Below are 57,671 nucleotides of genomic sequence, written 5' to 3'. Positions count from 1 at the left end.
AGTCGGCGGTATCGTGATTCAGCTCTTCGCGCAGCGCCAGCAGCAGTTCACCATCTTCATATTCGTGCCGGCTGATGACCCCCAGGCCATAAACCAGCTTCAGACGAACCGAGAGTTCGCCCAGCGGCCCATCGCCCAGCAGCAGCGGCTCCACCGCATATTTCACCGCATAGTCATCTTTGCGGAACACCTGCAGCACCAGCAGATTGACCGCTTCAGCCAATAGCTCAACGGCGGCGATAAGAAAGCTTCTCACCGAACGACCGGCGTTCAGGCGCTCAAGCACCCGGTTCTCAAAAGCTTGCTTCTCTTCCATTATTGCCTGCATGGGTTTAATACCGCCGTTGGGCGCAGGCGTACTGCGCCCGGCTTGCGTCACTGACACGCGCGCATTATGCCATAGCGTGCCAGGCGCTCACCACAGAAGCCACCACTTCGCTGTCGGCATCCAGACCGGAAATCTCAGCCAGCGTCGCCCGTGGGCCCTTTTCTGCCAGCAGCGCGGCCAGCTCCTGCGCCTGCGGGTCCTGATCGCTGCGATAGTGCATCGCGGCCGCAATCCCCTGCACCAGGCTGGCGTGCGGCAGACCATACTCCAGCGTGCCCAGGGTCGGCTTGATCAGGCGATCGCCCGCACTCAGTTTACGCAGCGGCTGACGGCCTACGCGCTCAACATCATCTTTCAGGTAAGGGTTTTCGAAACGGCCCAGGATTTTGCGGATGTAGGCCGCATGTTTCTCCGCGTCGAAACCGTAACGCTGGATCAGCACCGCGCCGCTCTCCTCCATCGCGCCTTTCACCACGGCCCGGATTTTTTCGTCCAGAATGGCGTCACGAATGGTCTGATGACCGGCCAGCTGGCCAAGGTAGGCGGTAATCGCGTGGCCGGTGTTCAGGGTGAAGAGCTTGCGTTCAACAAAGGCCATCAGGTTGTCGGTCAGCTCCATGCCGGGGATGGTCGGCAGGTCGCCTTTAAACTGGGTTTTGTCGACAATCCACTCGCTGAAGGTTTCAACGGTGACTTCCAGCGGATCGCTGCTGCCCGCTTCCGTAGGTGGCACGATGCGGTCGACGGCGGAATCCACAAAGCCGACGTGCTGCTCCAGCCAGGCGTGATACTGCTCAGGCAGCGCCTTCAGGACATGCTGTTTCAGCTGACTGGTGCCGCGCACCATATTCTCACAGGCGATGATATTCAGCGGACGGGTCGTGCCGTCATCGCTGCGTTTAGCCAGCCCTTTCGCCACGCTGCCGGCAATGCGCTCCAGGATCTGCGGGCCCACGGCGGTGGTCACCAGATCGACCTCAGACACCAGGGTGACGATCGCCTCACTGGTGCTGTTCACGGCGCTGACGCCGGTCACGATTTCTGTTCTGGCCTGTTCGCCAACCACATGAACGGGATACTCATGACGCGCGTTCAGTGCATCCAGCACCGTCTGATTCACATCGGCAAAAACCAGTTCGATACCGGCATCAGCCAGTAATTTGCCGATAAAGCCGCGACCGATGTTTCCTGCTCCGAAATGTAACGCTTTCATAATTTTTGACCCATATCAAATGACGATGGGGCGGGCAAACCCGCCCCGGAAAATCGGGACGGGCATGACCGCCCCAGGGAAAATATCACCACATTATGCGATGGCAGGTTTGCCTGACAGCAGATCCAGCACTTCCTGCACGTTGCTGGTGTTCGCCAGCTTCTCGATCACGCTGTCATCATCCAGCGCATTGGTGAGGCTGGTGATCACCTGGATGTGCTCGTTATTGCGGGCTGCAATGCCGATGACCAGACGCGCCACATCCTCCGGCTCTTCACCGAACAGGACGCCTGCCGGATACTGGCAGAACACCACGCCGGTTTTCAGCACGCGATCTTTGGCTTCCACCGTGCCGTGCGGCACCGCAATTGACTCACCGAGATAGGTCGGGGTCAGTTTTTCACGCGCCAGCATCGCTTCAACATACTCCGGCTCGACGTAGCCGCCTTTCACCAGCTGTTCACCGGCAAAGCGAATCGCCTGCTCTTTGTTGCTGGCGGTCAGGCCGAGGAAGACGTTATCCGCGCCCAGCTTAAACAGGTGCGCGTTACCTTCATCGTAGCTGTCGGCCAGCGTCGTTTTCACGGTTTCGCGATGCGCATCACTGCGGTTAGCCGCCACCAGACGTTCGGTCAGGGTGCTGTAGAGCGCGCTGTCGAGGAAGTTATTCAGCGAAATATGCTGCGCGTGCGGTGCCTGGCGGATTGCGCGTTCGGTCAGGTCGCGATGCGTAATTACCAGATCGACATCACCGGGCAGGGCGTTGATCGCGGTATTGGTCACCGAGACATTGCTCAGACCGGCATCCTGCACTTTCTTACGCAGCACGCCTGCGCCCATGGCGCTGGAACCCATACCGGCATCGCAGGCGACAATGATTTTGCGCACGTGATGCAGGTCCACGCTCATGGCGTCGCTGGCGATCGCCGCACCGGGTGCGCTCTGGCCTTTGGACTGCGCTTTCATGTCATGCATGCGCTGGGTCGCGGCTTCGATGTCGTCATCTTCTTTTACTTTGCTGGTTTTCAGCAGGATAGCGGAAACCACGAAGGAGACGGCAAAGGCGGCTGCGATAGCGGCGACGTTCGCGAAGTAGGCGCCTTTTGGCGTCATCGCCAGCACCGCCAGGATAGAACCCGGTGACGCCGGAGAGACCAGGCCGCCGTTCAGGACGGTCAGCGTGAAGACGCCGGTCATCCCGCCCAGGATCACGGCCAGCAGCAGACGAGGCGCCATCAGCACGTAGGGGAAGTAGATCTCATGGATGCCGCCCAGGAAGTGGATAATGGCGGCACCGCCCGCAGACTGTTTTGCACTGCCACGGCCAAAGAACATGTAGGCCATCAGCACGCCCATGCCCGGGCCCGGGTTCGCTTCAATCAGGAAGAAGATCGATTTACCCGCTTCACTCGCCTGCTGGATGCCGAGCGGTGAGAAGATACCGTGGTTAATGGCGTTATTCAGGAACAGGATTTTCGCCGGTTCCACGAAGATCGAGGTCAGCGGCAGCAGGTTGTTCTGCACCATCAGGTTCACGCCCGCCGCCAGAATGTGCGACAGACCTTCAACCAGCGGGCCAATGGCCAGGAATGCCAGCAGGGCCAGCACCATCCCGATAATACCGGCCGAGAAGTTGTTCACCAGCATCTCGAAGCCGCTTTTGATTTTGCCGTCAATTGCCCGGTCGAACGACTTAATGGCCCAGCCACCCAGCGGACCGGCAATCATCGCACCCAGGAACATCGGCATATCTGCACCGACGATGACACCCATCGTGGTGATGGCACCGACCACGCCGCCGCGATCTCCGCCCACCAGACGTCCGCCGGTGAAACCGATCAGCAGCGGCAGCAGGTAAGTGATCATCGGGCCGACCAGTTTGGCCAGCGTTTCGTTCGGGATCCAGCCTGTTGGAATAAACAGTGCGGTGATGATACCCCAGGCGATAAACGCCCCGATGTTTGGCATCACCATATTACTCAGAAAGCGACCAAAGCTCTGTACTTTGACCTTCACTGATGAGGACATAAACCCACCCCTTATTGAGACGCGCTGCAATAGGAGAGCGCGTTTGTTTTTGTTTAGCCACCCCGACCCGAAGCCGGTGGTATTACTGTATGCACGCGGACTCTATCACGCGAATCTGGTACTGCGTAGGGCACGGAATTAGTGTGATCTGCATCACTGATTAAGGGGGCCTGCAGGGGGCATTAGCGTGACTCTGATCACATTTTATCGACCGATCGCCACCGTTATGTCGGATTTTTAGTCAGAATAGCCGGGTATCTGTGATGTACGTCACATCCTGAAAGAGGCGGTTTGTTATAGAAATGTGATGACAGTCACAAAATATTTTTGGTCGAAAATGCGCCAGATCACACTTCATTCAGCGGGTCGGAAAGGCGAAGAGAAAGCGTGAGGAGAGGGGCAGAGACATGACCTCTGCCCGTAAAGCGGGTTTACTGCTGAATGCCACCCTGAACGGCAGCCTGGGCCTGCGGCAGTGCCTGGGCGTTGGCAGAAAGCGTGCTCATCAGCGCGTTATACTGCGTGGCCTGATCCTGCGTCGGGAACTGCACGCCGCCATTGTTGAAGCTGACGCGGGCGCCCTGCAGTTGCAGGAAGTCGCCGGTCTGCACCGCACCCTGGCTCAGCGCCTGGAGCTTAGGCAGCAGCGGGATCAGCTGATTGGCGGGCACTGTCACCACTTTGTTATAGGCGGTGTCGTAGACTTTTTTCAGGTCGTCCGACTGCTTCAGGGCCGCTTTGCTGCTGTCTGCCTGCATTTTGGCGCTTTCAATCTGCTGGGTGACAATCACCAGGGCGCTGTTGGCCTGACGCAGCGAATCACGACGGCTGAGATAATCCTGCGGAACGCGAATCGCGGAAAGCTCATCCACCACCGGGCGCATTCCCTGCTCTACCGCTTTGTTCGCCTGCTGTGAGAAGCCATACAGAATGGCGTAATCGCTGGCGAAGTTGCCAAAGCTCTGCTTCTGGTTTTCGCTGAGGCTGGGAAGATGCTCGCCGCTGCGCATCACGGTATTCTGGAGAAAGTCGATAAATGCTTTACGCTGCTCGCCCTCTTTGTCACCACATGCGGTGAGCTGCAGCACGATCAGCGCGCCAGCGAGCATAATGCCGCCGCGTGCCATAAGGCGTGTAAATCCTGAAGCCATAGGGTCAACTCCTGTCGGTGATACTGTCTGATGTCCAGGTAGGAATGGCCTAAAGAATAGAACAAACCCGCGCCACGGCACAATGCGAAACCACCGCTAAAACAGGTGCTTTCTGAAATGGCGGTGGCAGAGCAGGATCGGCGGCGCGGCGGTGCACCCGGCATTGCCGGCTGGCGTCCCCCTCTCCGGGCGGCGTTTTCATGACGGCGGCCTTAAAACACCACGGCCTGCCCATCTTTCCGGCTTTCACTGGCCGCAATATAGAACCCCTGAGGATCGCGCACTATCACCTGCGCGCCGCCGAAGTTGTAGTTGCTCAGCGGATCTTCCAGCACCACGTTGTGGCCCATGCGGCGCAGGGTACTCAGGGTGTTGCGATCGAGGGTGGATTCAAAGACCACCTCGCGCCCCTGTACCACCCGCCAGCGCGGTGCATCAATCGCGGCCTGGGGATTCTGTCCGTGCAGCATGATACGCAGCGCCAGCTGAACGTGCCCCTGGGCCTGCATCGGGCCACCCATCACGCCAAACGCCATCAGCGGCTGGCCCTGCGGATCCTGCGCAAAGGCGGGAATGATGGTATGGAACGGGCGCTTACCACCAGCCACCACGTTGGGATGGGTCGGATCGCATGAGAAGCCCGCGCCGCGATTCTGCAGGCTGATGCCGGTGCCGGGAACCACCACGCCGGAGCCAAAGCCCATATAGTTGGACTGAATGAAGGAGACCATCATTCCCTGGCTGTCACCGGTGGCCACGTAGACAGTGCCGCTTTGCTGCGGCGAGCCAAAGCGGAAATCGCCCGCGCTGTCAGGATCGATTAACGCGGCCCGCTGGCGAAGATAGTCCCGGCTCAGCAGCAGCGCCGCCGGAAATTCCAGGTGATCTTCATCAGTGACATAGCGTTCGAGATCGACCAGTGCCAGCTTCATCGCCTCAATGGAGAGATGCAGCCACTGCGGTGAATCGGGTGCATAGCGGTTGATCTCCCACTCTTCCAGAATGCCCAGCGCGATCAGGGTCGCGATGCCCTGGCCGTTAGGCGGCAACTCCTGTACCGATCCACCGGCGAACGGATGCGACAGCAGGGTTACCCAGTCGGCACGATGGTTTTTCAAATCCTCCAGCGTCAGGGCAGCGCCATGCTCATGGGCGAAGGCCGCCATCTTCTGCGCCAGCGCGCCACGATAGAAGCTCTCGCCCTGGGTTTCAGCGATCTCCTGCAGCGTGGCGGCCTGCGCCGGGTTGCGGAACAGTTCCCCCGCCTGCGGCGGGCGGCCCTGCGGCGCAAAACAGTCGCTGAAGCCCGGCTGATCCCGCAGTTTGTCGTAGCCGCGCTGCCACAGCTGACCAATCAGCGGCGAGACCGGAAAACCGTCGCGCGCATACCCGATTGCCGGTTGCGCCAGGGTAGTGAGCGGCAGGGTGCCGAAGCGCTGCGCCAGTGAGACCCATGCCGACACCGCGCCAGGTACGGTCACTGACTCCCAGCCGGTTTCCGGCATGGTGTCAAACGCGGCGAAGCGGCCGGGATGCCAGGCGGCCGGGGCACGACCTGACGCATTGAGCCCATGCAGCTCACTGCCGTCCCAGACGATCGCAAATGCATCACTGCCGATGCCGTTTCCGGTCGGCTCCAGGACGGTGAGGGCGATAGCCGTGGCGATCGCTGCATCTACCGCGTTGCCACCCTGTTGCAGCATACGCAGGCCTGCCTGTGCCGCCAGCGGTTGTGACGTCGCCACCGCGTTACGTCCCATCATCGAGACGCGATGAGAGGGGTAGGCGACATTAAAATCTGTTTCACGCATCGCTTTTCCTTGCCGGGATCCGGTGTCTGGCCCGCCGTCTGCGCACCACTCAGGGAGTGCACTTTTGTCGCGCATGACGTCAGGCGTGAATGGCATAAACGCACCGGAATGAGGCGTCTGCCGTTTCTTAAAGGCCGCTGTTCAATAATCTGCTGAAAAAACAGCACTCAGATTAACGGATTTTCCCGCTCTGCACCGTGAGCCGACGCGCGGCAGCGCTGAAGGTCATGCCAGGATTATTCTTATTTTAATTAGAAAGATGAATATAAGTGTTCAGGAAGTAAACCATTGGCGTATATTTTGCACTCACTACCTGCAGAGGTGCAGCACCTCACAGAAATGAGAAGATGCCGGTAAAAAGCATGATGGCATCCACACAATTCGCAAACACACATTGATTTTTTTGCCCGCTATGAGGGCACAAAAATCAGCTGCCTCAGCACGTTAGAGGCGCTGGAATTTTTCCGGCAAACCATAGTTAAAAAAATAATTATAAATTGCGCGGCAAATCGTCAGGTCTCTATCCATACTTAGTCTCCCGGCATTTGTTGCATTGATCTGACAACTTTTAGAAATGCACCGCAGGCTGTGTCCCGTAATGGTTTCTCTCATAACAAAAACAAACCCTTGCGGGATCCAGCCTGGAACAGGCCCGGTTTCAGAGTCCTGACTTCAGGCTCGTACCTCTCTACTTTCACGTGCTTCATAGTGAGTTTTAAGGAGTTCTCTATGGAATTAAAAGACCCGATGTTTGAATTGCTCAGCAGCCTTGAGCAGATTGTTTTGACACGTGATGATCGCGCCGCCGAGTTACTCATTCAGCGTCAGCAACCCGCCCAGCCAGAACCGCAGCGTCTGCGTGAAATGACCGGCATGCAGGTTGATGAGTTTGCAAAGGTAATGGGCGTGAGCGTTTCTTCCGTGAAAAGCTGGGAAGCCCGCCGTACCCGTCCTTCCGCGACGGCGCAGAAACTGATGAAATTATTACATGCTAACCCGTATCTGGGACGGCAGTTGCTTGAGTGATCAGGCAGCAGGAAGAAACCCGCCGCTGGCGGGTTTTTTTATGGGCGTCAGGCGCTGTATTTCGCCGCCTGCCTGGTAAACCAGCTCTCCGGCACGCTGTAGGGCGGCTCCCGCAGCTGGGCCAGCCCGCTTTCGATAATCGTCGAAGCCTGCTGCCATAGCTGCGCATCACCCTGTTTCAGTAAGGCGATCTGAATCTGTTTTTCTACCAGGTAAATCCGTGCAAAATCGGGATCGAAACGGACGATCGCGCGGGTGTTGTCGATGATGTCCGCCAGTTTGATGGTCTGCGCCTCGGGACTGGCGCTGGCGGTGTGGCGGAAGTGCGCCACTTTACGGGCGGCGCGGTTCTTTGCGGTGGCGGGGGCGCTGTCGGTCAGCATCTCCACCAGACTGGCCACACGCTGACCAAAATGCGCTTCGATATCCTGTTGCGTCGTGGCGGTATCCTCCACCGTGTCGTGCAGCCAGGCCGCCGCTAAGAGCGCCTCGTCGTGACTGACGCTGCGCACCAGCTCTGCGACCGCAGCCGGATGAACGATGTATGGCTCATCGGTATATTTGCGGCGCTGACCGGCCCCGGCATGTGCCTCGGTGGCAAAGCGACGAGCCTGTTCTTCCAGTGAATCCTGCATGCTTTTCCCCCTGGCCAAAAGTTTGCTTGCAATTATCTAGCGCACTATCTATATTCATCAGTATGAACAGTGATCAAGATGACAAAAAAGTGAAACCGATGCCACTGTTGGTCGATCAGCAGCTCTGCTTTGCGCTTTATTCTGCCAACCTGGCGATGAGCAAAGTCTATCGCCAGCTGCTGAGCCAGCTCGATATTACCTATCCGCAATATCTGGTGATGCTGGTGCTGTGGCAGAAAGATGATGTCACGGTCTCGGAGATTGGCGAGCAGCTCTTTTTAGACTCGGCCACCTTAACGCCTTTGCTGAAGCGGCTGGAGAGCGCAGGTCTGATTAACCGGCAGCGCACCCGTCAGGATGAGCGGCAGGTTGCGGTGACGCTGACGGAGGACGGCCGGGCGCTGCGCGCCAGGGCTGAGACCATCCCAGACGCCGTTAAATGTGCCACGGCCTGTGAAGATGAGGCCCTGCTGGCCCTGAAATTACAACTGGATGGGTTGCGCGACAACCTGAACCAGTCCCGATAAAGATTGCGGTTGGGTGCGCCGCACCCACTGAACCTCACCGCCCGGTTACGGCTAAATAAGTAGCGGGCGATTAAATAGCGTAACGGAGAAATGTCATGTCTTTAGAACAAGTGGTTTACCGCGCCAAAGCCAAAGCAACCGGTGGTCGTGATGGTCGTGCAACCTCTTCTGATGGTGTGCTGGACGTGAAACTGGGCGTGCCAAAAGAGATGGGCGGTGCAGGCGGCGAAGTGACTAACCCTGAGCAGCTGTTTGCGGCGGGTTACTCTGCCTGCTTCATCGGCGCGATGAAGTTTGTTGCCGGCCGCGACAAAATCACCATGCCGAAAGATGCGTGGATCGAAGGTGAAGTCGGGATCGGTCCTATTCCCAACGGTTTTGGTATTGAAGCGACCCTGAATATTCATCTGCCTGGCATGGATGAAGCTGAAGCGCAGAAGCTGGTGGATGCGGCACACATTGTCTGCCCTTACTCAAACGCGACCCGCAACAACATTGACGTCACGCTGAATATCATCTGCTAAGTGTGCTGCGGGCCTGATATACAGGCCCGCTTCTTTTCTGCTGCGCGCTGCGGCCATCTCCTCGCCCGCCCTCTCGTGTATCAAAAAAAAGCACTAATCGGGTTATCAGTGATTATTTTCTGGCCTGATGAAGGCGGCCATGCTTTACTGAGCCACCTCGCGTTACAGCCTGTTAGCCCGTTCAGAATTTTCCTTCATCTTTGTCCGGTCCGCTTATTCGGCGAACTCTGTCGCGTTTCGGTAGTCACATAAAAAGATTTGGTCAAGCGCTTCACTCCGGAGAAACACCTTTTTTCATGAATTATATTAAAACCCTGTCTCAGCAAAAGTTATCGCTCTTGCTGGCGCTCTACCTCGGTATCTTACTGAATTTACCGATTTTCTATCGCCGTTTTGATGGTTTTCTCAGCCATTCTACGATAACGAACTGGCTGACTGCCGTCACCGAGGTGGTCGCCATTGTGCTGCTGACGTTCTTCCTGATGCGCCTGCTGTCGCTGGGAGGAAAGTGGTTTTATCGCGTGCTGGCCACGTTGATCGTGCTGATTTCTGTCGCCGCGGCCTATTACATGGCGTTTTTTAACGTCGTGATTGGTTACGGCATCGTGGCGTCGGTGATGACGACCGACACCGATCTCTCTAAAGAGGTCGTGGGCTATCATTTCATCCTGTGGATGGTGCTGGTCAGTGCGTTACCGCTGCTGATGATCTGGCGTAACCGGCTGAGCATGACGCTGAATGAACAGCTGCGGACGCCGGGGCAGCGCCTGAAACCAACCCTGATCATGCTGCTCTGTGTCGCGCTGGTCTGGCTGCCGATCCGGTTTTTCGACAAGCTGCAGAAGCACAATGAAGAGATCACCAATGTCGATCTGCCGAGCTACGGCGGGGTGGTGGCGCACTCCTATCTGCCGTCTAACTGGCTGGCGGCGGTCGGGCTGTTTGCGTGGACCCGCGTGGATGAGTCTCTCAAAAGCGAGGAGCTGCTCGACCCGGCGAAGAAGTTTACCTATGTTGCGCCTGCCGGGCTGGACGATACCTATGTGGTGTTTGTGATTGGCGAAACCACGCGCTGGGATCACATGGGCATGCTGGGCTATGAGCGTGATACCACGCCGAAGCTGTCCAAAGAGAAGAACCTGGTGGCCTTCCGGGGTGAGTCCTGTGATACCGCGACCAAACTCTCGCTGCGCTGCATGTTCGTGCGCGAAGGCGGCACCATGGATAATCCGGGACGTACGCTGAAAGAGCAGAACGTGTTTGCGGTGATGAAAGAGCTGGGCTTTACCTCAGAACTGTTTGCGATGCAGAGCGAGGTCTGGTTTTACGATAACGTGAATGCCAATAACTTCGCTTTCCGTGAGCAGATTGGTTCAGAGAAGCGCAATCAGGGTAAAGCGGTCGATGACATGCTGCTGGTGCCGGAGATGAAAGCGTCACTGGATCGTTTCCCGAAAGGCAAGCATCTGGTGGTGCTGCACACCAAAGGGTCGCACTATCTCTATTCGCAGCGTTATCCGCGCAGTTTCGCGAAATATCAGCCGGAATGTATGGGCGTGGATGAGACCTGCAGTAAAGCGCAGTTGATCAATGCTTATGATAACTCGGTGCTGTATGTCGACAGCATGCTGGACAGCGTGCTGGATCAGCTGCGCGATAAGAAGGCGATCGTCTTCTATGCGGCCGATCACGGTGAGTCGATCAGCGAGAATATGCATCTGCACGGCACGCCGCGTGAGATGGCCCCCCCTGAGCAGTTTCGGGTGCCAATGATGGTCTGGGCGTCCGATAAATATCTGGAAGACAGCCAGAACCGCAGCAACTTTGAGCGTCTGCAGGCGCAGCAGCGCGTAGGACGTACCCATCGCCATGTTGAGCTGTTTGATACCATCCTGGGTTGTCTGGGATATACCTCGCCAGATGGAGGCATCAACCCGGCCAATAACTGGTGTCAGGCACCGGCTAAGAGTGAGGCTAAGTCGCTGTAGCAGAGAATGAAAAGTCTGCGGCAGGCGGCTTAAACCCGTTAACCGCGTGCTTTCCAGGCGATCGGCGGCAAAAGCTCAAAAAGCGGTTGACGCTGTTCGGGGGTAGCAGTAACATGCGCCCCCATCGGCGAGTAGCGCAGCTTGGTAGCGCAACTGGTTTGGGACCAGTGGGTCGGAGGTTCGAATCCTCTCTCGCCGACCATATTTAAGAAACCTGTCTGAAAAGACAGGTTTTTTTTCGCCTGCAGAAAAGAGGATGCGAATCCGGCCGCCTCTTACCGCCACGCATAATCTCAAGGCGCAGGGAACAGGGGCAGAAGAGGAAAGCGTCCCACGCCAGGGAGGGCGTGGGCCGAGCGTCCAGGGAAGGTTTAAGCGCCTTTCCGATCTGACCCTGTTTCCGGCGCACTTCCGATCTGACCGCCATGAACGCCCCTCCGCGTTGCGTCCGACAAAGGCACCCGTTATCGATACAGCCACTTCAGACGGCTGACTGATGAGAATCCGGCCGCCTCTTACCGCCACGCATAATCTCAAGGCGCAGGGAACAGGGGCAGAAGAGAAAAGCGTCCCACGTCAGGAAGGGCGTGGGCCGAGCGTCCAGGGAAGGTTTAAGCGCCTTTCCGATCTGACCCTGTTTCCGGCGCACTTCCGATCTCACCGCCATGAACGCCCCCCTTGTTTTGCGTCCGGCGGAGATTTCTGGCAATGCAAAAGCCCGAACAGAATCATTCTGGTCAGATTTTCGGAGCCAGCGGGCCTCGCGGGATGAACGGCTCCGGTTTCTCCTGCGATATCAGGCGGCGGATGTCAACCCCACGAAGCGTCTGCCTTTTCCAGAAAGTTCCAGTAAACCCCCTTCGTCATCGGTTTCGCTGATTAACCGCTGTTATTGCCGCTTTCGCGCTGACAGCCCTTGCCACATCGGAGATGCCAGCATAATTCGCGACACGTTCTTCTTATGACCGAAAGCAACAACATGCTGATTTCTTATGCTTCTTTACCAGCATATTCCGCTGGATGAACGTCATAACGCACGGTGAATCGTTCAGTTATTCAACATTTGCCGGTAAAAGTTTTAAGTTTTTTAGCGGTGAGAATCACTAGCGACAGAGCAGCCGTCCAGCACAATGCACGGAAATCTGGCCTTCCGCACTGTGCATTGTATGGCTTTCAGAGCAAAACGGTTTTTATTACCGTTGCATGCTATTCCTCACACTCTGTGTAAATAAGTAACCGTTGTATTGACGTTCTTTGCAACTGTTGACAAATTGATGCGTCAATAAACGTGCAGTTACGGAATTTTCTGAATGCCCTATCCGCAGAAGAAAAACAAACAGTATCGTGCGTTTACACCACCCGTTCGGTGGTCCGCCTGAACCGCATAAAAAAATCAGAGGTCGGGCAATACACACAACATCACATCACAATGGAGCAAAAGCATGATCAACTCCCTGGCTAAATCCGGGATGCTGAAGGTCGGTCTGAGCCTGATTGCTATGACTGTCGCCGCCGGTGTTCAGGCAAAAACCCTGGTTTACTGTTCTGAAGGTTCGCCGGAAGGCTTTAACCCGCAGCTGTTCACCTCGGGCACCACCTACGATGCCAGCTCACGTCAGATCTACAACCGACTGGTTGAGTTCACCATCGGTACCACCGAACTGCACGCGGCGCTGGCAGAGAAATGGGATGTCAGCGAAGACGGTAAAACCTACACCTTCCACCTGCGTAAAGGCGTGAAGTGGCAGACCACCAAAGATTTCAAACCGACGCGCGAATTTAACGCGGATGATGTGGTGTTCACCTTCGAGCGCCAGCTGGACAAAAATAACGCCTACCACGGCGTTTCCGGCGGCAGCTACGAATATTTCGAAGGCATGGACATGCCGAAGCTGATCAGCAAAGTCGAAAAAGTGGACGACCACACCGTGCGCTTCGTGCTGACACGTCCTGAAGCGCCGTTCCTGGCCGACCTCGGTATGGACTTCGCCTCAATTCTGTCGAAAGAGTACGCCGACAACATGCTGAAAGCGGGCACCCCGCAGAACGTCGACCTGAATCCGGTGGGTACCGGGCCGTTCCAGCTGCTGCAGTACCAGAAAGATTCCCGCATCCTGTATAAAGCGAACCCGGATTACTGGGGCACCAAGCCTAAAATCGATCGCCTGGTCTTCTCAATCACGCCAGATGCGTCCGTGCGTTACGCCAAGCTGCAGAAAGGCGAATGCCAGGTGATGCCGTACCCGAACCCGGCTGACATCGCCCGTATGAAGCAGGATAAGAACATCAACCTGTATGAGCAGGCTGGCCTGAACGTCGGTTATCTGTCGTACAACGTTGAGAAAAAACCGCTGGATAATCTGAAAGTGCGTCAGGCACTGACCATGGCGGTCAACAAAAAGGCGATCATCGACGCCGTTTATCAGGGTGCAGGCCAGCCGGCTAAGAACCTGATCCCACCAACAATGTGGGGCTATAACGACGCGGTGAAAGATTACGCTTACGATCCTGAGAAAGCCAAAGCGCTGCTGAAAGAAGCGGGCATGGCGGACGGTTTCTCCATCGACCTGTGGGCGATGCCGGTTCAGCGTCCTTACAACCCGAACGCACGCCGCATGGCGGAGATGATCCAGAGCGACTGGGCGAAGATTGGCGTGAAAGCCAAAATCGTCACCTACGAGTGGGGCGAATATCTGAAGCGTGCTAAAGCGGGCGAGCACCAGACCGTCATGATGGGCTGGACCGGCGACAACGGTGACCCGGATAACTTCCTGGCGACGCTGTTCAGCTGTTCTGCAGCCAAAGATGGCTCTAACTACTCGCGCTGGTGTGACAAGTCCTTCGAGGATCAGATTCAGCCAGCCCGCGCCACCGCCGATCAGGCGAAGCGCATCGAGTACTACAAGCAGGCTCAGGTTGTAATGCATGACCAGGCACCGGCGCTGATGATTGCGCACTCAACGGTCTATGAACCGGTCAGCAAGAAAGTCACCGGGTACAAAGTCGATCCGCTGGGCGGACACTACTTTGCCCAGGTAGACATTAACGAATAATTGTCGCATTTCCGGGGCGGCTGCGCGTCGCCCCGGCTCTATCTCCCTGTTTTACTGGAAACGGTAGAGGCGCAGCCTGTCTGCGTCGCGGTCGGGCCTACCCGATCGTCAGATGTAAGCAATAACCCCCCTCGCGGCGACGGTCGCGCGGACAAGAGAGAAACCGGATTATGCTGCAGTTCATACTCCGACGTCTGGGCCTTGTCATCCCAACGTTTATCGGCATTACATTACTTACCTTCGCGTTTGTTCACATGATCCCCGGCGACCCGGTCCTGATCATGGCGGGCGAGCGCGGTATTTCACCTGAACGTCATGCACAGTTAATGGCGCTGCTGGGTCTGGATCAGCCGCTGTGGAAACAGTATCTGAACTACATCAACGGCGTGTTGCATGGCGACCTCGGCATTTCACTGAAGAGCCGCATCCCGGTCTGGGATGAGTTCGTGCCGCGCTTCAAAGCGACGCTGGAACTTGGCATCTGCGCCATGATCTTCGCCGTCGCTATCGGCATCCCGGTGGGAGTCCTGGCGGCCGTGAAACGTGGCTCGATTTTCGACCATACGGCGGTAGGCATCTCACTGACCGGCTACTCCATGCCGATTTTCTGGTGGGGCATCATGCTGATCATGCTGGTCTCGGTGCAGTTTAACCTGACGCCGGTGTCCGGGCGGGTGGGCGACAGCGTCTTCCTGGACGACACCCTGCCGCTGACCGGCTTTATGCTGATCGATACCTTCTTCTGGGGCGAGCCGGGTGATTTCCACGATGCGGTGATGCACATGATCCTGCCTGCCATCGTCCTCGGCACCATTCCGCTGGCGGTGATTGTGCGTATGACGCGCTCGGCCATGCTCGAAGTTCTGGGTGAAGATTACATCCGTACGGCGCGCGCCAAGGGCTTAACCCGGATGCGCGTAATCGTGGTGCATGCGCTGCGCAACGCCATGCTGCCGGTGGTAACGGTGATTGGTCTGCAGGTCGGCACGCTGCTGGCCGGGGCGATTCTGACCGAGACCATCTTCTCCTGGCCGGGTCTGGGCCGCTGGCTGATTGAAGCGTTGCAGCGCCGCGACTATCCGGTCGTGCAGGGCGGTGTGCTGCTGACCGCCGTTCTGATTATTCTGGTCAACCTGCTGGTTGATCTGCTGTATGGCGTGGTGAACCCGCGCATACGTCACAAGAAATAAGGGGGCATCATGTCTGTTGTTGAACCCGGCAGCGTTAACGTTGCACCCAAGCCGATGACCCCGTTTCAGGAATTCTGGCACTACTTTAAACGTAACAAAGGCGCGGTAATTGGCCTGGTCTACATCATCATTGTGCTGCTGTGCGCCATCTTCGCCGATGTGCTGGCCCCGCATTCGCCGGCTGAGCAGTTCCGCGATGCGCTGCTGCATCCGCCGGTCTGGCAGGATGGCGGGAGCTGGAGCTACATTCTGGGCACCGACGATGTCGGCCGCGACGTGCTGTCGCGCCTGATGTTTGGTGCGCGCCTGTCGCTGCTGGTGGGCTGTCTGGTGGTGGTGCTGTCGCTGATTTTCGGCGTGATCTTCGGTCTGCTGGCGGGCTATCTCGGCGGCGTGGTCGATGCCACCATCATGCGTCTGGTCGATATCATGCTGGCGCTGCCCAGCCTGCTGCTGGCGCTGGTGCTGGTCGCCATTTTTGGTCCGTCCATCGTTAACGCTTCGATTGCACTGACCTTTGTGGCGCTGCCGCACTATATCCGTCTGACGCGCGCGGCGGTGCTGGTGGAAGTCAACCGCGACTACGTGACCGCCTCCGGCGTCGCGGGCGCCGGTATGCTGCGCCAGATGTTCGTGAATATTCTGCCTAACTGCCTGGCACCGCTGATCGTGCAGGCTTCATTAGGTTTCTCCAACGCCATTCTCGATATGGCGGCGTTGGGCTTTCTCGGTATGGGTGCGCAACCGCCAACGCCGGAGTGGGGCACCATGCTCTCCGACGTTCTGCAGTATGCGCAAAGTGCCTGGTGGGTGGTGACCTTCCCCGGACTGGTCATTCTGCTGACCGTGCTGGCATTTAACCTGATGGGCGATGGTTTGCGCGATGCACTCGACCCGAAACTCAAGCAGTAAAGAGGCACCGAGATGGCGTTATTAAATGTAGACAAACTGTCGGTGCATTTCGGCGACGAGAAAGCACCGTTCCGCGCGGTTGACCGCATCAGTTATCAGGTTGAGCAGGGCCAGGTCGTGGGCATTGTGGGCGAGTCCGGCTCCGGCAAGTCGGTCAGCTCACTGGCGATCATGGGCCTGATCGATTTCCCTGGCAAAGTGATGGCGGAAAAGCTGGAGTTCAACCAGCGCGACCTGAAACGCATCTCCGAAAAAGAGCGCCGCCAGCTGGTGGGCGCAGAAGTGGCGATGATTTTCCAGGATCCGATGACCAGCCTCAACCCCTGCTACACCGTGGGCTACCAGATTATGGAAGCAATCAAGGTGCATCAGGGCGGCAACAAACGCACCCGCCGTCAGCGGGCGATCGACCTGCTCAATCAGGTCGGTATTCCCGATCCTGCCTCACGACTCGATGTCTATCCGCATCAGCTGTCGGGCGGGATGAGTCAGCGCGTGATGATTGCTATGGCGATCGCCTGCCGGCCTAAGCTGTTAATCGCCGATGAGCCGACCACGGCGCTCGACGTGACCATCCAGGCGCAGATCATCGAGCTGCTGCTGGAGCTGCAGCGTCAGGAGAACATGGCGCTGATCCTGATTACGCACGATCTGGCACTGGTGGCCGAAGCGGCGCACCACATTATCGTGATGTATGCCGGTCAGGTGGTGGAGAGCGGCAAAGCCGGCGATATCTTCAAAGCGCCGCGCCATCCCTATACGCAGGCGCTGCTGCGTGCGCTGCCGGAGTTTGCGGCAGACAAAGCGCGTCTGGCCTCACTGCCGGGCGTGGTGCCGGGCAAGTATGACCGTCCGATTGGCTGCCTGCTGAATCCACGCTGCCCGTATGCGACTGACCGCTGTCGTCAGGAAGAACCTGAACTGCGCACCATTCCAGGACGCCAGTCCAAGTGTCACTATCCGCTGGACGATGCCGGGAGACCAACTTATGAGTCATGAAACCAATAAAGATCAGTTCCTGCTGCAGGCCATCGATCTGAAGAAGCACTACCCGGTGAAGAAGGGGCTGTTTGGTCAGGAGCGCCTGGTTAAAGCGCTGGATGGCGTCTCTTTTAATCTGGAGCGGGGCAAAACCCTGGCGGTGGTCGGGGAGTCCGGCTGTGGTAAATCCACCCTGGGCCGCCTGCTGACCATGATTGAAACGCCGACCGAAGGCCAGCTTTACTGGCACGGTCAGGATCTGCTGAAGCACGATCCTCAGGCGCAGAAACTGCGTCGTCAGAAAATCCAGATCGTGTTCCAGAACCCGTACGGCTCGCTCAATCCGCGTAAAAAAGTCAGCCAGATTCTGGAAGAGCCACTGGTCATCAACACCTCGCTTACCAAAGCGGAACGCCGCGAAAAGACGCTGGAGATGATGGCGAAAGTGGGTCTGAAGACCGAGCATTACGACCGCTATCCGCACATGTTCTCCGGCGGTCAGCGTCAGCGTATCGCTATCGCGCGCGGGCTGATGCTCGATCCGGATGTCCTGATCGCCGATGAGCCGGTTTCCGCGCTCGACGTCTCGGTGCGCGCCCAGGTGCTTAACCTGATGATGGATCTGCAACAGGATATGGGGCTCTCTTACGTCTTCATCTCGCACGATCTGTCGGTCGTGGAGCACATTGCCGATGAGGTGATGGTGATGTATCTCGGCCGCTGCGTCGAGAAGGGGAGTAAAGAGGCGATCTTCTCTAACCCCCGCCATCCTTACACCCAGGCTCTGCTCTCCGCGACGCCGCGTCTGAACCCGGACGACCGCCGCGAACGTATTAAGCTGACCGGCGAGCTGCCCAGCCCGCTCAATCCGCCGCCGGGCTGCGCCTTCAATGCGCGCTGCCATCGTCGTTTTGGTACCTGTGTCCAGCTGCAGCCGAAGCTGAAAAACTACGGCGGGCAGGAGATTGCCTGTTTCGCTGTGGATCAGGATGAAAACCAGCCGGTGGGTGTGGCAGAGAAGGTCAGCTGAGGCGGCGCGGCCTGTGCGCTGACTGCTTAAGCGCACAGGCCATCGTCAATGCTGACGCGGTTCTCCCGGCCTGAGGCTCTGTTCTGGAGCCTTTTTTTATCTCAACTCAGCGGCAGACCGCATCACAGGCGGATCGGCAATGACGCTGTGACGCTGTTCCCCTTTTTTCCGTTAATACATTTCACCTGATTTTTTTCTGACTGAGGCTCAGCGAGGAAAAAGATAAATACTTTCAATCCCTCCGCGGCGCCTTCCGCTTCAGGCTCTGCGCGCAGCACGCCTGTTGCCGTTTCTGCAGCGATTTATCTCAGCCCGCCTGGCAGTACCCGCGGTTATCAGCACGGATAAATCGTAAAAATTACTAAAACACTTCTGACGGATTTAACTTAAGAAATAATTATTAATTATCAGGATTAATAGGCCGGTAATGGCGTTATCCGGCTCAAAAAGAATCTTTATGATTAAACCGATTTATTGAATCCGCTTTTTTTGTAATCAGATTTTTCTGACCATCATTAAAGGGATATGCTATATTCCGGAAAAATTTCCCCCCTGTTGCAGGCCATGGCTGATGAAGAATAATTACGATGATTTGCAGCGTTTTAAAGAGAAAACGCAAACGCTCGACATCGACTTTAAAGATATGTCTGGTCAGGCGCAGGAAGCGGCGGAACACAGTAAATGGGCGCTGATTCGCCAGCTGGCGAAAGAGGACAATCAGACGCCGTTCAGCGGCGGTCAGCGTATTGACCTGCCACAACCTCAGCCGCTGCGCGGTGATGAGTTTACGGCGCCGCCGCCCGAGGCACCGCCTCGCCATGCCACGCTGAGCGCGCAACCGGCCCTGGGGGCGGGTACGTCGATCCTGGATAGCCTGTCAGGCAGCGCGATGCCCGCGCCCGCCAGGACGGACAGTCACGCGGCCTCGCTCTTTCCGCCCCCGCCGCCGCGCCCTGTGGCTCAGCCGCAGGATGCCCCGCCTGTCGTGCCGGTCCGGCCCGCCGCGATTATGACGCCTCAGCCCGCGATGCCCCTGGCCGCAGACGCTTCTGAACCGGGACGCTTTGGTGCGCTGTTCCGTCCGCGCGAGACGCAACTGCCGAAAGAAACCTTACTCAAACCGTTACTGGAGAAGATTGCGCTATGCCGTTAGTTTGTGTGTGCTCGCCGAAGGGAGGCGTGGGAAAAACGACGCTGGCGGCGAATCTGGCCTGGAGCCTGGCGCGATCCGGTAGCAAAGTGCTGGCCATCGACTTTGATGTGCAGAATGCACTGCGTCTTCACTTTGGCGTGCCGCTGAACGATGGTCGCGGCTTTGTGGCGCGTTCAGAAGAGCAGGCGGACTGGAGTCAGTCGATCCTCACCACCGGCGGCAATATCTTTGTCCTGCCTTACGGCGACGTTACCGAGCCGCAGCGCGAACGGTTCGAAGAGAACCTGATGAAGGATCCTCACTTTATCCGGCGCGGCCTGGATACGGTCCTGAATTATCCGGGCCTGGTGATCGTGGCCGATTTTCCGCCTGGCCCGGGGCCTGCCCTTAAAGCGATGACGGCGCTGGCCGATATGCATTTAGTGGTGATGTTAGCCGATACCGCCTCCGTCTCTTTATTACCGCAGATTGAAGAGAACCGGATGATTGGTAAACCGCTTAATAATAAGCAGGGGCACCACTTTATTCTGAACCAGTGCGATAACCGCCGGAATATTAATCGCGATGTCACCGCATTTATGCAGCAGCGGCTGGGCGATAATTTACTGGGCGTGGTTCACCGTGATGAAAGCGTGGGTGAAGCCAATGCGTCTCAGCAGTCGGTTTATGATTTCAGCCCCGCATCGGCGGCCGCATTTGATATTGAACTGATCGCCAAACGCGTCAGCAGCATTCTGAATATCACCGTCGGCAATGGTGAAGTGCAGGCCTCTATCCGCACCAGCCACTATTAACCAGCTTCGGCCAGGTGACTGACTTACACAGCTCTTCTCAGGGTGACTCATGAGTAAAATCGGGTTTTACCTGCTGCTGCTGGTGCTTGCACCCGTCGCTGCGGTGATCATCATTACGCCAATGGACAGCCAGAAACAGTATATTTTTGGCCTGATCAGCATCGGCATGATGTTTTTATTGGGCTTCAGCAAGAGCCGAAAAATAACGGTGGTGATGGTTATTCTCTCCGCCTTAATGTCCAGCCGCTATATCTGGTGGCGGACGACGGAGACGCTGCATTTTAATTCCGAGATCGAGGCACTGCTGGGGATCGGCTTATATCTGGCGGAACTTTATGTCTGGCTGATCTTAATTCTGGGCTTCCTGCAGACCACCTGGCCATTAAAACGCACCATCGAACCCTTACCCGATGACACCACACTGTGGCCGACGGTCGATATTTATGTGCCGTCCTATAACGAAAGTCTGGACGTGGTGCGCGACACCGTGCTGGCGGCGCAGTGTATTGATTATCCGCGTGACAAACTGAAAGTGTATCTGCTGGATGATGGCAAGCGCAGCGAATTTGCCCGCTTCGCGGCGGATGTCGGGGTCGGCTACATCACCCGCGACGACAACAGACACGCCAAGGCCGGCAACCTCAACCATGCGATGAAGATCACTAAAGGTGAGCTGATCTGCATCTTTGACTGCGACCACGTTGCGACCCGTACCTTCCTGCAGGCGACGGTCGGGCCGTTCCTGAAAGATCCGAAGCTGGCGCTGCTGCAGACGCCGCACTACTTCTATTCGCCCGATCCCTTTGAACGCAATCTGCGCGCGGCGCGCAGCATTCCGAATGAGGGCGCGCTGTTCTATGGTCCGGTGCAGCAGGGCAATGATAACTGGAACGCCACCTTCTTCTGTGGCTCCTGTGCGGTCATCCGCCGTTCGGCGCTGGAAGAGATTGGCGGCTTTGCGGTCGAAACCGTCACCGAAGATGCGCACACCGCCCTGAAAATGCAGCGCCTGGGCTGGGGCTCCGCCTTTTTATCGATCCCGCTGGCGGCCGGTCTGGCGACCGAGCGTCTCGGCCTGCATATCATCCAGCGTACCCGCTGGGCGCGCGGCATGACGCAGATTTTCCGTGTCGATAACCCGCTGTTTGGCCGTGGCCTGAAGTGGCAGCAGCGTCTCTGCTATCTCAACGCTATGCTGCATTTCCAGTTCGGCCTGCCGCGCGTCGCCTTCCTGACGGCGCCGCTGGCTTACCTGCTGTTTAACCTGAACATTATTCACTCTTCGGCGTCGCTCATCTTTGCGTATGTGCTGCCGCACCTGGTGATGTCGCTCTACGTGAACTCCCGTATGAATGGCCGTTTCCGTTACACCTTCTGGGGGGAGATCTATGAGACGGTGATGTGCTTCCATCTGGTGATCCCGACTCTGCTGACCCTGCTGTCGCCGAAGCATGGCAAGTTCAACGTAACCGATAAAGGCGGCGTGCTGGATCAGGGCTTCTTCGACTTCCACATCGTGCGTCCGCACGTCATCGTGGCGCTGCTGCTGGGTATCGGGATCGTGGCGGGCATCGTCCGTGCCACGATGCATGACTATTTTGGCGTCGATCCTTACGTTATCGCCCTCAACGTTGGCTGGGCGATCTTCAGCCTGATCATCCTGATGGCGGCCATTGCCGTCGCCCGCGAAACCAAGCAGGTGCGTAAAACCATCCGCGTGGAGGTGCAGATCCCGGCGATTATCCACTACGCCAGCGGCATCTCATCACGCACCCAGACCAGTAACCTTTCGATGGGCGGTGCGCAGCTCGATGCGCCGGACGGCCGCCACGCGTCGGATGAGATTGAAGAGATCGATCTGCTGCTGAAATCCGGCGCGATCACCATTCCGGTCAGCAAGATTTCCGGCGATCGCGAGAGCATCCGCCTGCGCTTCGAGGCGATGCCGCTGGCGCGCCGTCGTGAGCTGGTGCGGGTGGTGCTGGCGCGCGCCGATGCCTGGATCCAGCCGGAGTATAAGCAGGATAACCCGCTGATTTCGCTGGGCACCATTATCCGTACCGTATTTGAGCTGTTCTGGCTGACCTGGAAGGGCCGCCACGATAAACGTAAAAAAGTCGACCCGGTTGCCGCGGCGGCGAAAGAGGATGGCGCGGCATGAAGATCCTGACGCACACTTTGCTGGCCAGTTCGCTGAGCGCCGCGTTATGGCTGACGCCAGCGGTCGCGGAGACGCCGGTTGCCGGCGAGAGCAGCAGCGCCGCACCGGTAAACAGCCCGGCCCCGACGCCCGCAGCCACTGCGCACACTGACAGTGCGGTCGCCAGTGGGCCAGTCAACAGCGCGGCACCGCTGCCAGCCGATGCCGCTGTCAGCGCGCCCGCAGAAAATCCGGCGCCAGCCAGCGGCGCGGCGTCTGCATCGCCCGCGGTAACGCCGGTTAACAGTGCGGCCACACCGGCTGCGGGTGCCGCGGTCAGCGCGCCCGCAGAAAATCCGGCACCAGCCAGCGGCGCGGCGTCTGCATCGCCTGCGGTGACGCCGGTTAACAGTGCGGCCACACCGGCTGCGGATGCCGCGCAGGCCGCGCCGCCGGTCAGCGGTGGCGAGACGGCCGCGCCGTCACGCTCCGCAACGGCCCCGGCTGCGCAGACCACAGAATCTGTCCCGGCTTCAGCGCCACAGAATGCGGCGGCGGAGCGCGCACCCGCATCGGCAAATCCAGCGTATGCCCCGGCAGGCGAGGCGACATCCGCGCCGCAGGTCAGCGGGGAGGCGGCGGCTTCGCCCGCTGCGCCAGCGATGAGCAGCGGATCCGTTACCCAGGACAGCAGTGCGCTGTCTGACGTGCCGCCGCCGCAGGGACTGAGCGGTGTCGATCCGGCGCTGGCGGCCGCCGCCAGCGCGGTGCCTTATGCGCCAGGCCAGACGACCGCGCCGGTGGCCGTGCCGCAGCCGGTTATCGCGGCGGCGATCAATCAGCCCATCAGCAGCACCATCTCGGTGGCCCAGATGGGCCAGACGCGCGGCATCACCCTGACCGGCGGTCAGCTACAGTCGGGTATCACCTTTACCCTGCCCAGCGACGAAGTCATTACCAATGCGCGGCTGAACCTGACGCTGCGCGTGTCCGCCGCGCTGGCCGCCCGCAATACGTCGCTGCAGCTGATGCTGAATGGTCAGCCGCTGGGCACGCTGCCGCTGGGCGCCACGGACAGCGACGTCAGTGACTATGAGCTGGATATTCCGGCGGCGATGGTGGTGTCGGCCAATAACCTCAATTTCAAAATCAACGATGCGGACAAGCTGCTGTGCGAAAAAGAGAGTGCGCAGCAGTATCAGGTCACTATTCTGCCGAAGACCGCGCTGCACCTTGAGGGACAGCAGCTCAACATCGGCACCAGTCTGCGCAATTTCCCGCGGCCCTTCCTGGATCCGCAGCGGATGACGGCCTCCGTGGTGACGATGGGCTTTGCCCGTCAGGTTTCACCGGACGCGGTCAGCGCGGCAGCCCTGGTGGCCTCCTGGCTCGGTATTCAGAGTGACTATCGCGGCATCCGCTTCCCGGTCGTGCGCGGCGAACTGCCGGAAAATAACGGCATCCTGTTTGGTCATCCCGGCGATCGCATCGGCACCCTGACGCTTCCGGCCAGTAATGGGCCGATGCTGCAGCTGGTCGATAACCCCAACAATCCGGTTTACAAGTTACTGCTGGTCGTGGGCAATAACGACGATCAGTTGCGTCAGGCGGCCAACCGGCTGACGACGCAGCCGCTGAATACCGATGAGAGCCATCTGCAGGTTTCCCCGCAGACCCTCGGCAACCGCAAGCCGTACGATGCGCCGCGCTGGATCAACACCGACCGCCCGGTGCGCCTGAGCGAGCTGCTGCGCAAAGATCAGAACCTGACCAGCAGCGGCATCTGGCATGATGCGCTGCGCGTGAACTTCCGCGCCGCGCCGGATCTGTTCCTGTGGGATGGCAACACGGTGCCGGTAAATCTGCACTATCGCTTCCCCTCCGAAAGCTGGATCGACGAGGACAATTCGTTTCTGAACGTCATGCTGAACGGTACCTTCCTGCGCAACCTGACGGTGAACAAGGTCGGCCTGCTGGAGAGCGCCTGGCATCGCCTGGGCGGAGATGCGCGTCAGGAGCAGTATCAGCTTAACCTCGAACCCTATCTGATCTATGGCGACAACCAGCTGGCGCTCTACTTCAATATTAAGCCGCGGGCGGATGCGCCCTGTGGTGTGCTGCTGAACAACAACATCAAGAGCCGGATTGAAGAGGATTCGTGGATCGATCTGAGCCATACGCGTCACTTCAGCATGCTGCCGAACCTCTCCTACTTTGTGGGGGCGTCGTTCCCATTCTCGCGGCTGGCCGATTTTGGCCAGACCACGCTGCTGCTGCCGGAAACGCCCAGCGATGCGGAGCTGTCCACCCTGCTGGACCTGGCCGCGCGGGCGGGTAACGCCACCGGCGTCGCGCTGACGCAGAATCAGGTGCTGTTTGGTCTGCCCGCTGGCGGCACCCATCTGGCGCGCCTGGAGCAGAGTGATCTGCTGGCGGTCAGCACCACCGGCAACAGCGCCTTTAATCAGGCGATGCTGGCGGCGTCACCTTACGACGCCACGGGCAACACCTTCGGTGTGAAAGAGCCGGATGCGCTGGAAAAAGTGCGTGGCTGGCTGACCGGTGACTGGAGTCGTCAGCAGCTGGATGCCGATCGTTACTTCTCCTCCAACGAGGCGTGGCGCGGCTTCCTCAGCTATCGCTCGCCGTGGAATCGCGATCGGCTGGTGGTGATGACGGTGGCGACCAGCGACGAACAGCTGCTGCGCCTGCACAACGATTTGAGTTCCGCGCAGATCAACGCCGCGGTGCGTGGCGATACGGCGATTATCACCGATGAAAACGGCATCCGCAGTTTCCGTGTCGGCGCGCAGTTCCCCAGCGGAGAGATGCCCTGGTACATGATGGTGGTGTGGTATGCCAACCAGCACTCGGTGCTGCTGGCGCTGGCGGCGCTGCTGGTTTCCGCCCTGGTGGGCAGTGCCGCCTGGGTGATGCTGAAGCGCCATGCGTCGCGGCGTCTGAACCCCGGTCAGAACCGTGATTCCGGCAGGAAGTAAGGATAATAACAATGAAAAAAAATCTGTTGAGTGCCGGTATCCGTCATGCGCTGCTGCTGGGCAGTACGCTGGCCCTGTCGCAGCCGCTGCTGGCGGCGGAGAGCACCAACCCGGCGTTGCAGGCGCTGTTTGACCAGGCCTCCTACTGGCATCAGAAAGCGCACGACGACCTGGCGAAGGCCTCGCTGCAGAAAGTGCTGATGGTGGAGCCGGGCAACACCCAGGCGCTCTACCTGCTGGCGCTCTACTCACAGCAGGGCGGCGACAATGCCGCGGCGGCGCAGTATCGCGCCCGTCTGAGCCAGGTTTCTCCCAACGATCCGCATCTGAGCGAGCTGGATAACGCGCGTCAGCTGCAGACCATTCCGCAGGCGCAGCTTTCGCTGGCCCGTCAGCAGGCGCGCAGCGGCAACATCCCGGCGGCGTTGCAGACCTGGCGCAACACCTTCAGCGGCAATGAGCCGCCCGCCAGCGTCGCGGCGGAATATTATCTGACCATGGCGGGCGACCGCACGCTGCTGCCGCAGGCGGTTGAGGCGCTGCGCCAGTTTGCCGCTCAGCATCCGCAGGATACCGGCGCGCAGCTGGCGCTGGGTAAGGCGCTGACCTATCAGGAGTCGACCCGCCGCCAGGGCATTGAGGTGCTGAGTTCGCTGGCGAGCGGCAATCAGGATGCCGACCGCTCGCTGCGGCAGGCGCTGCTGTGGCTCGGCCCGCAGCCGTCCGATGCGGCGCTCTACCAGACCTGGCAGCAGCGTCACCCGCAGGATTCCGCCGTCATCGACTACTACCGTAAAAACGTCGGCGGCGCAGAGAAAGGCGCGGGCTTCAGCGCGCTGAACAGCGGTGATGTCGGCGGAGCGCAGGCCAGTTTTGAAAAAGTGCTGGGGGCCAACCCTCAGGATGCGGATGCCCTGGCGGGCATGGGCTATGTGGCTCAGCGCGCCGGACGCTATCAGGAGGCGGCGGACTATCTGCAGCGTGCGGCTCAGCTCGGCGGCGAGCAGGGGGCATCGCGTCAGCTGCAGGCTGACGACGCCCGCTTCTATGCGCGGCTGGCCAGTGCCCAGCAGGCGCTAAAGAGCGGCGACAGCGCCCAGGCGCTGGCGTTAAGCGAACCGCTGATTCAGGCGGAAGGCGAAAAGGGGCTGGCCGCCAGGCTGTTCCGCGCTGACGTGCTGCGTCGCACGAATCAGCCTGAGCAGGCGGAGCAGCTCTATCGCACCATTCTGCAAAGCGATGCGGATAACCGCAGCGCGAAAGAGGGGCTGTTCTACGTGCTGCGCCAGCAGAACCGCACGGCAGAGGCCAATAGCCTGCTGGGCGCCCTGCCGGAAAGCGTCCGTCAGAGCGTCACGCCGCGCGCCAGTGAAGCCGATGCGCTGCGTCAGCAGGCGAAGCGTCAGCTGGCGGCCGGTAACAGCGCGGCGGCGATCACGACGCTGCAGCAGGGGGTTCAGCGCTATCCCACCGATGGCTGGCTGCGGCTCGATCTGGCGCGACTCTACCGTCAGCAGGGCGACACGCTGCTGGCGGCCAACGTGATGCAGCCGGTAATGCGCAGCGGAGCCAGCACCAGCGAACTCTATGCGGGCGCGCTCAACGCCAGTGAAAGCGGCGGCTGGCAGCAGGCCAGCGCGCTGCTGGCGCGGATCCCCGCGCCGTCGCAGACGGCGGCGATGCGCGAACTGGCGCAGCGGGTGAATTTCAATCTGCAGATGAGCACCGCCGATCAATATCTGGCGCAGGGCGCCACGGCAGCGGCGGCCAATACCCTGAAAGCGCTGACGACCACCCCCCCGGCCAACCCGGTGGATGCCGGTAATCTGGCGCAGAAACTGGCGCAGGCCGGCGATCTCACCCTCGCCGTCTCGGTAGTACGCACCAACCTGCAGCGTGGCGTGCAGGGCAACGCGGGTGACTATGCTGCGCAGATGGCGGTGCTGAATCAGGCCGGACTCGGCAGCGAGGCGCAGCGCTTCCTCAGCAATCCGGAACTGCAGGCGCGCAGTACGCCGACGCAGCTGGCGGGTATCCGCAACGGCTATCTGATTAATGAGGTGGATCGCCTGCGGCAGCAGCGGCAGTACGCGGCGGCCTACGACAAACTGATCGGTGCGCTGCAGCAGGATCCACAGAACCGTGACCTGATGTTCGCCATGGCGCGACTCTATCAGGACGGCAAAATGAACCGCGACGCAGGCGTGGTGTATGACTACCTGATGACGCAGGATACGCCGACCCAGGATGCGCGCGTCGGCGCCATTAACGTCGCGCTGGCGCAGAACAATGTGCCACGCGCCAATGCGCTGACCCGTGGCCTGAACAGCACGACCCGATCGCCGGATCGCCTGCTGCTGCTGGCGCGGGTGGCGGAAGCCAACGGCGAGCATTCGCAGGCGATGGCCTATCTGCGTTCAGCTCGCGGACAGCTGATTGGCCTGCAGGGTGCGCAGCCCGGCAGCGTGCCGACGGTTGGCGGACTGGCGCTGGCGGATAATCCGTTTATCAACCGTAACACCTCGCCGGTGGGACGTTCACCTTCGGCGTACGGCACCGTCCTGCCGTGGCAGGCGGCACCGGCGGAGGCTGCGCCTGAGGGTGAACCGGCCGCAGGCGGCGAACTTGTCGCGCAGCGTTCGCAGATCCTGCACGATGTTGACACCATGATGGACGCGCTGCAGGAGAAAACCGCCACCTGGAGTCAGGGCATGGTGCAGGTGCGCGGGCGCGATGGCGAATCGGGCCTGAGCAAGCTCACGGAAGCCAAAGCTCCGCTGACCTTCTCGACCGTGCCGTTTGAAAAGTCCCGTCTGGACTTCACCGCCACGCCGGTCTCCCTTACGGCCGGCAGCGGCGCGGCGGATGCCTGGCGTCGTTTCGGCACCAATGCGCTGAGTCAGGGCAGAGTGGTGGCCGCAGGCGGTGCGACGGTGAATGACCTGCCGAACGCCACCACCGATTCGCAGACGGCCTCTGGCGTCGAGCTGAATCTGGCGCTGAAGGGCGACAGCTACAAGGTGGATCTCGGCAGTACGCCGCTGGGCCAGGATCTCAGCACCCTGGTGGGCGGCGTGCAGTGGTCACCGAAACTCACCGACTTCCTGACGCTGATCCTGACCGGTGAGCGCCGCGCGATTACCGACAGCCTGCTCTCTTATGTCGGCGCAGAGGATAAAACCAGCGGCAAACGCTGGGGCCGCGTGACCAAAAACGGGGCGAACGCGCTGCTGAGTTACGACAATGGCGATGCCGGGTTCTATGCCGGTGCAGGCGCTTACAGCTACCTGGGTGAGAATGTCGCCAGCAACAATAACCTGCAGGCGACGGCCGGGGCCTATGTCCGTCCGTTCCATACCGATGACCGCGAGCTGAAAGTGGGGATGAGCCTGTCGTGGATGGACTTCTCAAAAAACCTCAGCTACTTCAGCTACGGACAGGGGGGCTACTTCAGCCCGCAGAACTACGCGTCGGTTTCATTCCCGATAGAGTTCTCCCGCAAGTTTGACGATCTGAAAGTGAATATCGGCGGGTCCGCCGGTTATCAGTCCTACAGTCAGGATAAGAGCGCGTATTTCCCGGCCGATGCCCGCCTGCAGTCGGAGCTGGAATCCCTTGCCGCCAGCGGCAGCGTGAAAGACGCCTACTATTCCGGCGGCAGCAAAAACGGCATCGGCTATAACCTGCACGCCGGGGCGGACTACAAACTCAACAAAGATGTGACGATTGGCGGCCAGCTGGGCTATGACACTTTTGGTGACTACAACGAAAGCAGCGCGCAGCTCTATGTCCGCTATCTGTTCGGAGAGAAGTAATGAGTGAACATGCAGGGGTATCGCACCCTTATCAGCCGGGCTGGTTTGACCTGGTCAGTGTGCTGATCGACGGGATGATCGCCAACGCCGGTCAGCAGGAGGCGGAAGCCTTTCTCTATCAGATGGGAGAATCGCTGGCGACCCGCTATCCTTTGCCACAGGCGCGCACCGTGCAGGATCTGGAGCGCGAGTGTAATCTGCAGCTGGCACGGTTTAACTGGGGCTTTGTGCAGTTTCAGCCGGAAGAGACGGCGCTGCGGATTGCGTATCACGCCTTACCGGCGGGCGACAGCCTCCATTCCCCCGCGGACTGGCAGGCGGCCTTTGGGGCGGTGATGGCCGGACTCCTTTCAGGCTGGTTGCAGGGGCAGGGCGGCAGTCACCGGGTACCGGTGACGCCTGAACTCAATGACGGCACGACGCTGCACTATCGATATCAATAGGACGGGACATGAAACGTAAGCCATTCTGGCTGGGCTGGATTTGCTCTGTATTACTGCTGGCCTGCAGCGCACAGGCAGGTGCCAGCGGCTGGGAGACCTTTAAGAGCCGCTTTGTTACTGCGGAAGGGCGGATCATCGATACCGCCAATAACAACGTCAGCCATACCGAAGGGCAGGGCTACGGCATGCTGCTGGCGGTCGCGAATGACGACCGCGCCACCTTTGATCGGCTCTGGCAGTGGACACGCACCCAGCTGCGCAATCCGCAGACCGAGCTGTTCTACTGGCGCTATGTGCCCGGCAGTGACGATCCGGTTGCCGACAAAAATAACGCCGCAGACGGTGACGTGCTGCTGGCCTGGGCGCTGCAGCGTGCCGCCCGGAAATGGCAGGATCCGGCCTATCAACAGGCGTCTGACCGCATCCAGCGCGCTATCATCAAGCTGGATGTGATCCGCTTTGGCGGCCACACCGTGCTGATGCCGGGCGCGCAGGGCTTTAATAAGACCAGCTACGTGGTGCTGAACCCCTCCTATTTCCTGTTTCAGGCCTGGCGGGAGTTTGGCGAACACAGCCATCTTCAGGTCTGGGATGCGCTGATTAATGACGGCTTCGATCTGCTGGGTAAGCTGAGTTTTGGCAAAACCGGGCTGCCGCTGGACTGGGTGGCGCTGAATGCCGATGGCTCGGTGGCTCCGGCGGTCGGCTATTCGAACCGCTTCAGTTATGACGCGATTCGCGTGCCGCTGAACATCTGGTGGTACGATCCGCACAGTCTGGCCCTGGTGCCGTTCCAGCGAGTCTGGCAGGGTTACAGCCGGATGCTGACCCCCGCCTGGTTCGACGTGCTGGCCAATACTCCGGCGCCTTATCATCTGGAGGGCGGACTGCTGGCGGTTCGCGATCTGACCCTGAATGAGACCGGCTATCTCAGCGATCGGCTGGCGCCGGATCAGAACTACTTTTCGGCCAGTCTGCAGTTGCTGACCTGGCAGGCGTTTCAGGAGAAACGCTGATCGCAACGCAGGTCAGGGCTGAGCCGCCCTGACCTGCCGCGGACGGCTTACTCCGGATAGGGCACCCAGTCGCCGCCGTTAAGCCGGATCCACGGCTTACCCTGATACATCATCACCACCGCACCGTCGTTCTCCGACACCACCGGCGTCTGAGGCAGCTTGTCGGCCAGCACCGACATATTCACATTCGGCGCATTAAAGACCTGGCCATCCACCACACGCGACACCAGTTCTGAGATCGCCAGCAGGCTGGTCGGGGCATCAATATTCAGCGGCTGGCCCTGATGAGGCGCCTTCATGCCGACAAACTTAATCCCCACCGGCACATGCGTAATGCCGGGGCTGGGAATATCACGCAGGCCGGACATCTGCATCTTATCGCCCTGCAGGGCTGCGCCATGCTCCGGCACGACCAGCACCATTACCCGACGGCCCGACTTCTCCAGCTGAGTGAGGAAGGTATCGATCTGATCAAACAGCAGCTGCGCCCGCGGCTTCCATGGGGCAGTTTTGGTGCTGCCGGGTTCGCGGGTGCCGTCGTGCAGCGGGATCAGGTTGTAGAAGGTCGCGCTGCGCGCATCGCTGCTCCGGTTACGATCGTCGAGCCAGCGCTGCATCAGCTGACCGTCGTTGAACACCGGCGAGCTGTCGAAGGAGGTCAGTTCCGGCGCAATGCCCGCCTGTGACATCAGCGGAGCCTGAATGTCGCCCGACTCCCGCAGCTCTTTGAGATAGTTACCGAACACGCCGGTGTGGTCCATCATCAGCTGCTCTTTGAAGCCCAGCTTCGCCAGATTGTCGAACAGATAGCAGCGGGCATCGGCCGGTTTGTAGAGATCGCTGTGTGAGGTCTGACCGCAGCTGGCGCGCAGCAGGCGAATCCCCGCCGGGCCGCTGTAGCTGGTGGCCGAGTTATAGTTGGTCAGCATGATGTCAAAGTGCTGCCACAGCGGATGATTGCGCAGCTGGGCCGCCTCCATATCGGACCAGGCGAGGGAACAGATGTTGATGACCAGAATGTCGAACGGCTGTGAATCCGCTGGCAGGCTCTCCGGGAAGTGGGTGACGCGCTTGCGCTCACTCTCATAAAAGCGGCTGAGCCAGGCGGTCAGGCTGGCGCTGGTGGGCGCGGCCGACTGATCGAGTCCCTCCGGCACGGCCGCTGCCGGGGTCGCGGCGGGCGTCTGATTCAGGACGACCTGCGGCGTGGCGGCGCGCGTCGGCAGCAGCGACATCGCCGGGCCGGCAATAGTCAGCACGTTGAGCCAGATCAGCATCAGCGACACCAGCACGGTCAGGCGAATCCAGGGGGAGATAAACAGGTAGAGCACCAGCAGCACAAACAGCGCCCCCAGCATCTGCCAGTTGATAAAGCGGTCGGCCAGGTCGAGCAGATAATCCGCCGAGAAGCCCGCCAGCTGGTCGCCCTGACTGAGAATGCTGTTGATGCCGGGCAGCCAGGTGTCATGCCAGAACAGCCCGAAACCGATCGGGATCGACACCCAGTGGCGCAGGCGATGCAGACGTGCCGACGGCAACGGGAAAAGCAGCCAGGCGAGAAACACCAGGTTGCTCAGGGCGTGAAAATTGAGATAGCCGTACCACAGCAGGGCAAACTTGACTAAAAAGTAGAAATTCCAGCCGCCCAGCCCACGCCAGCGGGACCACAGAAGAGAGGCGTGACCCGCAGCGGGTTGATCATTTTTCATTAATGTTTGCATCCGTTTTTGAAGATTGACGCTGCCAGTGCCCTTCAGACTTCAGCGCACGTGCAGGTAACAGACGATTCAGCAGGCCGTTCCAGCGACGCGGCAGCCACCGCTGCCACACCGGCTTCAGAATCAGCACGATCGCTATCGCCAGCAGGGCAATCTGTACCCAGTCCATCAGGTTCATCGGGATTCTTTCTCCGGCAGTAAAGTAATGGGCTGCGGTGTTGCCCGTTCAGGCGTGTCTGCGTGCCGGGGGAGGGCGTCGCGCACCGGCGCGGCCACCACAGCCGCCGCCTGCATCGCCACCGGTCGCATTTTTTTGATGTTGCCGATCTCGGCCTGAATCTGGTTGTCCTCAAACCAGATAATCCGGTTGGCAAACAGCTCGTCGTGCGGCAGGGAAAAGATAAATTTCAGGGCCTTATCCAGGTCGTTATAGCGACAGGAGGAGAGAAACAGGATGACCCGATCCTCCAGCACCGTGACCAGATCGCCAAAGCGACGCGGTTTGCAGAGCGTGAGGATCTGCTGCGGGCTGAGCTGCGGCACCGGGCGCAGGGCGACCAGCAGGCCCTTGTCATTTTCCGGCAGCAGCGGATTACTGATCAGCTGGCCGACCGCCTGACAGAACGCCTCAAGAGGCAGATAGCCCTTTTCGTGCAGCGGCTGCAGTGAGGCGATCAGACCTTCCAGACTGGCGGGAACCAGGCGGCTGAACCGCTGCCCCTGCATCCCTTCCAGCAGGGTCAGAAACTGCGACATCGCGGCCGTGGTGGGTACGATACTGTTCACGCCGCAGGCCTGCAGCAGCCGCTCATCACTGTAACGCAGGCTGACGCCCATCTCCCGCACCACGATCTTCAGCCCGTTACCGCGTGCGCGGCGCAGGCTGTGCACCATTTTTGCCAGTTCGCGGATCTGCTCGCTGTGCGTCAGGCTGAAAATAACGGTGGCAGCATTGGCCTGCTGCGCGCCTTCCCAGACCTGCTGATTATCCTCAAACAGCTGCCACTGACGTGAAAGCGGCGGTGCGCCCTCCAGCACGCTCTTATCGGCCAGATAAAGCTGTTCATCATTCAGACTCAGCGGTTCCTGCGTTTCTTTTAACGCAAAGAAATGATCATCTTCACAGCCCAGGCGCAGGGTGCGATCGGCCAGCAGCCGTTCACCGGCATACCACCAGCTTATTTGATATTGCCAGCCGCCCTGCTGAAAGGTTAAATAAGCCAGCCCGTCCATCTGGCGGAAATAACGCTGCAGATTATTACTCTGATTAAATTGCGTGATACCGGCTGTGACAATGAGAAGCGTCATCTTCCTTTTATGCAGCAGCCTGCGCATACGCGTTATCCAGCCGCTTAATTCTGCCTCATTTAATTTATTCCACTGCGAGGCAGGGCTGCTAAAGATCACCAGTCCATTTTTACTGCCGAGCGTGCGGGCGAAATCGCGCTCCAGCTGCAGCAGGCTTTTTTTATTTTCGGGCAATGAATAGAGCGGGATGCGGTCGGGGCCACCAGCGGGGTCGGGCGTCAGCAGCGCCCGTGGCGGCTGACCGGCGCTGATGAGCGTCACGGTGTGCTGATGCGAAATAACCTGCCGGATAAAGGTGTGGGCATCCTGCGGACGTGTGCAGCTCACCCAGTAACAGCCGGGATTTTGTAATGTGCTCACTTCAGGCTGAACCTGTGGCAGCCCCAACGAAAAAGAATTTTTCATATTGAATTCGTTATTTTTCCAGCCCGGGCTAGTTTATTATAGACAGCATAGGTTGTAACCTGACTAATTAAAAATAACTGACGCTCGACCATTTACCCCTTTCCGGCCATCGTACGCATTCTGGAAAGCACTTTCCAGATTACGGGTAAATGTTACTGTCCGGATGCCGACATTTTATTGGTGGCGAGAAATAATGAAAAACCAAGACGTTTATACGGTGGTCTCCGCTCAGCGTGAGCCTCAGGATGATATCAGTGCGCTGCGCGACGCCTTTTCTCTGCATGCGTTTCGTTATGTCGATATTGCGCGCGAAGAGCGGCTGAAAGAGATCGTGGCCCGCTGGCCACTCTTATCGGAAACCCTGTCTGCGCTGCCGGGGCAACCTCGCTGATGCCGCAGATTGCGCTTCAGGGCCTCCGGGGCGGCGTCGGCACCACCTCGCTCTGCGCGGCTCTCGGCTGGGCGCTGACCGCGCTGGGTGAGCGGGTCCTGCTGATTGATGGCTCGCCGGTGAGTCAGCTGGGCGCGCATTTTAATCTGCCGATCCAGGCGACGCAGGGCTGGATGCAGGCGCTGTGTGAGGGCGGTGACTGGCAGCAGTGTGCGCAGCGCTATCCGCAGGGCCCCGATCTGCTGCCTTACGGCCAGCTCTCCGCCTCTGTTCAGGCGCAGGATGCGGCTGTCGCCGCGCCGCTGCTCGAAGCGCTTCCGGCGCTGCGCGGGCGCTACGGCTGGATTCTTTTCGATCTGCCTGCCGACAGCGCGCCGTGGCACGAAAAACTGCTGCCGCGGCTGGATGGCCTGCTCTGCGTCACCACGCCAGACGCCAACTGCCACCTGCGCCTGAGCCAGCGATCCTTTCCTGCGATGACCCGGTTTCTGATCAATCAGTTTAATGCCAACAGCCGCCTGCAGCAGGATCTGCATCAGCTCTGGATGGCGTCGCTGAATCCGCTGATCCCCCTGCTGATCCACCGCGACGAGGCGCTGGCAGAAGCCCTGATGATGAAGCAGCCGGTGGGCGAATACCGGCCACATGCGCTGGTCAGCGAAGAGATCACCACCCTGGCGAACTGGCTGCTGCTGCATCTGAAAGGGGATCGTGCGTGAATCCGCTACGCTGGCTGCTGACCGCCCCGGCCTGGCAGGGGGCAGAGCGGCGCTACGCCGACGCACGTCGTCATGGCGCCTCCCGTTTCGCCAGCGCGTTTAACCTGTTCTGGTACGGGCTGGTGGTGACGCTGTTCCGCGTCGAAACCCCCGGCTGGCAGCGCCTTCTCCGGCAGCGCCGCCGCCTCTATCCGCATATTTCGCCGGAGCGCCCCCGGCCGCTCGATTGCCTGCGCTATCTGATTCAGACCCTGTGGCTGGTGATTGTCCTGCCGATGGAGGATCCCCGCCGCCGGGCGAACGGTTTCGCTGCGCTGATTCGCTGGCGGCAGCAGGTCTACCGCTGGCTGGAGCGGCGCGCACGACGGGCCGGGTCGAACCCGCTCGGTGCACGCGCCGAACGGCGGCTGAAGCGCCTGCCGCCGCTGCTGCGTTATGCCCTGTTTACCGTCGTGGGGCTGGTCGCCTCGCTGCTGGCGCTGCTCTGTATCAGTCAGCCCTTCGATCTGACGACGCAGTTTATCTTTGTGCTGCTGCTCTGGGCGCTGGCGATGGGGGTACGGCGGGTGCCCGGTCGTCTGGCTACCATGATGCTGATTGTGCTGTCGCTGACCGTCTCCTGTCGTTATCTCTGGTGGCGCTATACCTCGACGCTGAACTGGGATGACCCGGTGAGCCTGGTGCTGGGTCTGCTGCTGATCGCCGCCGAAACGTACGCCTGGGTGGTGCTGGTGCTGGGCTATTTTCAGACGCTGTGGCCGCTTAACCGGCAGCCGGTGTCGATGCCAGATGACCGCGCGACGTGGCCGTCGGTGGATCTGCTGGTGCCCACCTATAACGAACCGCTGAGCGTGGTCAGGCCGACGCTCTACGCCGCGCTGGGGGTCGACTGGCCGAAAGATCGCCTGAACATCTATCTGCTGGATGACGGCAGGCGGCCGGAGTTTCGCGAGTTCGCCGCCAGCATTGGTGTTCACTATGTGGTGCGACCGGACAATGCACACGCCAAGGCGGGCAACATCAATCACGCGCTGAAAACGCACTGCCGTAGCGACTTCGTGGCGATCTTTGACTGCGACCATGTGCCGACGCGCGCCTTTCTGCAGATGACGATGGGCTGGTTTATCCGCGATCCCCGGCTGGCGATGCTGCAGACGCCGCATCACTTTTTCTCACCCGATCCGTTTGAGCGCAACCTGGGGCGTTTCCGTCGTACGCCGAATGAGGGATCGCTGTTCTACGGGCTGGTTCAGGATGGCAACGACACCTGGGATGCCACCTTTTTCTGCGGTTCCTGCGCCATTCTGCGCCGCGACGCGCTGGAGAAGATTGGCGGTATCGCGGTCGAAACCGTAACGGAGGATGCGCACACCTCGCTGCGCCTGCATCGCCTCGGCTATACCTCCGCCTATATCCGCATTCCCCAGGCGGCCGGACTGGCGACAGAGAGCCTCTCCGCCCATATCGGCCAGCGTATCCGCTGGGCGCGCGGCATGGTGCAGATTTTCCGTCTCGATAACCCGCTGTTCGGCAAAGGGCTGAAGTGGGTGCAGCGCCTCTGTTACGCCAACGCGATGCTCCATTTTCTCTCCGGGATCCCGCGGCTGGTGTTCCTGCTGGCGCCGCTGGCGTTTCTGCTCTGCCATGCCTACATCATCTATGCGCCCGCGCTGGCGATCGCCGTCTATGTACTGCCGCATATGCTGCACACCAGCCTGACCAACTCGCGCATCCAGGGACGCTGGCGACACTCGTTCTGGAGCGAAGTCTACGAGACCGTGCTGGCGTGGTATATCGCCCTGCCGACGACCGTCGCGCTGATCAATCCGCACAAGGGCAAGTTCAACGTGACCGCCAAAGGCGGACTGGTTGAGAAGCGGCATCTGGACTGGGTGATCACCCGCCCTTACATGATGCTGGTGCTGCTCAATCTGGCGGGCGTGGTGATGGCCTTCTGGCGGCTGCAGCACGGGCCGGCAAACGAGGTGTTAACGGTGTGGGTCAGCCTGGTCTGGGTGATCTACAACATGGTGATTCTGGGAGGCGCGGTGGCGGTGTCGGTGGAAGCCCGGCAGATCCGTGAAGCACACCGGGTAGAGATTGCGATGCCGGCGGCGATTTCGCGTGAAAACGGCCACATGCTGCCCTGTACGCTGCGTGACTATTCGGATGGCGGGGTCGGTCTGGAGCTGCGCGAGCCGGATGCGCTGCAGGAGGATGAGAAGGTCTGGCTGCTGCTGCGTCGCGGGCAGCAGGAGTTCAGTTTCCCCTGCAGGGTGCAGCGCGTCTTTGGCCTGCGGGCGGGTGTGCGTCTTGACGCCCTGACCACCCGCCAGCACATCGATTTTATTCAGTGCACCTTCGCCCGCGCCGATACCTGGGCGCTGTGGCAGGACGGTTTTCCTGAGGATAAACCGGTGCAGAGCCTGGCCGATATTACGATCCTCGGCTTTAAAGGGTATCTGCGCCTGGCGGAATATGGTCCGCCGCAGTTACGTCGGTTGTTTAACCTGCTTACCGCTGGGGTAAGCTGGCTGGCTTCGCTGTTGCCGCAGGGCATCGGTCGCGCGCCTGCTTAAAATTCTGCATTGAGTTGATGATATGACGACAACGAAATTAAACAGGTGGGTCGCTGCGCTGCTGCTGGGCTCCGCAACACTAAACTGCGCGCTGGCGCAGGAGACGGCGCCGGCCACTGCCGCCGCCGAACCCGCGCAGCAAACGATGCCGCCGGAAGCGGCTGCGCCGCTGCGCAGCAGTCAGCTGAACTTTGTGACGCTGGCGCCGCCGCCGGGCAGCATGACGCTGAGCGGAACGCGCAGCACCGGTCAGATCGAGTTTGGGGTGCGCAGTGATGAGGTGGTGACGCGCGCGCTGCTCAACCTCAGTTTCCGGCCGTCGCCCGCGCTGCTGCCCACGCTGTCGCAGCTGAAAGTCTACCTCAATGATGAGCTGGTCAGCCTGATCACCCTGACGCCGGAGCAGATGGGCAAAGAGAATCAGATGCAGCTGGCGATCGACCCCCGGTTTATCAGCGACTTTAACCGCCTGAGCTTTGAGCTGGTGGGACACTACGCGAACATCTGCGAAAATCCGGCTAACAGCACCATCTGGCTCGATATTGGCAAAGAGAGTGGCCTGGATCTGACGCTGCAGAAGCTGCCGCTGAAAAACGATCTCTCCCATTTCCCGGAGCCTTTCTTTGACGCGCGCGATAAGCGGCCGCTGACGCTGCCGATGGTGTTTGCCGCCGAGCCGGACATCAAGCAGCAGCGTGCCGCCGCCATCCTCGCCTCCTGGTTCGGCAGCAAAGCGGCCTGGCGCGGACAGCGTTTCCCGGTGCTTTACGATCGGCTGCCTCAGCAGCAGCATGCGGTGGTCTTTGCCACCAACGATGCCCGCCCGACGTTCCTGAAAGATCGGCCTCCGGTAATGAAGCCGACCGTGGAGATGATCAGTCAGCCTGACAACCCCTATGAGAAGATGCTGCTGATCCTGGGGCGCAACGACGACGACCTGTTGACGGCGGTGCAGGGGATTGCGCAGGGGGAGTTGCTGCTGCGCGGCGAGACCTCGACCATCGATCACGTCACGCAACTGGCACCGCGTCAGCCCTACGATGCGCCTAACTGGGTGCGCACCGACCGCCGCACGACGTTTGCGGAGCTGTCGCAGTATGAGAACCAGCTGCAGTCTGACGGTCTGCAGCCCAATCCGATCAGCCTGACGCTGAACCTGCCGCCCGATCTCTTCCTGGTGCGGGCGCGCGGCATTGATATGGATCTGAGCTATCGCTACACCTCGCCGCCTCAGCAGGATGGCTCGCGGCTGGCCGTTAACCTGAACAATCAGTTTATTCAGGACTATCCGCTGATACCCAAAAATACCGCCGGGCAGCAGCTGCTACATATTCCGCTGATTCAGGGCATGCTGGATAAGAATCGCGAGCTGCGCATTCCGGCGCTGCGGCTGGGCGTGGTTAACCAGCTGCGTTTCGATTTTGACTATGCCAACACCTTTATCGGTGGCACGGCTGACGGCCGCTGCGAAACCGTGACGCCGGTCGGCCATCATGTGGTGCTGGATGAGAGTTCCAGCATCGACTTCTCCGGCTATCGCCACTACATCGAAATGCCGTCGCTGCAGACCTGGGCAAACGCCGGTTTCCCCTTCAGCCGCCTGGCCGATCTCGCCCAGACGCTGGTGCTGGTGCAGTCCGATCCGGATGCGCAGCAGGTCAGCACGCTACTGAACGCGCTGGGTAATATCGGGGCACAGACCGGTTATCCGGCGCTGCGCGTGCAGCTCACCGATGACTGGAGCAGCGCGAAGAAGCAGGATGCGGATCTGCTGATGATCGGCGGCATTCCTGCCGATCTTCAGGATGACCAGCGGATCAGCGCGCTGGTGGAAGCGACCGCCAGCTGGCTGAAAAAACCGGTGCGCCAGACCGCTCAGCAGACGCAGCCGCTCAGTGCGGCTGAACGGACGGCGGAAAGTCGTACCGCGATAGGCTCCCGTGGGCCGCTGGCGACCGTGATCGGCTTCCAGTCACCGTTCTACGATCAGCGCAGTGTGGTGGCGCTGCTGGCCGACGGCAGTCCGCGAAGCTGGCAGCTGCTGGATGAGGCGCTGGAGGACAGCGGCAAGCGCAGCGCGATTTCCGGCTCCACCGCAATTATCCGCGAGTCGGGCGTTAACAGCCTTCGCGTTGGCGAGACCTATTTTGTGGGCCATCTGCCGTGGTGGGAACGCCTCTGGGCTACGCTTGCGACCCATCCGTTCTGGCTGGCGCTCTGCGCTGTGCTGGTGGTGGTGCTGTTCGCCATGCTGGTCTGGCGTCTGATGCGCCTGGTCGCACACCGCCGTCTGCTTGATGATGAAGATGAATAAGGCGCCTCTGCTGCGGGCGGGCGTCCTGATTGGTGCGCTGAGTGCGCTGCCGGGGCAGGCTGCGCCGGTCGACGGGCCGCAGGTTTCACCGGTCGACTGGCTGCTGACTCAGGTGCGAATCGGCGAATCGACCAATAAATATGAGCTGGTGCAGCAATCGCTCTACCGGCTGGAGAAGATAGACCCGGACAATCCCCAGGTGCTGGCGGCGCGTCTGCGGCTGGCGCTGCATCAGGGCGATCTTACGGCAGCACAGACGCTGCTGGATCAGCTCAACCGGCAGGCTCCTGGCTCGGCGGCGGCGCGTGAGTCGGCGGCGGGTCTGCGCATGATGTCTCCGGAGGGACGGCAGCAGCTGCAGCAGGCACGACTGCTGGCCACCTCGGGCCGTCTGGCGGAGGCGAAAAACGCCTACGACGCGCTGTTCAGCGGCGTGTTTCCCGATCCGAACATCGCGCTGGAGTACTGGCGGCTGCTGGCGCGTCTGCCCGGCCAGCAGGATCGGGTCTGGCAGCAGCTGCAGGCGCTGGAGCAGCGTTATCCCGGCAACGTCGGGGTCGGCCTGCAGATTGCCCGTATGGCGTTCGACCGGCAGCAGCCGGACCTGGCCACCGCGCAGCTGACGCGGCTGGCGGAGAGCAGCGGCGGCCGTGATGCCGCGGCTGATCTCTGGCTGCAGCACATCAGCGATCAGACGATCAATGACAGCAGCGTGGCGCAGCTGAAAGCGTATCTGGCCGTGTTCACCGATGGCGATGCGCATCAGCAGGGCATGGAGGCGCTGAACAAACAGCAGAAGACGCTGGCCGATCCCGCCTACCGCGAACGGATGCGGGCGCTGGCGCTGGTGGAAGCGAACAATGTGAATCAGGCGATGAGCTCCCTGAACCGGGCGCTGAAGGCTAATCCTGAGGATGCCGAACTGATGGGCGCGATGGGGCAGACTCAGGCCCGCGCGGGCCATCGCGATGTCGCCGTTCTCTGGCTGGAGCGAGCCATCAAAGCGGGCCAGCAGAGCACGCTGGTCGGCAAATGGCAGTCGCTGCTGCAGACCAACCGGTACTGGCTGGCGATAGAGCAGGGCGATAAGGCGCTGGCGCAGCACGATATAAACGCTGCCGAGCGGCACTATCGCACGGCTCAGACGCTCGACAGCCGCGACAGTTACGCCCTGATTGGGCTGGGCGATGTGGCGATGGCGCGCAAAAACGGCGCCGGTGCTGAACAGCTCTGGCAGCGCGCGCGCCAGCTGGACGGCTCTAACATTACCGCCGTGCGTCGGCTGGCGGCGCTCTATCAGACGGTTTCCCCTGCCCGCGAAATGGCGTTTATCAATTCACTGCCGGCCGCGCAGCAGCGTACCCTGGCCGACACGCTGCGCGCCCTGCGCAGCGACAGCCTGCGCGCGGAGGCCGACGCCCTGGCACAGCAGGCCCGCTGGCCGCAGGCGGCGGAAAAATATCGTCAGGCGCTGGCGCTGGCACCGGATGATGTCTGGCTCAGCTACCGGCTGGCGGGCGCGCTGCGCAATCGTGGTGACGTGCAGCAGGCGAATGGGGTCATGCGCGCCGTGGCGCAGCAGCATCCGCAGGATCCCACCGCGCTTTACGCCACCGCACTCTGGTTCTCGGGTAACGATGACGAGCGTACGGCACTGGCTACGCTGCAGCGCCTGCCCGCCGCGCAGTGGAGCGGCGATATGCGCCAGCTCGCCGGCCGCCTGAAGCAGAATCAGATCTTTGCACAGGCCGACAGGCTGCGCGCCGCAGGCAATGAACCGGCGGCCATCGCGCTGCTTGAACAGCAGCCGGTTTCCGGCCGCCGCGATCTGACGCTGGCCGACTGGGCACTGGCGCGCGGTGATGCACAGCAGGCGCTGACGGGTTATGAGCAGGTGCTGTCGCGCCAGCCGGGCGACGGTGATGCGGCACTGGGACGCATTGAGGCGCTGGTTGCCCTGCAGCGTAACGCTGAGGCACGCCAGGCGCTGGCGCAGTTGCCGCCGGCAGAGTCGGGGCTGAATGCAGAGCGCCGCGTTGCGCTGGCGTGGCAGGCCGTGGGGGAGACCTCGCGGGCGGCCGGGCTGTTCGCCGGGCTGAAACAGCGCGCCGCGTCGCTGCCGCCTTCTCAGGCTAAGGCGCTGCTGTTCCGGGATGCGGCCCGGCTGGAACGTGCGCAGCAGCAGCCCGAACAGGCGCTGGCAGATTATCGGGAGGCGATGACGGCCAGCGGCATCGGGAGCGAGGGCAACCTCAGTCGCGCCACGCGCAACGATCCCCGGGATACGCGGCTGGAGCGCGGCCTTCGCAGCGACACCGCCGATCTCTACCGCCAGCAGCAGACCACGCTGACGCTGCAGCAGGACTACTCACGCAACAGCGGCACCGGCGGCATCTCAGATTTCACGGCACACACCACGATGCTGCAGGCAGAGCGCCCGCTGGCCGACGGGCGCGGCTTTCTGCGCGTGGATCGGGTGGATCTCTCGGCCGGTACCTTTGCCACCCGCAACGGCAGCATCGATGAACGCTTCGGCAGCTGTGACGACGCCAATTCGGGCGGATGTCGGGGGCAGACCCGCCAGCGCGACAGCGGCACGGCGCTGGGCGCAGGCTGGCACAACGGGGTCTGGTCAGCCGACCTGGGCACCACGCCGCTGGGCTTCGAGGTCACGAACTGGACCGGCGGCCTGAGCTGGAAAACGGATATCCGCGATCTCGGCGTGACGCTCACCGCCTCGCGCCGCCCCATTACCAGCTCGCTGCTGGCCTATGCCGGCACGCGCGACCTGGCCGCCAGCGGCGGCAAACGCTGGGGCGGCGTGGTGGCCACCGGGGGCAGCATCGGACTGAGTTACGATCAGGGCGGCGCACACGGCGTCTGGGGCGACATCAGCGCCCATCAGATCAGCGGTAAAAACGTCGCCGATAACAGCCGCGAGCGCCTGATGGGGGGCTACTACTACAAACTGATCAACAGCGACAATCGCCGCGCCACCGTCGGGCTGAACACGATGCTCTGGCACTATCAGAAAGATCTCAGCGACTACACGTTCGGGCAGGGCGGCTACTACAGCCCGCAGCAGTATCTCTCGTTTTCTGTGCCGGTGACCTGGCGGCAGCGAACGGAGAACTGGTCGTTTGATCTTGGCGGGTCGCTCTCCTGGTCGCATTCCGCGACCCATGCGCAGCAGCGTTATCCGGTTAATCCGGGCTTTACGCTTGCCAGCAACCCCTCTTCCGCCAGCAGCACCGGCGGCGGTGTGGGCTACACGCTGCAGGCGGTCGTGGAGCGACGGCTGACGTCAGACTGGTTTATCGGCGCGGGTGTCGATATCCAGCAGGCGAAAGATTATACGCCGAGCCACGGTCTGCTCTATGTGCGCTACGCGGCCGGAGGCTGGGAAGGGGATCTCGATATGCCGCCGCAGCCCCTGATCCCTTACGCAGATTTTAAATAACCCCGGGCGGGAAAAAGCCGGACTTTTCAGACGGTAAAAAAGTCAGTTTATGGGATATACTGACCCGCATTCACCTGTCTGCTATCTGGGCTTTTTCATCCTCGGGAGAGAATTTTTGCGCGTAAGCCGATCACTTACGATAAAGCAGATGGCGACAGTTTCGCTGGTTGCGGTTATCGCCATCAGTATCTTTATCGTCATCCAACTGTTTCATTTTGTGCAGCAGCGCAGGATTGACTACGCCCAGCAGATGGAGAACATCGCCCACACCGTTCGTCAGCCGCTGTCGGAGGCGGTGCTGCGTGCGGATATCCCGCAGGCCGAACGCATTCTTCACTCCCTGAAACCGGCCGGGATTTTATCGCGCGCCGATGTGGTGCTGCCGAATGCGTTTCAGGCGCTGCACGCCGACTTCGAGACGGAAAAACCGGTGCCGCGCCTGGTGGCCCGGCTGTTTGAGCTGCCGGTCCAGATCACCCTGCCACTCTACTCGGTGGAGAACACCGGCATGCCGAAGCCGCTGGCTTATCTGGTGCTGCAGGCGAATTCAACGCGCGTCTACCAGTTTATCCTCAGCACGCTCTCGACCATGATTATCACCTATCTGCTGCTGGCGCTGATCCTGTCCGTGTCGATCAGCTGGTGCATCAACCGGCTGGTGGTGCATCCGCTGCGCAATCTCGCGCGCGAGCTGCAGGAGCTGCCGCCGCAGTCGATTCTGACGCATAAACTCGCCCTGCCGCCGAGCCACCGCGATGACGAAATCGGCATGCTGATCCGCAGTTACAACCGCAATCAGCAGGTGCTGGAGTCGATACACGATGAGATGAGCCGGCTGACCACCCATTTTGCCGTCACCGATCTGCCCAACCGCACCCTGTTCCTGGCGCTGGTCGAGCAGTTCATGTGCAATCCTGAACGGTCGCTGGGCCTGATGGTGATCCGCATCGAAACCCTGCAGGAAGCTAACGGCGTCCTGAGCGACGAGCAGCGCGATACGCTGATGCTGACGCTGGTGGAGAAGATCCGCCACACGCTGGATGACCACACGCTGCTGGCGCAGACCGGCGTCAGCGATTTTGTCCTGCTGATGAAGCGCGCCAGTAATCCGTTCCGCGCGCTGCGTCTGGCGCGCAACCTGATGATTCGCCTGAATCAGCCGGTCAATCTGCATCAGCTGCAGCTGCGACCCAACGTCAGCATCGGCCTGGCGCTGCGCGACGATCAGCCGCTGAGCGCCAATGAGCTGCTGGACCGCGCCACCTCGGCGATGATGTCGGCCCGTCATCAGGGCAAAAATCAGATCCTGTTCTTCGACGCTGCGCTGACCGAACGCGCGCAGAAGCGCCTGACGCAGGAGCATGACATCCTGCAGGGGCTGCACGACGAGCAGTTTGCCCTCTATCTGCAGCCGCAGGTCGATATGCGCACCGGCACCTTAACCGGCGCGGAAGCGCTGCTGCGCATGCGCCAGCCGGATGGCAGCTACGGCCTGAGCGAAGAGTTTATCGCCAGCGCCGAAGAGATTGGGGTGATCAGTGCGATTGGCCGCTGGGTGTTTGAGGAGGCGTGTCGCATTCTGGCGGGCTGGCAGCGACAGGGCATCATGCTGCCGCTGAGCGTCAATATCTCTGCGGTGCAGCTGCGCGATAACGGTGTGGTCACGCATCTGCAGTCGCTGCTGGCGCGTCATCGCATCGCTCCCGGCACGCTGGTGCTGGAGGTGACCGAAACGGCGCAGCTGGAAGATGCACAGCAGTCGATGTCGATGCTGCGTATGCTCCAGCAGACCGGCGTGGCGGTAGCCCTGGACGATTTCGGCATGGGCTACTCCAACCTGAACTATCTGCATCAGCTGAAAGCGTTGCCCGTGAACAAGCTCAAGATGGATCGCAGCTTCGTGGCGGCGCTGCCGGACGATGACACCATGGTCTGCATCGTGGCGGCCATCGCCGAGATTATTCATCTTGAGGTGATCGCCGAAGGCGTGGAAACCGCCGAACAGCGCGACTGGCTGCTGGCGCGCGGGATCGCCATCGGACAGGGCTATTTCTACGCGGAAGCCCTGCCGGTCAGCCGCTTCAATGCGCTCTGGATCGAAAAATCCTCACCGGCGCAATAATTGCCTGATTCATTGATTTTGCGAGAATTTTAGTTACAAAACCCCTTGCTGAAGCGTTTCAGTTCAGAAATACGACCCCAGGGTTTCCTGGGGCTTTGTCACCCTGTATTAATCACGTAAACAGAGTGTTATTTTCGGGTTACTGTCAGGCGCCACCCCGGTTGCCCGTCAGTCACAATAACAAATCCGACAACATCACCTCATGGCGTTAGTGGACACCTGTTTATGAAAACCTCACTTTTTAAAAGCCTTTATTTCCAGGTGCTGATGGCGATTGGCATCGGCGTTTTGTTAGGCCATTTTTACCCGGAATTAGGGACCCAGATGAAGCCTCTGGGAGATGGCTTCGTTAAATTAATCAAGATGATTATCGCCCCGGTTATTTTCTGTACCGTGGTGACCGGTATCGCGGGCATGGAAAGCATGAAAGCGGTTGGCCGGACCGGCGCCGTTGCGCTGCTCTATTTTGAAATCGTCAGTACCATCGCGCTGATTATCGGCCTGATTGTGGTGAACGTGGTGCAGCCGGGTGCCGGAATGAACGTCGATCCGGCCACGCTGGATGCCAAAGCCGTGGCGGTGTATGCGCAGCAGGCCGAGCAGCAGGGTATCGTCGCCTTCCTGCTGGATGTGATCCCCAACAGCGTGATTGGCGCCTTTGCCAGCGGCAACATTCTGCAGGTCTTGCTGTTTGCCATTCTGTTTGGTTTTGCCCTGCATCGTCTGGGTAACACCGGCACGCTGATCTTCAACGTGATCGAAAGCTTCTCTAAGGTGATTTTCGGCATCATCAACATGATCATGCGTCTGGCACCGATAGGGGCATTTGGCGCGATGGCCTTCACCATCGGTAAATATGGCGTGGGTTCGCTGGTGCAGCTCGGCCAGCTGATTATCTGCTTCTATATCACCTGTGTGCTGTTTGTCGTGATCGTGCTGGGGCTGATTGCCCGCCTGTTTGCCGGCTTCAGTATCTTTAAGTTCATTGCCTATATCAAAGAAGAGCTGCTGATTGTGCTGGGCACCTCCTCATCCGAGTCTGCGCTGCCGCGCATGCTGGATAAGATGGAAAGGCTGGGCTGTAAGAAGTCGGTGGTGGGGCTGGTTATTCCGACGGGGTACTCATTTAACCTGGATGGCACCTCGATCTACCTGACCATGGCCGCCGTGTTTATCGCGCAGGCCACCAATGCGCACATGGACATCTTCCATCAGATTACGCTGCTGGTGGTGCTGCTGCTCTCCTCCAAAGGAGCCGCCGGGGTGACCGGAAGCGGCTTTATCGTGCTGGCGGCGACGCTCTCGGCGGTAGGTCATCTGCCGGTGGCGGGTCTGGCGCTGATCCTCGGGATTGACCGCTTCATGTCTGAAGCGCGTGCTCTGACGAACCTGATCGGTAACGGCGTGGCGACAGTGGTGGTTGCGAAGTGGGTCGATCAGCTCGATCACAAACAGCTCGACGACACCCTGGCAGGCCGGAATAAGGAGAATAAAGCGTCTGAATCTTCCATTTAATCATTGAATTTTACTTAAATCGCCACAAATGCCCGCTGTCGCTTGCCCTGACAGCGGGCATTTGCATAATGAACCCCACTTGTTTTTTTTGACGTTTTTCACTTCGCTGCGCGACATCCTGAACTTCCTGTGGTCAAACACTTTGTTGTTGGATAACAGCGCGATTCGGCGCCCGCCGATTCGTTAATAACAGCGGCTCTACGCGCCAGTGATGACAATATTTGAATTATTTGAGTAGGGGTTCACATGCAGGGCACCAGAATTCGGCTTTTGGTTGGTGGATTAGTGCTGGCTGCGACCAGCTATGGTCTCCAGGCAGAAACGCTGCAACCGGATCCGGCCTGGCAGGAAGGCAAGCTGGATAATGGATTTAACTGGCAGTTACTGGCCACACCGCAACGCCCCAGCGATCGCATCGAACTGCGGCTGGTGGTGAACACCGGGTCGCTGGTGGAGAGTGCGCAACAGACCGGCTTCAGCCATCTGCTGCCGCGTCTGGCGATGGTGCACAACACCGCGCTGGATACGCAACAGCAGCGCGCGCTATGGCAACAGGCGATGGATCCTCAGCATCCACTGCCGCCCGCGATCGCCTCCTATGATTACACCCAATATAATCTGAGCCTGCCCAACAACCGTCCCGAGCTGCTGAAAGAGGCCCTGAACTGGCTGGCGGCCACGGCGGGCAACATGGCCATCACCGATGCGGTGGTGAATACCGCGCTCAGCGCCTCCGATCCGGTCGTCACCTGGCCGAAAGATCCGCAGGATGTCTGGTGGCGCTATCGCCTGAAAGGCTCTGCGCTGCTGGCTCACGATCCCGCCGCACAGCCGCGTGCGCCGGTGGATTTAACGCAGCTCAACGACTTTTATCATCAGTGGTACACCCCGGATGCGATGACGCTCTATGTGGTTGGTAATGTCGACAGCCGCAGTCTCTCTGAGCAAATCAACAAAATCTTCTCGCCGTTAACCGGCAAACGCGATGCGCCTGCGCCTCTGCCTACCCTGTCGCCGCTGCCGCACGAGCCGGTGAACCTGGTCAGCGGCAACATGACGCAGGATCGTCTGTCGCTGGTGTGGGATACGCCGTGGCAGCCGATTCGCGACTCCCAGAATCTGCAGCGTTACTGGCAGGGCGATCTGGCGCGTGAAGCGCTGTTCTGGCATGTCCAGCGCGCCCTCAGTGACAGCAAGGCGCAGGGTATCCAGGTCGGCTTTGACTGTCGCGTGCTGTATCAGCGTGCGCAGTGCTCCATCAACATGGATGGCCGCAACGACAGTCTGGCGCAGAATATGAGTCTGGTGGCGCGTGAGCTGGCAAACGTGCGTGACAAGGGCTTACCGCAGGAGGAGTTTGATGCGCTGATGGCGCAGAAGCTGCTGGAGCTGAACAAGCTGTTTACCACTTACGCCCGCACCGACACCGACGTGCTGATGAGCCAGCGGCTGCGCTCCCAGCAGAATGCCGTGGTCGATATCGCCCCTGAGCAGTATCAGAAGCTGCGTCAGACGTTCCTGGCCGGGCTGACCCGCGAGCAGTTAAACCAGGAGCTGCGCCAGCAGCTGACGCAGGAGCTGATGATGGTGCTGATCCAGCCGGAAGGCGAAGCGGAAACCAACGTCAAAAGCCTGCAGAACAGCTGGGATAAAGTGATGGCGCCGTCAACGGCACCGGCGACCGGCAATGAAACCAGTGCGCCGGATAGCAACGTCAAAGACGTTCCGCCCGCCGCGTAACCTCAGGTCTTTGCCCTGAGCCACTCGGTCACTAACATGGGCCAGCTGGCAAGGGGCAGGTCGGCCACGCCACGGATACCAAATCCGTGCCCGCCTTTCTGATAAAAATGCACCTCTGCCGGGACCTTGTGTTCACGCAGTGCGCCAAAAAACGCCATGCTGTGGTTCACCGAAACGGCTTCGTCGTCGGCGGCGTGGATCAGCAGCGTCGGCGGCACCAGAGGATGAACGCGGGTTTCCAGCGAGTAGGCCTCAATCGTTTTCTGATCGGGCCATGCGCCCAGCAGACGGGTTCGCGCCCCTTCATGCGCGATGCCGTCACGCATGCTGATCACCGGATAGACCAGGATCATCGCATCGGGACGCGGAGAGAAGTTTTCTGCGCCATCCTGCACCGGATAGAGTTTCTCCGCAAAGCGCGTGCCCAGGCTGGCCGCTACGTGTCCCCCCGCTGAAAAGCCCATCATAACGATATATTTGCCGTTAAGACCGCGCTGTGCCCGTTCACGCAGGACGCGCACGGCGCGCTGCGCATCCGCCAGCGGCGCGTCGGGACCTTCATGATGGCCATCATAGGGCAGGCGATAGGTCATCACCGCCAGGGTGTAACCCATCGAGGTAAAAAAGGTTGCCAGGGCGCTGCCTTCGCGGTCGATCATTACCCGCTGATAGCCCCCGCCCGGTGCGACCAGCAGGGTGATACCGTTGGATTCGACGGGATGCCAGAGTGCGATCTCCGGGCAGCGCACACCGGTGGCCGCGCGATCGTAAGGTTCATACTCTTTTGCCATATCGACAATCTGCGGCTGTGCGCGTGAATCGCTGGCGCCAGGTGCATCACCGTGTGGCCAGATATTAATAATTTCTGTGTGCATAAATAGATCCTGATGCGAAGAGTCTTTTAATTTTTTGTTCGCGGCCGGAGAGAACAGCGTCCTGCTGTCTTTTGATTAAAAGATGGTCTTTTTTCAGGCGGTCGTCCATCCGAAAAGGGTAAAACGACCCAGATTCGGACTATGCCTGGTGGCCGATTTATTCGGGTAACTGATTAATATTAATCAATAAATTATAAGAGGGGTTTAAGCGGTTTGCCCGCAGTGTGACCGATTTAAATCACAATTTTTCTGCTTAATCTAAATGGCCGGAAGAGGTCACTTTATTAGCCAAAATTTGCCGGATATCGCACTGCCCGCGCATAAGAGGGAATAATGATTCCGGCGGCAGAATGATGTTTATTGCGCGGCTGAGGCTAACGTACCAGTCTCATTTGAGACTGATTGGCCTTATTCAGCCGCACGCAGTTTCCTGTTGGTTGATGCGGTTTAACATAAGATCGCCCGTTCCTTCACAACGGTAAGATTCATAGCATGTCTGATAACGATCTCTCTACCCGCGAAACCTTTCGTCGTCTGTGGCCGACGATTTCTCCGTTTAAAGCGGGGCTGCTGGTCGCGGGGCTCGCCCTGATCGTCAATGCCGCCATCGATCCCTTTATGCTGACCCTGCTCAGGACGCTGCTGGACGACGTGATTGGCAAAAATAAGCGCGGTATTCTGCTCTGGATGCCGCTGGTGATTGTCGGGCTGATCCTGATCCGCGGTGTCAGCGGCTATATCTCCAGTTACTGCATCGCCTGGGTGTCGGGCAACGTGGTGATGACGCTGCGCCGTCGCCTCTTCAGCCATATGATGGGGATGCCGGTCGCTTTCTTCGATCAGCAGTCGACCGGCACGCTGCTTTCCCGCATCAGTTACGATTGCGAGCAGGTCGCCGCCTCCTCATCCGGTTCGCTGGTGACGGTGGTGCGTGAAGGCGCCTCTATTCTTGGCCTGTTTGCGATGATGTTCTATTACAGCTGGCAGCTTTCACTGATCCTGCTGCTGCTGGCCCCCATTGTGTCGCTGGCGATCCGCATCGTCTCCCGGCGTTTCCGCCACATCAGCAAAAACATGCAGAACACCATGGGACAGGTGACCACCCATGCTGAGCAGATGCTGAAAGGGCACAAAGAGGTGCTGATGTTTGGCGGTCAGCAGGCGGAAACCACCCGCTTCGGACAGGTCAGTAACACGATGCGTCGTCAGGGGATGAAAATGGTGTCGGCGACATCGCTCTCCGATCCCCTTATTCAGCTGATCGCCTCTTCTGCGCTCGCCTTTGTACTCTACGCGGCCAGTTTCCCGTCGGTGATGGCCACGCTGACGGCGGGCACCCTCAGTGCGATTTTTTCCGCCATGTTGATGCTGATGCGGCCCTTAAAGTCGCTGACCAACGTTAATGCGCAGTTCCAGCGCGGGATGGCCGCCTGCCAGACCCTGTTCACGATCCTTGATACCGGACAGGAGAAAGATGAGGGCCGCCGGGTCGTGCAGCGCGCCAGCGGATCGATTGAATTCCGCGATGTCACCTTTACCTATCCGGGCGCGGAAAAGCCGGCGCTGCGGCAGATCAATCTGACCCTGCCCGCCGGTAAAACCGTGGCGCTGGTGGGGCGATCCGGTTCGGGAAAATCCACCCTGGCCAGCCTGCTGACGCGGTTTTACGACATCGACAGCGGCGAAATTTTACTGGATGGTCACGATCTGCGTGAGTACACCCTGGCTTCGCTGCGCGAGCAGGTGGCGCTGGTCTCTCAGCATGTTCACCTGTTCAATGACACCATCGCCAACAATATCGCCTATGCGCGTACGGCCGTGTTCAGCCGGGAGGCGATCGAACACGCGGCGCGGATGGCGCATGCGCTTGAGTTCATCAATAACATGGAGAACGGGCTGGATACGGTGATCGGGGAAAACGGGGTACTGCTGTCGGGCGGGCAGCGCCAGCGCATCGCCATTGCCCGTGCGCTGCTGCGCGACAGCCCGATTCTGATCCTGGATGAGGCAACCTCCGCGCTGGATACCGGGTCTGAACGCGCGATCCAGTCAGCACTGGAGACGCTGCAGCAGAACCGGACCACACTGATTATCGCCCACCGGCTCTCGACCATCGAAAAGGCCGACGAGATCCTGCTGGTTGAAGAGGGGGAGATCGTGGAGCGCGGCTCGCATCAGCAGCTGCTGGAGAAAAACGGCGCCTATGCCCGGCTCTATCAGATGCAGTTCAGTCAGCCGCGTTGTGCGTAAAACCAGCCTGTGCCGGGTCAGGTTCTGACCGTTATCGCCCGCCCGCCAGAAAATGCGTCCGGAGGCGCACTGTTCTGGCGGGCTGCCTGTCATTCAGTCAGGCATCGCCTCCGCCGGGATAATCGCCCCGCGATGCTGGATCACGGTGCTGGCAAGCTGGTGTCCGCGCTGTGCGGCGGCGTCTGCGGCGGCACCGGTCAGACGGCGCGCCAGATAACCGGCGCTGAATGAATCACCGGCTGCGGTGGTGTCGATCACCTTCTCCTTCGCCAGGCGGAGCGCAGGAACTTCGATCAGCGGCGCATCATCGAGAGCCACCAGGCAGGCGTCCGCGCCCCGTTTAATCACGATCTCACGGGCACCCGCCTGGCGGGTGCGGGCGATAACCTCCTCCAGCGGCTGTTCGCCCCACAGCAGATGTTCATCATCCAGCGTCAGGAAGGCGATATCGGTATGACTGAGCATTGCGCGATAGGCGGCCTGTGCGCTAAGTCGATCGGTCCAGAGCCGCGGGCGGTAGTTGTTATCGAAAATCACCTGACCGCCGTTTGCCCGGCAGCGCGCCAGCAGCGCCATCAGCCGGTCACGACTCGCTGACGGCAGAATCGCCAGGCTGATGCCGCTGAGATAGAGGTAATCGTAGTGGGTGAGCTGTTCGGCGATCGCCGCCGATTCCGGGCTGTCGAGCCAGTAACGCGCTGCCGCATCGCTGCGCCAGTACCAGAATGTACGTTCACCGTCGGCATCCGTTTCAATGACATAGAGTCCCGGCATTTTGTTGCTGAGACGCTGGATCAGGTCGGTGTTGATCTGCTCCTGCTGCCAGGCGGCGATCATCTGGTCGCTGAACGAATCGGTTCCCAGTGCGGTAACATAATCGACCCGCAGCTGCTGCGTATCAACCTGGCGGGCGAGATAGACGGCGGTGTTAAGCGTATCGCCGCCGAAACCGCGTTTAATGTTCTCACCCTTTTCAGACAACTCAATCATGCATTCGCCAATGATGGCGATTTTCTTTTGCGTCATGGCTCGGAACCCCCAGTGAAATATCACGCTAGTCTCGCGTCTGGTATGGCAGACGTCAACGTTTTTAAAACAGCGTTTTAATTTAGCTTAAGGTGCTGAATAGTGCCGATCTGGCAGATAAGCGCGGCTAATTCCGGCCTGTTTTGCCGATTATCTTAACGAAATGGCTGATAAACTCCCGGTTTAATGTGGCCGGGCTGTTCATCGCATTATCACAGGCAACCCCGATAATCGCGGCAGCGTCACCCGTTTTGGGGACCAGTTACCCACCAGGAAAAAAAATGGTAATGGAGAGTATTCTTCAGAGGCTGCCGTCTTCAACTGACCTCAATCACTGCCCCGAAAGCCCGCTCTTCTGGCAACAATGTCAGCGGCACTATCGCTTTCAGCCTATCTACCGGGTAAGCGGCCGGTTGCTCGCCATTGAGCTGCTGACCGCCGTGGCTCATCCCGCCGCGCCGGACCAGCCGCTCTCTCCCGAAGCCTGGTTTGCCGGGCTCGATGTCGCGCAGCGCCTGAACGTGGTGCATGAGCAGCTGGATCTGCTCACGCAGTGGTCATCCTATTTTGAGCGCCATGCAGTGATGGCTTCGGTCAACATCGACGGGCCTTCTCTGCTCGCGATCCAGCACCAGCCCGTGATTCGCCGTCTTATCGCCCGTCTGCCCTGGCTCCGTTTTGAGCTGACTGAGCATCAGGCGCTGCCGCAGCCGGAAAAAGTGGCGAAGATTACGGAGCTGGGCCCGCTGTGGCTGGATGATTTTGGCTCGGGGATGGCAAATTTTTCGGCGCTGACCGAGCTGAAGTATGACTACATCAAGTTATCGCGCGACCTGTTTATGCTGCTGGACAGCAGCGATGAAGGGCGCGGCCTGTTTCCGATGCTGCTGGCGCTGATCAACCGCTACTGCAACGGCGTGATCGTGGAGGGCGTCGAAACTGAAGCGCAGTGGCAGCAGGTTAAAGCCTCGTCAGCGATTGCGGCGCAGGGCTACTACTTTTCGCGCCCGGTTCCATTTCCCGAACTGAATCACCTTACTCTCCAGCTTCCCTGATGCCGTTAGCCGTGGTCTCGACTATCTTTAACCCAGACCGTGAATGTGCAAGGAGAAAGCGTAATGTCGCGTACCGGGAAAATAGTCAGCTGGGTCGTGGGAATTCTGGTGCTGTTGATTGTGGTGATCATCGTCATCATTGCAACCTTTGACTGGAACCGCCTGAAACCCACTATCAATCAGAAAGTCTCGACCGAGTTAAACCGGCCCTTTGCGATTCGCGGAGATCTGGGTGTCGACTGGGTGCGTCATCGTGACGAGTCAGGCTGGCGGCGCTGGGTGCCGTGGCCGCAGCTGCATGCGGAAGATATCATGCTGGGCAACCCGCCCGGCATTCCTGACGTGACCATGGTGCATCTGCAGCGGGCCGATGCGACGCTGGCCCCGCTGTCGTTGCTGCACAAAGAGCTGTTTATCCCCTGGATTAAACTGCAGCGGCCTGATGCCCGGTTGATCCAGACGGCCGATAAGAAGAACAACTGGACGTTCGACCTCGCCAGCAGTGACAGCGATGAGAAGGCGAAAACGCCCTCCGCCTGGTCATTCCGCCTGGATAACATTCTGTTTGATCAGGGGCAGATTCGCTACCGCGATGCGGTGAATCGCGCGGACGTCACCGTTCAGATCAATCCGCTGGGTAAACCGGTGCCTTACGCGCAGATTGCCGGCGGCGATGACCAGCAGAAAGGCGCGGGCGACTTCGTCTTTGGCTGGAAGGCCAGTGGCAGCTACAACAACGAGAAGCTCAGCGGCGAAGGGAAGATCGGCGGCATGCTGTCGCTGCGCAGCCAGAACACCCCGTTCCCGATTCAGGCCGATGTCCGCAATGGCACCACCCGCGTTCAGGTGACCGGTGGCCTGCAGGATCCGATGAACCTCGGTGGGCTCAACGTGCGGCTGCGTTTCGCCGGCGATACGCTGGCGAACCTGTATGGCCTGACCGGCGTCCTGTTGCCGGACACGCCGCCCTATGAAACCGATGGTCATCTGATCGCGAAATTCAGCGGCAAACAGGGCGCGGTCTATCGCTATGAGAAATTCAATGGTCACATCGGTGACAGCGATATTCATGGATCGCTGGTCTACAGCCAGGTTAAACCCCGCCCGACCCTCAGTGGCGAGCTGACCTCCGAGCAGCTGCGGATGGCCGATCTGGGGCCGCTGATTGGTGTGGATTCCGGCAAAGGCAGCGAGAAAACGGCACAGGCGAAGGCCCGGCGCGGAGAGAAATCGAATCAGCCTGCCGACCGTGTACTGCCGCACGATAAGTTTGAGACCAAAAGCTGGGACGTGATGGATGCCGACGTGAAGTTCAGCGGCAAACGTATCGAACACAGCAATTCGCTGCCGTTAAGCGATCTTTATACCCATCTGCAGATGAAAAACGGTGACCTGCTGCTGGATCCGCTGCGCTTTGGTGTAGCAGGCGGCAACCTGAACAGCACTATCCGTCTTGATGGCAGTCGCTCACCGATGCGCGGGCGCGTGGATCTGCATGCGCGTAAGCTGCGCCTGCGTCAGATGTTCCCGGATGTGCAGGCGATGCAGAACAGCCTCGGCCAGCTTAATGGCGACGCCAGCTTCACCGGCACAGGGAACTCGGTAGCCGACCTGCTCGCGACCAGCAACGGCCAGCTTAAGCTGCTGATGAACGATGGCCTGATCAGCCGCAGCCTGATGGAGATCGCCGGCCTGAACGTCGGTAACTATCTGGTGGGCAAACTGTTTGGCGATGATCAGGTGCGTATCAACTGCGCCGCCACAGATATCCGGCTGCAGAATGGTCTGGCGACGCCCAACCTGTTTGTGTTCGATACCGAGAACGCGATCATCAACGTGTCAGGCAACGCGAACTTTGCCAGTGAGCGGCTGGATCTCTCGGTCAATCCCGAGAGTAAAGGCATCCGTATCGTGACGCTGCGTTCGCCGCTCTATGTGCGCGGCACGTTTAAAAATCCTGACGCGGGCGTTAAAACGGGGCCGCTGCTGGCGCGTGGTGCCGCAGCCGTGGCGCTGGGCGCGGTGGTCGGTCCGGCCGCCGCGCTGCTGGCACTGATCTCCCCCAGCGACAACGAAGATAACCAGTGCAGCACCGTACTGCAGCAGATGAAGCAGAAGAAGTGATCAGTTGCGGTAGAGCACTTTGATAATGTGGTAACCAAAGCTGGTTTTTACCGGCCCGTAAGGCGTCAGCAGCGGGCAGGTAAAGACCGCTTTATCAAAGGCCGGTACCATCTGTCCCTGACGGAACTCCCCCAGATCGCCCCCTTTGCGGCCGGAAGGGCAGGTTGAGTGTTTCTTTGCCAGCTGCTGGAAATTGCCGCCTTTCGCCAGTTTCGCCAGAATCTCTTTTGCCAGCGCTTCCTCTTTGACCAGGATGTGTAAAGCCGCCGCGGTTTTCGCCATGTTGGTATCTCGGTTGTGTATAATTGCCGCCCAGTATAAACCCCTTTCTTTTGATTCAATCAGGCGATTTCTTCTATGCGTTTAAACCCCAGCCAACAACGTGCCGTCGAATTTGTTACCGGTCCCTGTCTGGTGCTGGCGGGCGCGGGATCGGGTAAAACCCGCGTGATTACCAATAAAATTGCCCATCTGATTCGTGAGTGCGGCTATCAGGCGCGCCATATCGCGGCGGTGACCTTTACCAACAAGGCCTCGCGCGAAATGAAAGAGCGTGTGGCGCAGACCCTGGGCCGTAAAGAGGCGCGCGGCCTGCTGATCTCGACGTTCCATACGCTGGGTCTTGAGATCATCAAGCGCGAAACGGCGGCGCTGGGCATGAAGTCCAACTTCTCGCTGTTCGACGATCAGGATCAGCTCGCGCTGCTGAAAGAGCTGACGAAAGAGTGGCTGGAAGAGGATAAGACGCTGTTACAGCAGCTGATCTCCACCATCTCAAACTGGAAGAACGATCTGGTCGATCCGCCAACCGCGATCGCGCAGGCGCGATCGCAGCAGGATCATATCTTTGCCCACTGCTACGCCCTCTACAGCCAGCATCTCAAATCGTGCAACGTGCTGGACTTTGACGATCTGATCCTGCTGCCGACGCTGCTGCTGCAGCGTAATCTGGAGGTGCGCGAACGCTGGCAGCAGCGTATCCGCTACCTGCTGGTGGATGAGTATCAGGATACCAACACCAGCCAGTATGAGCTGGTGAAGCTGCTGGTCGGCGCGCGCGCGCGCTTCACGGTGGTGGGCGACGATGATCAGTCGATCTACTCCTGGCGCGGCGCACGGCCGCAGAATCTGGTGCTGCTTAACCAGGATTTCCCGGCGCTGGAGGTGGTGAAGCTGGAGCAGAACTACCGCTCATCGCAGCGCATCCTGAAAGCGGCGAACATCCTGATCGCCAACAATCCGCACGTTTTTGAAAAGCGGCTCTTTTCGGAGCTGGGGCAGGGCAGCGAACTCAAGGTGCTGACCGCCAACAG

The 57,671-nt window shown here is 59.8% G+C and carries 40 protein-coding genes and 1 tRNA gene (2 of these 41 only partly in view); 29 read left to right on the top strand and 12 right to left on the bottom strand.

Translation table 11 applies throughout. The features are described from left to right. The 5 genes from mtlR to J1C59_RS18470 all read right to left on the bottom strand — a co-directional run. Positions 1–328, bottom strand: the 5' portion of a protein-coding gene (gene mtlR, locus J1C59_RS18490; RefSeq protein ID WP_208721886.1) for an MltR family transcriptional regulator. The gene continues 218 nt to the left of window position 1, outside the view; the window shows 328 of its 546 coding nt (coding positions 1–328); its start codon is at positions 326–328; its stop codon lies beyond the left edge, outside the window. A gap of 64 nt (positions 329–392) precedes the next feature. Continuing rightward, complete coding sequence (gene mtlD, locus J1C59_RS18485) at positions 393–1,541, bottom strand: mannitol-1-phosphate 5-dehydrogenase (protein WP_128085914.1); 1,149 nt, start codon at positions 1,539–1,541, stop codon at positions 393–395. Between the two features lie 93 nt (positions 1,542–1,634). Next, positions 1,635–3,569, bottom strand: a complete 1,935-nt coding sequence (locus J1C59_RS18480) for a PTS mannitol transporter subunit IICBA (protein ID WP_128085913.1) — start codon at positions 3,567–3,569, stop codon at positions 1,635–1,637. A gap of 431 nt (positions 3,570–4,000) precedes the next feature. Continuing rightward, positions 4,001–4,720: a DUF3053 domain-containing protein gene (locus J1C59_RS18475; RefSeq protein WP_128085912.1), complete on the bottom strand. Its 720-nt coding sequence runs from the start codon at positions 4,718–4,720 to the stop codon at positions 4,001–4,003. 212 nt (positions 4,721–4,932) lie between these two features. Next, positions 4,933–6,531 (bottom strand): gamma-glutamyltransferase family protein, encoded by a 1,599-nt coding sequence (locus J1C59_RS18470; protein WP_128085911.1) that lies wholly within the window; start codon positions 6,529–6,531, stop codon positions 4,933–4,935. A gap of 729 nt (positions 6,532–7,260) precedes the next feature. Here J1C59_RS18470 and J1C59_RS18465 point away from each other — a divergent pair. Further along, on the top strand, positions 7,261–7,557 hold the full coding sequence (locus J1C59_RS18465; RefSeq protein ID WP_010257438.1) for an HTH-type transcriptional regulator: 297 nt from the start codon (positions 7,261–7,263) through the stop codon (positions 7,555–7,557). A gap of 47 nt (positions 7,558–7,604) precedes the next feature. On the opposite strand, the gene J1C59_RS18460 is transcribed toward J1C59_RS18465, so the two are convergent. After that, positions 7,605–8,192 (bottom strand): HD domain-containing protein, encoded by a 588-nt coding sequence (locus J1C59_RS18460; protein WP_128085910.1) that lies wholly within the window; start codon positions 8,190–8,192, stop codon positions 7,605–7,607. A 62-nt stretch (positions 8,193–8,254) separates the two neighbouring features. Here J1C59_RS18460 and J1C59_RS18455 point away from each other — a divergent pair, with 62 nt between their 5' ends. From J1C59_RS18455 to J1C59_RS18380, 16 genes are all read left to right on the top strand, one after another. Beyond that, on the top strand, positions 8,255–8,719 hold the full coding sequence (locus tag J1C59_RS18455) for a MarR family winged helix-turn-helix transcriptional regulator (protein ID WP_128085909.1): 465 nt from the start codon (positions 8,255–8,257) through the stop codon (positions 8,717–8,719). A 95-nt stretch (positions 8,720–8,814) separates the two neighbouring features. Continuing rightward, positions 8,815–9,243: an organic hydroperoxide resistance protein gene (locus J1C59_RS18450; protein ID WP_128085908.1), complete on the top strand. Its 429-nt coding sequence runs from the start codon at positions 8,815–8,817 to the stop codon at positions 9,241–9,243. Between the two features lie 296 nt (positions 9,244–9,539). Further along, entirely contained in the window at positions 9,540–11,231 is a 1,692-nt protein-coding gene (gene eptB / locus J1C59_RS18445; RefSeq protein WP_128085907.1) for a kdo(2)-lipid A phosphoethanolamine 7''-transferase, read from the top strand. A gap of 125 nt (positions 11,232–11,356) precedes the next feature. After that, a tRNA-Pro gene (locus J1C59_RS18440) sits at positions 11,357–11,433 on the top strand. Positions 11,434–12,673: 1,240 nt separating this feature from the next. Next, positions 12,674–14,284 (top strand): dipeptide ABC transporter periplasmic-binding protein DppA, encoded by a 1,611-nt coding sequence (gene dppA / locus J1C59_RS18435; protein WP_128085906.1) that lies wholly within the window; start codon positions 12,674–12,676, stop codon positions 14,282–14,284. A 170-nt stretch (positions 14,285–14,454) separates the two neighbouring features. Then, complete coding sequence (dppB, locus tag J1C59_RS18430) at positions 14,455–15,474, top strand: dipeptide ABC transporter permease DppB (RefSeq protein WP_111141300.1); 1,020 nt, start codon at positions 14,455–14,457, stop codon at positions 15,472–15,474. A 9-nt stretch (positions 15,475–15,483) separates the two neighbouring features. After that, entirely contained in the window at positions 15,484–16,386 is a 903-nt protein-coding gene (gene dppC / locus J1C59_RS18425) for a dipeptide ABC transporter permease DppC (RefSeq protein ID WP_128085905.1), read from the top strand. 12 nt (positions 16,387–16,398) lie between these two features. Further along, positions 16,399–17,385 (top strand): dipeptide ABC transporter ATP-binding protein, encoded by a 987-nt coding sequence (gene dppD, locus J1C59_RS18420; protein ID WP_111142070.1) that lies wholly within the window; start codon positions 16,399–16,401, stop codon positions 17,383–17,385. After that, positions 17,375–18,397: a dipeptide ABC transporter ATP-binding subunit DppF gene (dppF, locus tag J1C59_RS18415; RefSeq protein ID WP_128085904.1), complete on the top strand. Its 1,023-nt coding sequence runs from the start codon at positions 17,375–17,377 to the stop codon at positions 18,395–18,397. The genes dppD and dppF overlap by 11 nt, the downstream gene beginning before the upstream one ends. 571 nt (positions 18,398–18,968) lie before the next feature. Then, entirely contained in the window at positions 18,969–19,550 is a 582-nt protein-coding gene (gene bcsO, locus J1C59_RS18410; protein WP_140917349.1) for a cellulose biosynthesis protein BcsO, read from the top strand. Continuing rightward, on the top strand, positions 19,541–20,344 hold the full coding sequence (bcsQ, locus tag J1C59_RS18405; protein WP_128086912.1) for a cellulose biosynthesis protein BcsQ: 804 nt from the start codon (positions 19,541–19,543) through the stop codon (positions 20,342–20,344). Before bcsO ends, bcsQ (J1C59_RS18405) begins: the two co-directional genes overlap by 10 nt. Positions 20,345–20,393: 49 nt before the next feature. After that, entirely contained in the window at positions 20,394–22,505 is a 2,112-nt protein-coding gene (gene bcsA / locus J1C59_RS18400) for a UDP-forming cellulose synthase catalytic subunit (protein ID WP_128086911.1), read from the top strand. Continuing rightward, a complete protein-coding gene (gene bcsB, locus J1C59_RS18395) occupies positions 22,502–25,483 on the top strand; it encodes a cellulose biosynthesis cyclic di-GMP-binding regulatory protein BcsB (RefSeq protein ID WP_140917350.1) in 2,982 nt (993 codons plus the stop codon). The genes bcsA (J1C59_RS18400) and bcsB (J1C59_RS18395) overlap by 4 nt, the downstream gene beginning before the upstream one ends. An 11-nt stretch (positions 25,484–25,494) precedes the next feature. Continuing rightward, the gene (locus tag J1C59_RS18390) at positions 25,495–29,298 is read left to right on the top strand and encodes a cellulose biosynthesis protein BcsC (protein WP_140917351.1); all 3,804 of its coding nucleotides are present in this window, start codon (positions 25,495–25,497) and stop codon (positions 29,296–29,298) included. After that, the gene (gene bcsD / locus J1C59_RS18385) at positions 29,298–29,741 is read left to right on the top strand and encodes a cellulose biosynthesis protein BcsD (protein ID WP_128086872.1); all 444 of its coding nucleotides are present in this window, start codon (positions 29,298–29,300) and stop codon (positions 29,739–29,741) included. The genes J1C59_RS18390 and bcsD overlap by 1 nt, the downstream gene beginning before the upstream one ends. Before the next feature lie 8 nt (positions 29,742–29,749). Further along, entirely contained in the window at positions 29,750–30,757 is a 1,008-nt protein-coding gene (locus J1C59_RS18380; RefSeq protein WP_128086873.1) for a family 8 glycosyl hydrolase, read from the top strand. A gap of 47 nt (positions 30,758–30,804) precedes the next feature. On the opposite strand, the gene bcsG is transcribed toward J1C59_RS18380, so the two are convergent. Genes bcsG through bcsE form a run of 3 tightly spaced genes read right to left on the bottom strand, consistent with a single transcriptional unit; the run spans position 30,805 to position 34,188 of the window. Continuing rightward, positions 30,805–32,466 carry a cellulose biosynthesis protein BcsG gene (gene bcsG / locus J1C59_RS18375; protein WP_140917352.1) on the bottom strand — a complete coding sequence of 554 codons (1,662 nt, stop codon included), beginning with the start codon at positions 32,464–32,466 and terminating at the stop codon, positions 30,805–30,807. Beyond that, on the bottom strand, positions 32,456–32,653 hold the full coding sequence (bcsF, locus tag J1C59_RS18370) for a cellulose biosynthesis protein BcsF (RefSeq protein ID WP_128086887.1): 198 nt from the start codon (positions 32,651–32,653) through the stop codon (positions 32,456–32,458). The genes bcsG and bcsF overlap by 11 nt, the downstream gene beginning before the upstream one ends. Then, positions 32,650–34,188 carry a cellulose biosynthesis protein BcsE gene (gene bcsE / locus J1C59_RS18365; protein WP_140917353.1) on the bottom strand — a complete coding sequence of 513 codons (1,539 nt, stop codon included), beginning with the start codon at positions 34,186–34,188 and terminating at the stop codon, positions 32,650–32,652. Before bcsE ends, bcsF begins: the two co-directional genes overlap by 4 nt. A gap of 193 nt (positions 34,189–34,381) precedes the next feature. Between bcsE and bcsR the strand changes: the two genes are divergently transcribed. The 8 genes from bcsR to J1C59_RS18325 all read left to right on the top strand — a co-directional run bounded on the left by bcsR (position 34,382) and on the right by J1C59_RS18325 (position 49,028). Then, a complete protein-coding gene (bcsR, locus tag J1C59_RS18360; RefSeq protein WP_128086886.1) occupies positions 34,382–34,579 on the top strand; it encodes a cellulose biosynthesis protein BcsR in 198 nt (65 codons plus the stop codon). Further along, positions 34,579–35,298, top strand: a complete 720-nt coding sequence (gene bcsQ / locus J1C59_RS18355; protein ID WP_140917354.1) for a cellulose biosynthesis protein BcsQ — start codon at positions 34,579–34,581, stop codon at positions 35,296–35,298. Before bcsR ends, bcsQ (J1C59_RS18355) begins: the two co-directional genes overlap by 1 nt. Then, positions 35,295–37,877, top strand: a complete 2,583-nt coding sequence (gene bcsA, locus J1C59_RS18350; protein WP_140917355.1) for a UDP-forming cellulose synthase catalytic subunit — start codon at positions 35,295–35,297, stop codon at positions 37,875–37,877. The genes bcsQ (J1C59_RS18355) and bcsA (J1C59_RS18350) overlap by 4 nt, the downstream gene beginning before the upstream one ends. 22 nt (positions 37,878–37,899) lie before the next feature. Beyond that, positions 37,900–40,191 (top strand): cellulose biosynthesis cyclic di-GMP-binding regulatory protein BcsB, encoded by a 2,292-nt coding sequence (gene bcsB, locus J1C59_RS18345; protein WP_140917356.1) that lies wholly within the window; start codon positions 37,900–37,902, stop codon positions 40,189–40,191. Further along, positions 40,184–43,651, top strand: a complete 3,468-nt coding sequence (gene bcsC / locus J1C59_RS18340; protein WP_140917357.1) for a cellulose synthase complex outer membrane protein BcsC — start codon at positions 40,184–40,186, stop codon at positions 43,649–43,651. The genes bcsB (J1C59_RS18345) and bcsC overlap by 8 nt, the downstream gene beginning before the upstream one ends. Positions 43,652–43,766: 115 nt before the next feature. Then, the gene (hmsP, locus tag J1C59_RS18335) at positions 43,767–45,773 is read left to right on the top strand and encodes a biofilm formation regulator HmsP (protein ID WP_128086318.1); all 2,007 of its coding nucleotides are present in this window, start codon (positions 43,767–43,769) and stop codon (positions 45,771–45,773) included. 225 nt (positions 45,774–45,998) lie between these two features. Continuing rightward, on the top strand, positions 45,999–47,288 hold the full coding sequence (locus J1C59_RS18330; protein ID WP_128086317.1) for a dicarboxylate/amino acid:cation symporter: 1,290 nt from the start codon (positions 45,999–46,001) through the stop codon (positions 47,286–47,288). 246 nt (positions 47,289–47,534) lie between these two features. Then, entirely contained in the window at positions 47,535–49,028 is a 1,494-nt protein-coding gene (locus J1C59_RS18325; RefSeq protein ID WP_128086316.1) for a M16 family metallopeptidase, read from the top strand. Between the two features lie 2 nt (positions 49,029–49,030). Here J1C59_RS18325 and J1C59_RS18320 read toward each other — a convergent pair whose 3' ends face one another. Beyond that, positions 49,031–49,903 carry an alpha/beta hydrolase gene (locus J1C59_RS18320; RefSeq protein WP_111139446.1) on the bottom strand — a complete coding sequence of 291 codons (873 nt, stop codon included), beginning with the start codon at positions 49,901–49,903 and terminating at the stop codon, positions 49,031–49,033. Positions 49,904–50,395: 492 nt separating this feature from the next. Here J1C59_RS18320 and msbA point away from each other — a divergent pair, with 492 nt between their 5' ends. Next, positions 50,396–52,153 carry a lipid A ABC transporter ATP-binding protein/permease MsbA gene (gene msbA / locus J1C59_RS18315; protein WP_140917358.1) on the top strand — a complete coding sequence of 586 codons (1,758 nt, stop codon included), beginning with the start codon at positions 50,396–50,398 and terminating at the stop codon, positions 52,151–52,153. Between the two features lie 93 nt (positions 52,154–52,246). Here the strand turns inward: msbA and kdgK are convergent, their stop codons facing one another. After that, the gene (kdgK, locus tag J1C59_RS18310; protein ID WP_128086315.1) at positions 52,247–53,179 is read right to left on the bottom strand and encodes a 2-dehydro-3-deoxygluconokinase; all 933 of its coding nucleotides are present in this window, start codon (positions 53,177–53,179) and stop codon (positions 52,247–52,249) included. Positions 53,180–53,460: 281 nt separating this feature from the next. On the opposite strand from kdgK, the gene pdeH reads away from it, so the two are divergent. Together pdeH and J1C59_RS18300 are read left to right on the top strand one after the other, a co-directional pair. Further along, positions 53,461–54,234 (top strand): cyclic-guanylate-specific phosphodiesterase, encoded by a 774-nt coding sequence (gene pdeH, locus J1C59_RS18305; RefSeq protein WP_128086314.1) that lies wholly within the window; start codon positions 53,461–53,463, stop codon positions 54,232–54,234. Between the two features lie 63 nt (positions 54,235–54,297). Further along, complete coding sequence (locus J1C59_RS18300; protein ID WP_140917359.1) at positions 54,298–56,358, top strand: AsmA family protein; 2,061 nt, start codon at positions 54,298–54,300, stop codon at positions 56,356–56,358. On the opposite strand, the gene ppiC is transcribed toward J1C59_RS18300, so the two are convergent. After that, positions 56,359–56,640, bottom strand: a complete 282-nt coding sequence (ppiC, locus tag J1C59_RS18295; RefSeq protein WP_111139451.1) for a peptidylprolyl isomerase PpiC — start codon at positions 56,638–56,640, stop codon at positions 56,359–56,361. A gap of 75 nt (positions 56,641–56,715) precedes the next feature. On the opposite strand from ppiC, the gene rep reads away from it, so the two are divergent. Next, a protein-coding gene (gene rep / locus J1C59_RS18290; protein WP_128085501.1) for a DNA helicase Rep crosses the window boundary here: on the top strand, positions 56,716–57,671 show its beginning. 1,066 nt of this gene lie beyond the right edge of the window; the window shows 956 of its 2,022 coding nt (coding positions 1–956); the start codon lies at positions 56,716–56,718; the stop codon falls past the right edge of the window.

Source organism: Pantoea deleyi (assembly GCF_022647325.1).
Taxonomy (GTDB): domain Bacteria; phylum Pseudomonadota; class Gammaproteobacteria; order Enterobacterales; family Enterobacteriaceae; genus Pantoea; species Pantoea deleyi.
Note: the sequence above shows the minus strand (reverse complement) of the source record. Positions and strands in the feature narration are given on the sequence as shown.

Excerpts from the sequence above, each read along its gene's own strand:
- dppC (WP_128085905.1), top strand. The coding sequence starts at position 15,484 with ATGTCTGTTGTTGAACCCGGCAGCGTTAACGTTGCACCCAAGCCGATG.
- dppF (WP_128085904.1), top strand. The coding sequence starts at position 17,375 with ATGAGTCATGAAACCAATAAAGATCAGTTCCTGCTGCAGGCCATCGAT.
- J1C59_RS18300 (WP_140917359.1), top strand. The coding sequence starts at position 54,298 with ATGTCGCGTACCGGGAAAATAGTCAGCTGGGTCGTGGGAATTCTGGTG.
- bcsQ (WP_140917354.1), top strand. The coding sequence starts at position 34,579 with ATGCCGCAGATTGCGCTTCAGGGCCTCCGGGGCGGCGTCGGCACCACC.
- J1C59_RS18330 (WP_128086317.1), top strand. The coding sequence starts at position 45,999 with ATGAAAACCTCACTTTTTAAAAGCCTTTATTTCCAGGTGCTGATGGCG.
- bcsA (WP_128086911.1), top strand. The coding sequence starts at position 20,394 with ATGAGTAAAATCGGGTTTTACCTGCTGCTGCTGGTGCTTGCACCCGTC.
- bcsQ (WP_128086912.1), top strand. The coding sequence starts at position 19,541 with ATGCCGTTAGTTTGTGTGTGCTCGCCGAAGGGAGGCGTGGGAAAAACG.
- bcsR (WP_128086886.1), top strand. The coding sequence starts at position 34,382 with ATGAAAAACCAAGACGTTTATACGGTGGTCTCCGCTCAGCGTGAGCCT.
- eptB (WP_128085907.1), top strand. The coding sequence starts at position 9,540 with ATGAATTATATTAAAACCCTGTCTCAGCAAAAGTTATCGCTCTTGCTG.
- J1C59_RS18325 (WP_128086316.1), top strand. The coding sequence starts at position 47,535 with ATGCAGGGCACCAGAATTCGGCTTTTGGTTGGTGGATTAGTGCTGGCT.
- kdgK (WP_128086315.1), bottom strand. The coding sequence starts at position 53,179 with ATGACGCAAAAGAAAATCGCCATCATTGGCGAATGCATGATTGAGTTG.
- J1C59_RS18475 (WP_128085912.1), bottom strand. The coding sequence starts at position 4,720 with ATGGCTTCAGGATTTACACGCCTTATGGCACGCGGCGGCATTATGCTC.
- dppD (WP_111142070.1), top strand. The coding sequence starts at position 16,399 with ATGGCGTTATTAAATGTAGACAAACTGTCGGTGCATTTCGGCGACGAG.
- bcsG (WP_140917352.1), bottom strand. The coding sequence starts at position 32,466 with ATGAAAAATGATCAACCCGCTGCGGGTCACGCCTCTCTTCTGTGGTCC.
- ppiC (WP_111139451.1), bottom strand. The coding sequence starts at position 56,640 with ATGGCGAAAACCGCGGCGGCTTTACACATCCTGGTCAAAGAGGAAGCG.
- msbA (WP_140917358.1), top strand. The coding sequence starts at position 50,396 with ATGTCTGATAACGATCTCTCTACCCGCGAAACCTTTCGTCGTCTGTGG.
- bcsB (WP_140917350.1), top strand. The coding sequence starts at position 22,502 with ATGAAGATCCTGACGCACACTTTGCTGGCCAGTTCGCTGAGCGCCGCG.
- J1C59_RS18470 (WP_128085911.1), bottom strand. The coding sequence starts at position 6,531 with ATGCGTGAAACAGATTTTAATGTCGCCTACCCCTCTCATCGCGTCTCG.
- mtlD (WP_128085914.1), bottom strand. The coding sequence starts at position 1,541 with ATGAAAGCGTTACATTTCGGAGCAGGAAACATCGGTCGCGGCTTTATC.
- J1C59_RS18480 (WP_128085913.1), bottom strand. The coding sequence starts at position 3,569 with ATGTCCTCATCAGTGAAGGTCAAAGTACAGAGCTTTGGTCGCTTTCTG.
- dppB (WP_111141300.1), top strand. The coding sequence starts at position 14,455 with ATGCTGCAGTTCATACTCCGACGTCTGGGCCTTGTCATCCCAACGTTT.
- J1C59_RS18450 (WP_128085908.1), top strand. The coding sequence starts at position 8,815 with ATGTCTTTAGAACAAGTGGTTTACCGCGCCAAAGCCAAAGCAACCGGT.
- J1C59_RS18380 (WP_128086873.1), top strand. The coding sequence starts at position 29,750 with ATGAAACGTAAGCCATTCTGGCTGGGCTGGATTTGCTCTGTATTACTG.
- J1C59_RS18320 (WP_111139446.1), bottom strand. The coding sequence starts at position 49,903 with ATGCACACAGAAATTATTAATATCTGGCCACACGGTGATGCACCTGGC.
- J1C59_RS18455 (WP_128085909.1), top strand. The coding sequence starts at position 8,255 with ATGAACAGTGATCAAGATGACAAAAAAGTGAAACCGATGCCACTGTTG.
- bcsB (WP_140917356.1), top strand. The coding sequence starts at position 37,900 with ATGACGACAACGAAATTAAACAGGTGGGTCGCTGCGCTGCTGCTGGGC.
- J1C59_RS18465 (WP_010257438.1), top strand. The coding sequence starts at position 7,261 with ATGGAATTAAAAGACCCGATGTTTGAATTGCTCAGCAGCCTTGAGCAG.
- J1C59_RS18460 (WP_128085910.1), bottom strand. The coding sequence starts at position 8,192 with ATGCAGGATTCACTGGAAGAACAGGCTCGTCGCTTTGCCACCGAGGCA.
- bcsD (WP_128086872.1), top strand. The coding sequence starts at position 29,298 with ATGAGTGAACATGCAGGGGTATCGCACCCTTATCAGCCGGGCTGGTTT.
- dppA (WP_128085906.1), top strand. The coding sequence starts at position 12,674 with ATGATCAACTCCCTGGCTAAATCCGGGATGCTGAAGGTCGGTCTGAGC.
- J1C59_RS18390 (WP_140917351.1), top strand. The coding sequence starts at position 25,495 with ATGAAAAAAAATCTGTTGAGTGCCGGTATCCGTCATGCGCTGCTGCTG.
- bcsO (WP_140917349.1), top strand. The coding sequence starts at position 18,969 with ATGAAGAATAATTACGATGATTTGCAGCGTTTTAAAGAGAAAACGCAA.
- bcsE (WP_140917353.1), bottom strand. The coding sequence starts at position 34,188 with ATGAAAAATTCTTTTTCGTTGGGGCTGCCACAGGTTCAGCCTGAAGTG.
- bcsC (WP_140917357.1), top strand. The coding sequence starts at position 40,184 with ATGAATAAGGCGCCTCTGCTGCGGGCGGGCGTCCTGATTGGTGCGCTG.
- bcsF (WP_128086887.1), bottom strand. The coding sequence starts at position 32,653 with ATGAACCTGATGGACTGGGTACAGATTGCCCTGCTGGCGATAGCGATC.
- pdeH (WP_128086314.1), top strand. The coding sequence starts at position 53,461 with ATGGTAATGGAGAGTATTCTTCAGAGGCTGCCGTCTTCAACTGACCTC.